The following is a 56,414-nucleotide window of genomic DNA, read 5'->3' as shown; positions in this document are numbered from 1 at the left end:
AGAGGCCCGGACAGTGAAGGAAAAGGGCCGCAAGGTCATTGCGACCAATCGCAAAGCACGTCACAACTACACGATCATCGACACCTACGAGGCCGGTATCGCGCTCGTCGGGACCGAGGTCAAGAGTCTGCGCGAAGGCAAGGCGTCGCTCGTGGACGCGTTCGCCACCGTGGACAACGGCGAAGTGTGGTTGCGCTCGTTGCACATTCCCGAGTACACGCAAGGCACGTGGAACAACCATTCGCCGCGTCGTACCCGAAAGCTCCTGCTGCACAAGCGTGAGATCGAGCACCTCGTCGGCAAGACCCGCGAGGGAAACCAGACACTGGTCCCGCTGTCGATGTACTTCAACGACGGCAAGGTCAAGGTCGAACTCGCACTGGCAAAGGGTAAGCAGGACTACGACAAGCGCCAGGACATGGCCAAGCGCACCGCCGAGCGCGAGGTGACCCGCGAGCTCGGTCGTCGTATCAAGGGCATGCGCTGACCTCCATCCTGCTTGCCCTCGTGGCGGCAGTTGCCTACGGAGTCAGCGACTTCGTCGGCGGAGTTGCGTCACGACGAGTTGCCGCACTCCGTGTGGTGATCGTCTCGTATCCGCTCTCGCTCGTGATTGTTCTGATCGCAGCACCTTTCGTTTCCGGCACGCTGACGCTGAACGGTTTGATCTGGGGCGCGATCGCGGGCGTCACGAGTGGTCTGGCGGTGTGGTGGTTCTATCTCGCCTTGGCGACCGGACCTATGTCTGTGGTCTCACCGCTGACAGCTGTTCTGGTGGCGGGTATTCCGGTGCTCGTCGGATTCGCCTTCGGCGAGCGGCCGGGGCTGATCGCGTACCTGGGTATCGCCGTCGCGCTGGTCGCCGTCGTACTGGTCAGCCGCGAGTCGCCTGACGACACCGCGGGTGAGGTTGCCGGCGGAATCACTCTCCGCTTCACCAGACAGGTGGCGCTTCTGACGGTCGGAAGCGGTGGTGCATTTGCACTCTCGTTCATCGCACTTCACCAGATCGGCGAGGGCAGCGGGCTGTGGGCGTTGGCCGTGTCGCGGGGCGCCGCGACCGTCGTGGTGTGGTTGGTCGCGCTGGCGGCCGGTCACTTCGTTCTCCCACGAGGTGAGCCACTCAAGCTCGCGGTGTACGTCAGCGTCCTCGACGTCGTCGCGAACGGGACGATGATCTACGCCTTCCAAGGTGGAATGCTTTCACTGGTCAGCGTAATCGGTTCGCTGTATCCGGCTGCGACGGTTCTGCTCGCCATGGTGATGCTGGGCGAGCGGGTAAGCCGCGTGCAACAAGCGGGAATGCTGTTGGCGCTGGCGGCAGTCGGCATGATTGCCGTTGCGGGCGCCTGACTCGGTCCTGGCAGTTCAACCGCGTCTGTCGGCCGGCGCTGCGCGTAGGTGAACACGCTCGCCCTGCTTCCCGAAGAGACTGATCGCCTCGGCAGGTCGGCCGTCGGCAGCGCTGATGCGGTGCGGAATGTGGGTGTCGAACTCGGCGGCCTCGCCTGCCCCCATGATGAAATCGCGGTCGCCGAGTTGGAGTCTGATGCGCCCTGACAGAACGTAGACCCACTCGTAGCCCTCGTGGGATCCCGGCTCGCGATCGTCGTCGGTGGGGGAGATGATCATCTTGTAGGCCTGGAGGTTGCCGGGCTGACTCGTCAGCGGAATGACCGTCATGCATCCGACCGTTCGCGGTTCTTCTCGAACGCGGGGGTCTTTGATCTTGCTGTTCACCAGGTCGTCCAACGGGACGCCGTGTGCCTTGGCGATCGGCAGTAGAAGCTCCAAGTTGGCTCGGCGAGTGCCGGATTCGAGTCTCGACAGTGTGCTGACGCTGATGTCGGTGGTCTCCGACAGGTCGGCCAGGGTCATGTCGGACTGCTGGCGCAACGCACGTAGGCGAGGGCCGATGCCGGCTAGAACGGCTTCGAACGATGTTTCGGTCATGGATCTATTTTGCCAAAGTGGCAACAGTGTTTGTCAAGAACGCGATCTCTTGTCATTCTGGATTCATGACGCAGAACTCATTCGACGTAGCAGTAATCGGAGCCGGCGCGGCAGGGCTGAACGCCGCACTCATCCTTGGTCAGGCACGCAGGTCCGTGATCGTCTTCGACAACGGATCACCACGGAACGCGGCCGCCGATCACATGAACGGATTCCTCTCCCGCGACGGCATGAACCCCGCCGAATTGCTGACCATCGGCCGAGGTGAAGTCCGCAAATTCGGCGGCGAGTTCCATGACGGCACAGTCGTCTCCGTGACACGGGACAGTGAGGATCTTTCGGCCGATTTCTCCGTCGAACTCGCTGACGGCAGCAAGATTCAGGTGCGCAAAGTCCTTGTTGCCACAGGTCTGACGGACCGTCTGCCGGTCGAGCTCGAAGTCTTCGGCGAGCGTTGGGGCCGCGATGTGTTGCACTGCCCGTACTGCCACGGGTACGGCGTGCGTGATCAGCCGCTTGGCGTGATCGCCAAGAGTGCGGAATTTGCGATGCACCAGGCGCTCATGGTTCGCCAGTGGTCCGACGACGTGGTTCTCTTCCTCCATCGAATCACCGAACTGGGTTCCGAGGACCGGGAAAAGCTTGCAGCTCGCGGTATTTCGATCGTCGAGGGTGAGGTCGCCGGTCCCGTCGTCGAGGACGATCGGTTGGTGGGCGTGCGTTTGGCCGACAGCACTGTGGTCGCGCGTTCGGCGGTCTTTGTCGGTGGCGCCCTCACGATGGACCCCAACGATGCGATCTTGCGCGCATTCGGCGCATCGCGCGCCGAGACGATGATGGGCGATTTCGTGACGGTCGACATGATGGGGGCCACAAGCGTGCCCGGGGTGTTCGCCGCGGGCAACGTCGTCGACCCAGGTGCCCAGGTCATCATGGCCGCGGCCGCCGGGGCGAAGGCCGGAGCGGGCATCAACATGATGTTGGCCAACGACGACCTCGAGGTTGCACTCGCGCTTCGCAGTTGAATTCTGCGTAGCGTGGGGTGATGGACGCAGTGAGAGTGTTGATCACGGGTGCGACCGGATACATCGGCGGCCGTCTTGCCCCTCGCCTGGTCGAAGAGGGCCATCATGTGCGTGTGGTGGTGAGAAGCCCCGAGAAACTACGCGATGTGCCCTGGCATGATTCGGTGGAGATCACGCGTGGGGATCTGACCGACAGTGATTCCCTCTCAGGTGTTTTCGACGATATCGACGTGGTCTACTACCTCGTTCATGCCATGGGTGGGGGAGGCTCGTTCTCCGATATCGACAAGCAGAGCGCGCAGAACGTGGCCGCCGCTGCGCGCGATGCGGGGGTGCGCCGGATCGTCTACTTGGGCGGGCTTCATCCGTCCGATCGGGAGCTGTCGACTCACCTGCAGTCTCGGCTCGAAGTTGGTCGGATCCTGCTCGACTCCGACGTTCCGACGGTTGTGTTCCAGGCCGGCGTGGTGATCGGATCGGGATCGGCGTCGTTCGAAATGGTGCGCCACTTGACCAATCGACTTCCGGTGATGACCACACCCAAGTGGGTGCACAACAACATTCAGCCGATCGCCGTGCGTGACGTACTCCACTACTTGATCGCAGCCGCGGCGACGACGCCGGAGGTCAACCGCGCCTTCGACATCGGTGGGCCCGATGTCATGCAGTACGGCGAGATGATGAACACCTACGCCGACGTCGCAGGACTGGTACGCCGACGCATCCTCGTCCTGCCCGTCCTCACCCCGCGTCTGGCCGGTCACTGGGTGGGATTGGTCACGCCGATCCCGCGGGGTCTGGCGATGCCGCTGATCGAATCACTGCAGAACGACGCGGTGATGCACGATCACGACATCGACGACTTCATCCCGCCTCCGGCCGGTGGCCTCACGCCGTACCGGGAAGCAGTGCGTTTGGCGCTTCGCAAGATCGAGACCGGTGAGGTGGAGACGGCGTGGTCCGGTGCAACGATCGCGGGCGCTCCATCCGACCCTCTTCCATCCGACCCGGATTGGGCCGGCGAAGCCGTCTACGTCGATCATCGCGAACGTGACTGCTCGGCGGATCCGAAAACCCTGTGGTCGGTGGTCGAGTCGATCGGCGGCGAGAATGGTTGGTATTCATTCCCTTTGGCGTGGGCCATCCGGGGGTGGATGGACCGGGCGGTCGGCGGGGTCGGACTTCGCCGGGGTAGACGGGATCCACGTCGGCTCAACACCGGTGAAGCCCTGGACTTCTGGCGGGTCGAAGAAATCGATCGAGGTAAGTTGCTCCGACTGCGCGCCGAGATGAAGGTCCCGGGCGGAGCATGGTTGGAGTTGCGAGTGTCGGAAGGTCCGGCGGGTGCGGATGGACGGCCGGTGGGTTCGCATCTCGATCAGCGTGCGGTCTTCTTCCCTCGCGGGCTGGCCGGCCGGGCGTACTGGTACTCGATCCTGCCTTTCCACGGAGTCGTCTTCCAGGGGATGATCACCAACATCACCGGTGCTGCTGAGCATGAGATGGCTGCGGTGCAGGAAACGGCTGCAGTTCAGGAAACGGCTGGGGTGCAGGACACGGCTGGGGTCCAGGACACGGAAAGTGCCGCCGATTAATTGGTATGACTTCCGAACTTCGGCGCGTTATAGTGAATAGCCCCACGAAAGACGCGGGGCACACACGGGGCTGAACGGTTTCGACTGCGTGTGTTGAGTTAGGGGAAGCGTGTCGGTGCAGGCAAGAGACCACCGTAAGCGTCGCTGCAAACCTATAAGCGCCGATTCCAATCAGCGCGACTACGCTCTCGCTGCCTAAGTAGCGAAGCGTGTCTGTCAGCCCGGGGTTGCCCTCGACCCGGTTCCTGGCATCAGCTAGAGGGCTTTACTGTTCGGCTCGGTCACGGAGTCGGATGGGACATCAAACAGTGACTGGGATCGTCATCCTGGCTTGTTCGCGAGACTGGGAGATCCAAGTAGAGACTTAGCGAACTGCACACGGAGAAGCCCTAGCGATTCAACGTAGGACCCGGGTTCAATTCCCGGCAGCTCCACAAAGAGGCAGGTCAGACACTCGAAACAGGGTGTTGGGCCTGCCTCATTTTTTGTGTCCGAAACAGGTCACTGTCCACTTACGCTCCACTTTCGCGCCCCGGCTTCTTCCCTGAAACCGCAGCATCCAGCGCGTCCGCAGCAGCAGTATGCACCTTCCCTCGACCGAAGTACACGTCCTGCGTCATGCTGACCTGAGCGTGCCCGAGCTGGTCCGCAGCCTGCCGGGCAGTTAAGCCTTTCTCGTCGAGGATCGTCGCGACGCTCTTGCGGAAGGTGTGTGAGGTGACCCATTCCAAGTCCACGGCGGCCCGGATCTGACGCCACCGACGACCGACCGTCTCCGGATCCAGAATTGTTCCCGCCAAGGACTCGAATACGTACACCGGTTCTTGACGGCGTCCGCGAAGCATGGTTATAACGAACGCTGGCAGCGGAAGGTCTCGGTCGTCGCCGGCCTCCGACTTCGTCCGGTCCTGTCGCACCAGTCCTTCGCCGCGGATCCGGACGATCTGGCCTGTCACTGCGACTGTCTTGGTGTCGAGGTTGATGTCTTGCCAGCGGATCGCGAGTAGTTCACCGATGCGGCAGCCGGTAGCAGCGAACATTGTGATGATGTCGGCCATGTCGTTCTACGCACAAAACTTCGCAACAGTCGGGATGTCAGTGGAAGAAGTTTTCTGCCCGCGAGCGAGCTGGTACGGCGCCAAGATGACTGGGCACGGCACATCTGAGGTACGAAGGTCCCGAAGTAGCGCAGCCAACGATTCGGGGTCCAATGACCGTGCCCGCTTCTTTCGTTTCCCTGCGATCGAGGTGAGCTCGCGGATCGGGTTGACCGGGATTGCGTTGTAGCGGACAGCGATCTTGAACATGCCGAGCAGGATGGTGCGGTTCTTCCTGGTGGTCGGCACACCACGATTGACGGCCACGTCCTGAACGAACGAGTCGAGCGCTTGGGTGGTGACTTCCCGGATCTGTAAGTCGCCTAGGCGTTGAAGGATGTGCTTGGACTGTCGCCGGTAGTCCTTCAACGTGTTCTCGGCTTTGCCTTGGGTGATGAGTTGTGTTTCTAATTCGGTCCACAGGTAGTGGACTGAGCTGGTTCCGGTGATTTGGCCGGCGGCTTGGACGTGTTGGGTTTTGAGTGATTCGAGCAGGGTGCGTTCGGCGACGGCGCCGTGTTCGTCGCGGATGCCGAAGGGTGTTTGTTTGGTGGCTTGGCGGCGTTTGCCGTCTTCGTCACGTACCCAGCATGTGGCGACCCACCGCCCGTCTGGGAGTTCTCGGCGGCTGATCTTCCCGTGCTGACCCACAGATAGTCGGGGCCGAGGCATCAGTTTCCGCCAGAGACGTTTCGGTTGATGACGCTGACCATGATGCAGTCGGATACAGCAGATCCGAACTCGTCGCCTGCGCTGATGTCGAGCAGCTTTCGTCCATCAGGTAGGGCAGTACGTCTGCGTGCGTCACTCGATAGCGAGAAGAGCATGCCGTCGCTTTGCGCCCATATGTCAGCGCTCGACACTCGGGTGCCTGCGGAGTCCACGATGTTCGCGCCGATGTAGGCGACATCTTTGCGGCCGTAGACCATGAACACATTTTCAAGGTGTCTGTCGGCTTCGATAAAGGACGCATCGATCTGGTCAATTACCGATTGCGCTGGAGTCTTGCATGTGGCCGGCAGTGGCTTCGAGGTTTGCGCGGCGACGGGCAGGGTGGTCGAACTGGGTACTGCGGATGTCGTTAGCGGGGTGGCCGCAGCACCAGCGGTTGTCGTACGGGCTGTTGTGGTTGTGCGAGCTGCCTGCGTGGTCGTTGTTTCGGCTGCTGCGGTTTCAGTGTCGTCGCTGCTGAAGTCGATGCTCTTGAAGATGGCGATGCTCGCTACCGCAGCGATGATGATGCCAATGGCGACGAGCTGACGCTTTCGATCTTTCTTCTGCTCGGGCGTTTCCAGTGTCGGGGTCTGCGCGGCGGGCATGGGTTGTGTCGCGCTGGTCCATTGTTGACCGTCCCAGTAGCGGAGCTGCCTATTGTCTTCGGGGTCGGGATGCCAGCCGGCCGGGGGAGTGCTCATTGTGTGGGCCTTTCAGTTGGTGGATGCGATGCGTCGTTGGATGTATGCGTGTTCTTGCGGCGGTAGTCGTTCGATACGTGATTTGAACACAGGCAGTGTGACCCAGAAGGCTTAGGCGGCGTGATCGGTGATCCGCTGTTCATGCTCGATGAGTGCTAGCGCAGGATTGTGCCACTGGCATTAGACGCTGAGCGGTTCGGAGTCGGTGGCGCGATGGTTGCAGGCGCCGGTCGAGCTGGAGTCCGCTCCGGGGCCAGCGTTCGATGCATTCGATTCTTTTCGAGGTTCACGAACTCCGTTTTTAGGTTTGCGAGGTGGGCTCTGAGGTCCTGCCACGGAGTCAGGCGCGTCATGGTAGTGGATTGTGAGGTAAGGCATCTATAAAAACAGAATAATTGACAAATCTGAGGCGTCACCTTGAGACTCGCGGCCGGCGGCGCCGGTCCCACTCTGGCAGGCACAATCACCGTCGCTTGATCAAGCCCATCCATTCCGGGTAGTCGTTGATCGGCCCGCAAAGGACTCAATGTAAATTGGCTCGGCATGCACCGACTCGGTGAAACTACGGCGAAATGAGTTCTGAGTGTCAGACGTGAATGGCATCGTTGCAATTGTCGTGGGTGTTGTAGCTGCAGCCTCGTCGATAGTTGTGGGGTTGATTGGTGCGCGACAGAATCGGCGTGACGACCGAGACAACATTCGGCGAGATGTCGAACTGTTGGCATTGCTCCCAGAGGACCTTCCGGCGCACCTGATGATGAAGGATGAAATAGACAGAGCAGTCCGAGAGTTGGTGTCCAAACACAACTTGGCGTATCACCGATTCATGTCACTCTTCAGCCTGTCCTTGGGAGCGGGAGCGATGGCCGCCTTAGCAGTTATCAGTGTGGCCAAACAACCCGATGGCATAGAGGATGTGCTGGCTGGCGTTGCAATTGTGTGCATTTTCGTTGCTGTATTTAATATTGCAGCGCGAGGAAGGCAACTGAATAAGGAGGAACAACGGCTGGCAGCGAAGTACCCGCAGCCATCTAATTCTTCAAGTTCCTAGTGTCCGGCATTGGTGATCTCCTTTCTATTGCTATCCAGGTCTAATATTGTCGCCGATATGAAGAACCAAACCTGCCTGCACTGCGATAAGCGCGGGGGAAGTGCGCCGTGACGGATCCGAGTGGACTAATGACAGAACTCGTCCTTGGAAGTTCTTCGAGCACGAACTCGAAGACCGACGTGGGGATTCCTACATCCGGACGGGCTGCCCAGGCTCGGGATGAAAATAATTGGGTGCCACGAGAAGATTGTAATGTTGTAAACTGAGATTCCTCACTATAGAACCCCCGCCGCTTTGCAAGGGTTCTTAGTACCCGTAGAAAGGTGGGGAGATCCGAACGCCCGAACGCGCCGGAGTTGACCCGCAAACCGACCGCCGGCACAACCGCAAGTAATCGATCGATCGTGCGAGGATTGTAGTTAAGTAGTCACAGCTACTCACCACTGTAGGATCCGGGTTCAATTCCCTGCAGCTCCACAACAGGTCGGGCCGGAGAGCACACGCTCTCCGGCCCGACCTTTTTGCTGTCTTGCTGCGGCACTCTGCTGAGCGCCCGCGACTTTTTGCGATCAGGAGCCGAAGAATCCCAGGTCGGCCGAGCCGACGAAGCCGGGAGCTTCCTTGGCCAGCGGCTTACCGTCCAGATCGGCAGGCAATGCAACGCCCAGGCTTTGGAGGATGGTCGGTGTGATGTCGGCGATCGTGTACGCGTCGGTGGCCTTGCCGGCCGCGTATCCCGCACCGCGTGCAATGACGAATGTCGTTGCTTCCGCCGGCGTCTGGCCACCGTGCCCTCCGGCAGGCTTGTGGCCGTGATCCGCAGTGACCAGAACCGTCCACTTCTCACCGGTCTTCGCGGCGCGTTGATCAACAGCATCGATGATCTTGCCCACCTGAGCGTCGACCGAGGCAATGGACTCTTCGTACGCAGCGCCGTTGGTGCCGCCGCTGTGCCCCGCGCCGTCCACCTGATCGAGTTGGGTGAAGATCAGGTCAGGTCCCTTGTCGGTGATGTCGCGGGCGACGGCGTCAGCGGTCGCAGCATCGGTGGCCGCTCCGGACCCTGCATCGGCAGTGGTGACGACAACGTCGGCTTTCGGCGTGCCGCTGGAGGCGATGTTGTCGATGCCATCCCAGGTGGAGATCGACTCGGTGAGCAGAGATGGCTGTGCTGTTTCCAACCGTGTGAACACGCTCGGATAGAGGTCGAAGCGGGCACCCGCGTACGTGTTGTCCTTGACACCGTGCTTGGTGTCCCAGACTCCGGTCAGGATGGTCGACCACGACGGTCCGGAGATGGTGGTGTGGCCGAGGATGGAAGATTCTCCGCTGGTTCCTTCGGCGATCAGCTTCTGGAGACGGGGAGCATCGGCGGTCTTGATGTGGCTGAGCATAGTGCCGTCAAGGCCGATGACAACTGTCTTCTCGGCGGCCGACGGATTGATGTCAGACGATCCGGGAATTGCTGCGGCAGTTGCGGTTCCGGCAGCAACAGCGCCGGCGAGGAGGAGTGTGATAGCTGCTGAGGTGCGTGCGATTTTCTTGGTCACGCTAAAGATATTGCGATAGGACTAGACCAATTGCACTACCTGAATGCGAGGGTTGTCCGATTGTTCACGACGGATTCAGATTGGACTAGACCAATGTTTGCTCACGCGGCCCAGCCGTCGAGGATGACGCTGACCGCGTGATCGAGGTGGAGGGGCTCTCCGCCCCACGCCGGCACGATCGCGTCGTCGGGCACGTCCCCGCGCAATAGGTCATCGGCGAACCCCTCGGTTGGCGGTGCTGGGTCGATGACGCCGCCGCCGGCATAGCGAAACTCGAACTTCTGCTCGCCGAGTGCAGAGATCGTGAACAGGCCGTCGTGCAGCGCGCGGTGGCAGGTGCCGCAAAGCATGATCAAATTGTCCAAGTCCGTATTGCCGCCGCGTCCCCAGAATTTCACGTGATGTGCGTGCAGGAAGCGGGTCCGTCCGCATCCTGGTGTGCGGCAGCATCCGTCGCGGTAATTCAATGCCAACATCTGTTTGGCACTGACGACGCGGGTCCGCCGGCCCAGATTCAGAACGCATCCATCCTTTGTTGTTCCCAGGCGAAGCTTGGCAATGCAGAGCACTTCCTCGGCATCGTTTTCGGAGAGGGCGGGCCCGCTAGGAATGCGGACAGAGTCCGCTTCGTGGAAGAACACAACTTCGTTCGCGGCGGCCTTGGATGTGCGGTCTGCGGCCGCGGCGGTGGCGAGCTCAGCCATTGCGACGAGGCCCGGCCCGATGTTTCCGACGGGGTTCTTGGTGGCTGTCTCGTCGGCGGGGACGGTGGCGGTGGTTCGAGTGCGTTCACGTTCCGCCAGAGCTAACGCTGCGAGGATTCGGGCGCCGTCCTGCGCAGGCAGGCGTCCTTTGATGACGAACTCGCCCGTATCCGAGTCCCAATGCCAGCGGACTTGAAGATGTGCGGGCGCTTTGGTTTTGCCGGATTCGTTGTCGGTTGCTTTACGCAGGCCGGCAGCGAGACGATCGATCTGGGCTGCGGGCGCCTCGCAGCCGAACCGAACCATCTGCTTCTCGTTCGAAGGTGTCGTGACTCGGGTGAGTGCGCGAACCTTCGAGTACGACAGGCGGCCTTGTTCGAACGCCTTCCGCATCTCTGGCAATGATCGGAGTGCTTTGGCGACGCGAACATATTCGCGGCCGGTGTGCAGGCTCATTCCGCACTTCCATGACAGCCAGTGGGCGCAGGAGTGAAGTCCAGGGCCGGTCCAGCCGCGGTCTTCGTCGAATTTTGCGAGGAGGGTGAGGAATCGGGCGGTGGCTGCAGCGATCTGGCCGGCGAGGGCGCAGATTTCCGTGCCGAGTTGCTCAACGCCGTCTCGGGTGGAACTCCGAGTTTCTTCGTCGATCAGTGTTGCGTTCATGACTTGCCCCCCGGCCTGTCTCCGACGTCAATTCGAATGTACGTTCGATATTAGAGGTGGGTACCGACACACACTTCCGAACGGGGTCCGAAAGCGTCCCCGCGGGGACGTCTAACGGCTGCCGATCGAGTACTCGGTGTAGGTTCCGACGTCCTCGAAGCCGAGGTTTCGATAGAGCTGTGCGCCGTCGCTGGACGCCTGAAGTACGGCGGTTCGGGCACCTCGCTCGCGGGCGATGTCGAGTGCGGCAAGGGTGACCGCCGAGCCGAATCCGCGTCGGCGAGCCGTTTCGAGCGTGACGACGCCGTACAGTCCGGCGACGCCGGCCGCAAAATGGACCTCGGCTCCGGCGACGGGCTGGGAGTTCGCGTACCCCACGACGAATGAACTCCGCGAACGCTCATCGAGAGCGGCATCGGCGGTGTCTTCGAAGAAACCGATAACTGCGGCTGAGGGCGGCGACCAATTGGCGGCCATCACGGCGGCATAGTCGGCGAGCTGAGAACGGGTAGTCACCTGATGAACGGAGAGTTCTGGGACAGCCGTCGGATACGGGACGACCTCAAGTCCCGCCGTCATCGCTCGTTCTTCCTCGGAGCGCAGACAGCCGAGGGAGGACAGGCGAGCCCCGAGGTCAGAGGGATTGTCGCGGGGGCCGGTCCACCAGGAGAACGGACGTCCGGTTGCTCGAATCGAGGCGAGGATGTCGATCAGTCGCCGATCTTCGGGCCCGTCGGCAGGTACGGCGAAGCGAGCACCAGCGATGATGTTGAACGTGTCGTCGGCGAGGCCGCTGTCTGCGACGACAACATCTGTAGTGACCGTGACCGATGCAGTCGGCAAGTGTTCATGCAGGTGGCAGGCATGGGAAACCAAGTTGGCGTCCATGGCGTCGAGGACGTCACCGACGAGTGCTTCATGATTCACAAAAGAAATTCTACGAACCCCATCCAAATGGTTTTCGGCTCCGAATGCCATGCATGACGCCCAACCGACGGCAACAGCAGGACGGTGACCAGCACCTGGTGGTGCTCGTGCTGCCTGGAGGTAAGGTCTCGAGCCATCGCCCGGCCAGGGCCTGGCATCTGTCCAACCTTCGGATGCGCCCGTTCACCGCTCAGCTTCGCCGCTCCGGTGTGAAAGCGGTGCAGGCTCGCTATCGGGTTCGTGGTTGGAATGGTGCCGAGCGCAGTCCGGTCGCCGACGCTCGCGCCGCACTCGACGCGATAACGAAACGCAATTCACAAGCTCAGGTGATTTTGCTGGGGCACTCGATGGGCGGGCGGGTCGCCGCCGATCTGTGTGGCGATCCGGCGGTCGTCGGTGTGGTTGCGCTGGCGCCGTGGTGGCCCGATGGAACGTCGGTGAATCTGCGTTCGGACACACCACTGGTTGTGCTCCACGGCACGGCCGACTCATGGACCGATCCGGCAGCGTCTCGTCGGAAAGTTGACGGACTGCAGAAGTCGGGTAAGTGCGCTGAATGGATCGGCATCGACGGCGCAGGCCACTTCATGTTCCGCCGCGTGGCGACCTGGCATCGCCTCGTCGCCGAGGCAGTCGCAGAAATCAGACGCGGGGTAACCGCAACGAAGACGGGAGAACGACGATGAGTTCGGACAAGCGCAAGGTGGCCGTCGTCGGTAGTGGGGTCGCAGGTCTGACAGCGGCGTGGGTGCTGAGTAAGGACAGTGACGTCACCCTCTACGAAGCGGATTCACGGCTCGGTGGGCACGCGGACACCCATTCGGTCACCGACCCGGAAGGGCGAAGCCTCGCCATCGACACGGGGTTCATCGTTCACAACGATCGCACCTACCCGACATTGTTGCGATTGTTCGCAGAACTCGATGTGCCTACGCAGGAATCGGATATGAGTATGTCGGTCAGGTGTGGGGGTTGCGGGCTCGAGTACTCGGGAGGCCAAGGGTTGCGCGGCGTTCTGCCGACGCCGGGGCTGCTGGTGAATGGCAGTTTTCTGTCGATGTTGATGGAGGTCAAGCGCTTCCATCGCCGTGCCCGCGCCTTGCTCGACAACACGGATCCGTCGACACCCGACCAGACACTGGGAGTGTTCCTGCGCAGTGGACGGTTCTCCGACTACTTCACCGCTCACTTCATGACTCCGCTCGTGTCGGCAGTCTGGTCCTGTGATCCCGGCTCGGCGCTGAAATATCCCGCGCGATACCTGTTCTCGTTCCTCGATCACCACGGAATGCTGAGCGTCACCGGATCGCCGACCTGGCGAACAGTCACCGGTGGATCGGGCGAATACGTTCGCCTGGTTGCCAAGAGCATCGGCGATATCCGTCTGAACACGCCGGTTCGCGCCATCCACCGATTCGACGATCGCGTCGACATCCGCGACGGCGACGACCAGATCCAGACCTTCGACGCAGTTGTCGTCGCAACGCATCCGCAGCAAGCGCTGAAGATCTTGGCGGATCCGACGCCTGCCGAATCCCAGGTCCTCGGCGCAATGCCGTACTCCGTCAACCACACCCAACTTCACACCGACGAAAATGTGCTGCCCGGCAACACCAATGCGCGCGCGTCGTGGAACTACTACATCCCTGAATGCAACGCGAAGCCGGATCACGTTCTGGTCAGCTATGACATGACGAGGTTGCAGCGACTGCCGGAGACCGGTCGGCGCTACCTAGTGACCTTGGGGGGAGACGAAATGGTGTCTCCGGACTCGGTGATCGATCAGATGACCTACGAGCATCCGCAGTACACACCCACCTCCGTCGCCGCTCAAGCGCGGCTTCCCGAGTTGGACTCGGACGTGCTCGCGTTTGCCGGTGCGTACCACGGATGGGGCTTCCACGAGGACGGTGCACTGTCCGGCCTGCGCGCCGCCGAACGCGTCGGAGGTCGGTGGCCGTGACCACACCCATCACGCCGTCCATCGTTCATACGAGCATCCGTCACGTACGAACGGAGCCGTTGCACAACGAGTTCGAGTACCGAAGCTACAGCTGGCTCGTCGACGTCGACGATTTGCCCGAGCTCCCGAAGGCTCTGCGACCCTTGGCGACATTCGACGCCGGGGATCACCTCGGCGACCCCACTCGATCGATTCGTGCCAACGTCGAGACGTTTCTGGCAGCCAACGGGGTGGAGTTCGCAGGCGGCCGCATCCTCATGCTTGCGAACGCACGTGTTCTCGGCCATGTGTTCAACCCGCTGAGTGTGTTCTGGTGTCTGAACGACGACGGCAGTCAGCGGTGCGTCGTTGCAGAGGTTCACAACACCTACGGCGAGCGACACTGCTACCTGCTCGAAACCGACGAACGTGGCGGGGCTCGCACGTCCAAAGAGTTCTACGTCTCTCCGTTCAACGATCTGGACGGCGAGTACCGGATGCGACTTCCGCTACCCGACACCGCGCTCGCGCTCTCGATAGTTCTGGCCCGTGACGGCAAGGCTCCATTCGTGGCCACGGTGTCCGGTCGTTGTGTGCCGGCGACGACGCGCGAGATCGTCCGCAGTGCGCTCGCCATCCCGCTGGCTCCGCTCCGAGTCGCCGCGCAGATCAGATTTCAAGGAATCCGCCTGTGGGCCAGGCGCTTACCCATCGTTCCCCGACCGCAACATCACCCGCAGGAGGCAGTGCAATGACCACAACCACTCTCGGCACCGAACCTTCCGCTCACACGATCGAAACCGAGCGGTGGCCGGGCGTCGCCACAGTGCCGAGCGGGCTCAAAGTGCGGGTTGCATCACCGGTTGCCCGCGCCCTGTTCCACAAGGCGGTAGCGCGTTTGCCACTGCGCGTCCAGATGCCCAACGGTGAGTTCTCCGGTGGCGGTAGCCCCGATTCGCCGTTGATGGTCATTCACCGCCCGGACGACTTCGCTGCTCGCGTGGGTGACAGTGGTTTGATCGGATTCGGCGAGTCGTACATGGCGGGCGATTGGGAAGCCTCCGACCTCACCGCGGTCCTGGAAGTCTTCGCCTCCCGTGTGGCGACGCTGATTCCTGACTTCCTGCAGCGGCTACGAGGCCTCTACATTCCGAAGCAGCCTCGCAGTGAGCGGAATTCGACGCAGAACACGCGCTCGAACATCTCCAGGCACTACGACCTCTCGAACGAGATGTTCGAGCTGTTCCTCGACGACACCATGACGTATTCCAGTGCTCTCTTCGAGGATCTGTCGGTAGGAGCTACCCCGTCGTGGGACGTGTTCGCAGCGGCCCAGCATCGGAAGATCGATCGCCTGCTGGACGGCGCGGGTGTCGGTCCAGGTTCGCGAGTGCTCGAAATCGGCACAGGCTGGGGAGAATTGGCGATACGAGCAGCCCAGCGCGGAGCAACGGTGCGCTCGGTGACATTGTCGGTCGAACAGCAGGAATTGGCAGCGAAACGAATAAGCGCTGCGGGACTGGCAGATCGCGTTCAGGTCGATCTTCTCGACTATCGGCAAGTACAGGGGGAGTACGACGCCGTCGTATCGGTCGAGATGATCGAGGCTGTCGGCCACCAGTACTGGGGAAGCTACTTCCAGTCGATCGACGCCCTGCTGGCGCCGGGTGGACGCGCAGCGATCCAAGCGATCACCATGCCGCACGATCGAATGCTCGCGACCCGCAACACCTACACCTGGGTGCACAAGTACATCTTCCCCGGCGGATTTCTCCCGTCGGTGCGGGCGATCGAGGATGTGACAGAACGCATGACAACCCTCCGGGTGCGTGAGCGGATGTCGATGGGCGATCACTACGCGCAGACGTTGCGACTGTGGGACGAGCGTTTCAGTGCTCGCACCGACGAGGCGTCCGCGCTCGGATTCGATGCGGTGTTCGCGCGCATGTGGCATTTCTACCTCTGCTATTCCGAGGCGGGTTTTCGCTCGGGTTATCTCGACGTCCAGCAAATTGTTCTCGATCGGAGGAACCAGCGATGACTGCCACGATGGATCGAACGACGCACGGTACCGGCGTTGCAGGTCGTCTCTCGGACATCCTCAGTCCACTTGTCGGCGGCGAGCTTCCGGTGCGGTTGACGGCATGGGACGGCAGCACAGCAGGCCCGGACGATGCTCCGAAAGTGACGCTCTACAGCCCGAACGTGTTGCGACGCTTGCTCTGGAATCCCGGCGAGTTGGGGGCAGCGCAGGCATATGTGCTCGGTGAACTCGACGTCGAAGGCGATCTCGGCGATGCGCTGACGCATGTGTGGAAGGTGGCTGCCGAGCGGGGACTCGGGTCGATCACCCCCACACCGTCGCTCGTCCTGGGTGCAGTCAAGGCTGCGCGATCCTTCGGTGCTTTCGGGAGACCTCTGGCTCCACCGGCGTCGCAGGCTCAGGTGAAGGGTCGCTTGCACAGTCTCGCGCGCGACCGCGCGGCAATTGGGCACCACTACGATTTGTCGAACGATTTCTACCAACTGATCCTCGATGACAACATGGCCTACTCCTCGGGCTATTGGACTTCCGATGCACCGGACTACACACTCGAAGATTCACAGACGGACAAGCTGGACCTGGTGTGCCGCAAGGTCGGTCTCGATCGAGCGCGAGGCTTGCGGTTTCTCGATGTCGGCTGTGGCTGGGGCTCGCTGAGCCTGCACGCGGCGCGGGAGTACGGCGCTCGGGTCGTCGGTATCACGATCTCGGCGGAGCAGAAGGCTTTTGTCGACGCGAAGATCCGCGCACTCGGTTTGGAAGACTGGGTCGAGATCCGCCTCCAAGATTATCGAGAGATTCCCGACGGTCCTTTCGATGCGGTCGCGTCGATCGAGATGGGTGAGCACGTCGGGGAGGACAACTATCCGACGTACGTGAAAGCGCTCCACGACAACGTGATTGCCGGTGGCCGTGTGCTGATTCAACAGATGTCACGCACCGGCGCGCATCCCGGGGGAGGCCCGTTCATCGAGTCGTTCATCGCGCCGGACATGTACATGAGACCGGTGGGCCGCACCGTTGCGATGATCGAGGAAGGCGGACTCGAAGTCCGTGACGTCCACGCCCTGCGTGAGCACTACGTGCGGACCGTGGACGCGTGGATCGAGACCTTCGAATCGAACTGGGATCGCGTCGTGGATCTCGTCGGCGTCGAGGTCGCTCGGGTGTGGCGCCTCTACCTCGTCGGCGGCGGAATGGCATTTCGGGACGGCCGGATGGGCGTCGATCAGATTCTGTCGGTCCGGCCGCATGGTGACGGTCGATCGGGTATGGATTCGGTTCGGCCGCAGTGGGTGTCGCGGCGATGAACGGATTCGACTGGGGCGCATTCGGAGTGGTCACGCTCACGAGTCTGCTGGCGATCGCCGTCGGAATGGCAGTGACAGCGACGATCGGTGTACGGATCGGGCGCCACAATGTCGTCGACGTGTCGTGGGGCGCCGGCTTCGTTCTGATTGCGCTCGTGTCCGCGATAGTTGGAACCGGCGACCTCTGGCGCCGGTTTCTCATGCTTGCGCTGGTGGCGATCTGGGGTCTGCGGTTGGCGACGCACATGGCGATCCGATCGCGAGGCAAGGGTGAAGATCCGCGGTACGAAGAAATGCTCGGACGAGCGACGGGTAGCCGAACGCTGTATGCGCTCCGCAAGATCTATCTCACGCAGGGGTTTTCGTTGTGGTTCGTCTCCCTGCCGATCCAGGTCGCAGCAGTATCGAACGGCAGCTTCGGACTTCTTGTCGTACTCGGTATCGCGCTGTGGATAGTCGGCGTCACGTTCGAGACGGTTGGCGACCGACAGATGGAGGAGTTCAAATCCGATCCGGGCAGCCGTGGCCACATCATGGATCAAGGTTTGTGGGCGTGGACACGGCATCCCAATTATTTCGGCGACGCGTGCGTCTGGTGGGGGATCTTCCTCGTCTCGGCTTCCGTGTGGCCGGGGGTGTTGACCGTTCTCTCTCCGATCGCCATGACGTACTTCCTGGTCTTCGCCACCGGAGCGCGGTTGCTCGAGCGACACATGGAACAGCGTCCGGGTTATCGCGAGTATCAGCAGCGGACAAGCTACTTCATTCCTCGCCCGCCGAAAGCCCGCTCCGGGACGTAGGCTCTTTCGCGTGAGGCCAGAGCATGGGTGATCTGAAACTGCCGGCTGCGGTAGGCGCGGTTGCCGTCGGTGGAGCGTTGGGTGCGCTCAGCCGCTTCGGTTTGGGGGAGCTCTTTCCTCACATCTGGACGACGCTGGTCATCAACGTCGTCGGCTCGTTCGTGCTCGGCGTTCTCGCGGCCCTCCTCGTGCACAACAAGGCTGGGTACCTCTTTCTCGGCACCGGGTTCTGCGGAGGGTTCACCACCTTCTCGTCATTTGCGGTTCACGCGGTGACGGAGAGTCCATGGCGATCGATTCTCTATGTACTCGGGACGCTTATCCCCGCGATCCTTGCCGCAGCATTGGGCAAAGGGCTCGGTGAGCGTTGGATCCGCACGCGGGACGGAGCGTCGGCATGACAGTTCTCCTGGTGGCACTCGGCGGCGGCGCGGGTGCGAGTGGCCGGTACCTGTTGGCGCGGTATGTGCCCGCGTACAAGGGATTCCCGGCTGCGACGTTCGCCGCGAACGTGATCGGCTGCTTCCTCCTCGGATTGTTCACCGGAGCAGCTCTTTCCACCGAGATGGCCGCTCTCCTGGCGACAGGCTTCTGTGGTGGCCTGTCCACCTACTCGACCTTCGCGACGGAGAACGTGGGCATGGTCGAGCGGCGCCAGACGACGCTTTCGCTGATCTACATCGTCGTCAGTCTGATCGTCGGCTTGTCCGCTGCGTGGGTGGGGATCCAGATCACGGATTGACCGATCCGGCGCCGAGCGTGCACGCCACGCAGCCAGGGTAGACAATTGTCCACAGTCGCGTCGACACAGTGGTCGACCACCGGGCCGAGGGGGATTCGTGGCGCACGAACGAGCAGGACAAGTGGCTCTGCCGGAGGATCTGATCGACGTTCCTCATCTGGTTTCCGCGTATTACACGCGCACCCCGGATCCCGAGAACCCGATGCAGCAGGTACTTTTCGGCACCTCCGGACATCGCGGTTCCAGCCTCGATTCCGCCTTCAACGAAGCCCACATCCTGGCCACGACCCAGGCGATCGTCGAGTACCGCGCTTCGCAAGGTATCGACGGGCCGCTGTTCATCGGCCGAGATACACATGCTCTGTCCGAACCCGCCTGGCTGTCCGCGTTGGAAGTCCTCGTCGCCAACGACGTCGTCGTGCTGGTCGACTCACGCGACGCCTACACGCCCACCCCCGCTGTGAGCCACGCGATCTTGCGATACAACTCGACGGGGCCGGAAGCCAAGGCCGACGGCATCGTCGTGACGCCTTCGCACAACCCGCCGCGCGACGGTGGCTTCAAATACAACCCGCCACACGGTGGGCCCGCGGACACGGATGCGACGTCGGTCATCGCCGATCGAGCGAACGAGCTACTGCGCAAGGGGCTTTCCGGGGTACGGCGTGTCACGGCGGCGCAGGCACTGGACCGCGTCGAACGCTACGACTTCCTTCGCTACTACGTCGAAGACCTTCCCTCGGTCCTCAACCTCGATGCGATCCGCGACGCCGGAATCCGGATCGGTGCAGACCCACTCGGCGGTGCAAGCGTCGACTACTGGGGCGCGATTGCCGAAACTCATCGACTCGATCTCGAAGTGGTGAATCCTCTCGTCGATCCGACCTGGCGGTTCATGACGCTCGACACCGACGGCAAGATCCGCATGGATTGCTCGTCGCCCGACGCGATGGCCTCGCTTATCGGGATTCGGGATCGCTACGACATCGCGACCGGAAACGACGCAGACTCCGACCGCCACGGCATCGTCACGCCCGACGGCGGTTTGATGAACCCGAATCACTATCTCGCGGTTGCCATCGAGTATCTGTTCGCGAACCGACCAGGGTGGGGTGCAGACACCAAGGTGGGCAAGACACTCGTGAGTTCCTCGATGATCGATCGCGTGGTCCGCAGTTTGGGCCGCGAATTGCTCGAGGTTCCAGTCGGTTTCAAGTGGTTCGTTCCCGGTCTGCTCGACGGGTCTGTGGGATTCGGCGGCGAGGAAAGCGCCGGAGCGTCCTTCCTCCGCCATGACGGTTCCGTCTGGACGACGGACAAGGACGGCATCATCCTTGCGTTGCTCGCGTCGGAAATTACCGCGGTGACAGGAAAGTCTCCGTCGGCGCACTACGACGCGTTGGCCGAGAAGTTCGGGAGCCCGGCCTACGCACGGATCGATGCGCCGGCAACACGCGCACAGAAGGCAGTCTTGGCAAAACTGTCTCCCGATCAGGTGAGTGCGACCGAACTGGCGGGTGAACCGATCACTGCGACACTGACCGCGGCGCCTGGAAACGGCGCGGCGATCGGTGGTCTCAAGGTGACGACGGAGAGTGCATGGTTTGCAGCGAGGCCGTCCGGCACGGAGGACGTGTACAAGATCTATGCCGAGTCGATGAAGGGTGCCGATCATCTGGCGCAGGTTCAGGCAGCGGCCAAGGACTTGGTGTCCGGCGTCTTGAAGGCGAACTAGCTCGCGGAGCGTTCGTGTCGCCCGGCTAGAATCCCGGGCGACATGAAAACTCGTGCAGCCAAGCTGCCACAGGAAATTTGGGTACTGGTCGCCGCCAGCTTCGTCATCGCCCTCGGATTCGGATTGGTCGCTCCGGCGCTACCGCAGTTCGCGCGCAGCTTTGACGTATCGGTCACCGCCGCCACGATCGTGATCTCGTCTTTCGCATTCATGCGACTGGTGTTCGCGCCGATGAGCGGCACTTTGGTACAAAAGCTCGGTGAACGGCCGGTCTACATCGTCGGCCTTCTGATCGTCGCGGTGTCGACCGGTGCGTGCGCCTTCGCGGGGGAGTACTGGCAACTTCTGCTGTTCCGGTCTTTGGGCGGCATCGGGTCGACCATGTTCACCGTGTCGGCCCTCGGGTTGATCATTCGCATGTCACCGCCGGACAGCCGTGGACGCGTGTCCGGCCTGTACGCGACAAGCTTTCTCATGGGTTCGATCGGCGGCCCGCTGGTCGGTGGTGCGCTGTTGCAGTTCGGTCTGCGGATGCCGTTCATCATCTACGCGATTGCGCTGGTGATCGCCGCGCTCGTCGTCTTCGTGAGCCTGCGCGGGTCGCACCTGGCGTCACCGGACAAGGCCGTCGATGTGAAGTCGATGACTCTCACCGAAGGCCTCCAGTCGCCGGTGTACCGGGCCGCCCTCGGATCGAATCTCGCTTTCGGCGGTGTGATCTTCGGAGTTCGCGTTGCCATGGTTCCCCTGTTCGTCGTCGAGTTCCTCGACCGGGACCCGTCGATTGCCGCCTACGCTCTCACGATCTTTGCCGTCGGAAATGCGTTGGTGTTGATCGTTTCCGGACGACTCTCGGACCGCTTCGGGCGTAAGCCCTTCGTCGTGAGCGGTCTGCTCATTTGTGGTCTGGGAACCATCGCAATGGGATTCACGGACAACCTCGTGCTGTTCTTTGCCATCGCTGCTGTGACGGGCGTCGGCTCCGGGCTCATGAGTCCGGCTCAGCAGGCAGCGGTTGCCGATGTCGTCGGGTCGACTGCCCGCGGCGGACCCGTTCTGGCGGTATTCCAGATGATGTCGGACATCGGCGGCGTAGTGGCACCGATTTGTGCCGGTCTGATTGCTCAGCATGTGTCGTACTCGGCAGCATTCGCCGTGATGGGGGCCGTAGTCGTCGTGTCGGCGACGGGCTGGTTGTTCGTCCCGTCGCGAACGAAGCCTGTCGAGTCCGTCGTCGAAGATCTGACCGATGTGACGGCGCTGACGGATACTCCTGCGCGGACAAACCTGGACTGACCGGGCATTCTGTACTCTCGATCGGGTGGCAATTCGTATCGTGAGTCTTGTAGCCCGATTGGGTTTGGCGGCCGTCTGGCTGATTTCCGGGGGGCTCAAATTCCTTGATCCCGTGCAGACGAAGATCGCGGTGCGTGCTTATCAACTCTTGCCCGAGTCACTGGTCGGTCCGGTGGCAACGGCGCTTCCCCTCGTCGAAATAGTCCTTGGTCTGCTCATTCTCGTCGGGCTGGCGGTGCGAGTATCCGCCGCAGTCTCGGTGGTGATTTTGACGGTTCTCATTGCGGTGATCATTTCGGTGTGGGCCAGAGGATTGTCCATCGACTGTGGATGTTTCGGCGGCGGAGGCGCAGCCGACGTAGGCGCTTGGGACTATTTGAAGGAGATTCTCCGGGACCTGGGCTTCTTGGCACTTGCCGTCTGGCTGCTCGTGTTCCCGCGTTCGCCGCTCGCATTGGGGCCGGGATCACGTGCGCCGTTCTCAGTGGATACTCAGTCTTCAGTGGCAAGGTAAGCAATCGGTAAATCGTTTCGACGCACGAAGGACTGCATCAGCGTGAGCACCAAGAGCAGCAAGAACAAATATTCGCCGGAACCGGTCTCGAGCCGCTCCACCTACATCATCGGTGGCCTCGCGGTGCTCGTGATCGCGGCCCTCGTCATCGGCGGTGTCTTGTGGACGAACAGCAAGAACAAGCCCCAGAACGACGGCTACGGCTCCGTGCAGAATTCCGAAGTTGCCGTCACGGTGCAGGACAACGGCGTGGTGCTGCTCGGCAAGCCCTCCGCCGCGACGACCATCGATCTCTTCGAGGATCCGCTGTGCCCGGCCTGCGCTGCGCTCGAGCACCTCAGTGGCCAGGCTCTCGCGGCCGCCGTCGACAACGGTGACGTCGCTGTTCGTTACCACATGCTGAACTTCCTCAACCGGGCGTCGGGCAGCGGTGACTACTCCACCCGGGCCGGCGCGGCGCTGCTGTGCGTCGCTCAGAGTGGCGACGCAATCGCGTACTCCGCATTCCACACAAAGCTTTTCGCTACCGACACGCAGCCTGCCGAAGGTGGCAGCAGCGACCACACCAACGACGAGCTCGCCCAGATTGCTCGTGATGCGGGCGCATCCGACGACGTGGCAACCTGCATCTCTTCCGGTACCAACGTCGAAGCCGCCGCGGCCAACGCCGCAGCCGCCAGCCAGGCGCTCAAGGATGTCGGGTCCAACGGCACCCCCACGGTCGTGGCGAACGGCAAGATCGTTGACACGGGCAGCAGCGACTGGGTTTCCAAGCTCTCCTCCTGAGCTGAAGCGGCCGCTCCGACGAGGAGCGGCCGCCTCGCTCTGACCAGGCGATTTGTTGCCCAGGAGTCAAGTGGTGTAACTTTCTTCCAGCAAGCGGAAAGCAGTAAAGCCGCTGCGAGTTCGACTGTTAGAGTGAATTGAATACGGGGCTATGGCGCAGCTGGTAGCGCACCACACTGGCAGTGTGGGGGTCAGGGGTTCGAGTCCCCTTAGCTCCACCAAAAAAGACCAGGACTGAGGATTTTACTCGGGCCTGGTCTTTTTGTATTCGGGAATGTTGTCCTCACTCTGTCTTACGGCATCAGAAAGTGCGGCCGAAGCGGCAACTAACCGATCGTCCGACACGCGCCCGTAGACCGCCTGCGTCATGCGTTCCGAATTTTCTGCGCTCATTCGCTGAAATCAGCAACCGTCACCGACAAGAATCTGGCAACAACCTGAAGTCCTCCGTCAAACCGAGAAGCGGCTCGCCGTATCCTTGCCCACCGAGTGAGAGTTTCATCGAGCCAGCGTCACTGACTACGACGGCCGAGCATCATGCCCGGTCGTCGTCAGCTCGTCGGCGTTCCTATCGGATAGCCGTCGGCGTATGAGAGAACGCGAGGGGACAACCGCCGCATTGGTGGAATCCGCAGTCGTGGGGTGAAACCCGGTCCAAGTTGCAAGGCATAGGTGCCGCGACGTCCCTGAAACCGGCCGATTAGTTCGCGTACCGTTGCTGCGTCGCCAGCCAGATCAGGAAAGAGCACCTTATCGATCTGTTCTTGGATTGTGGTCAGGGCGGGCAAAGCCTGATCGATCATCGTCACAACGCTCGGATCAGAGGTCATTGCCAGCAGTTCCGTGCGTTTGTACGCCTTGTCCATGACACCGCTCGATTCCTTCATCCACCCTCGGTCCATCGTCACGGCGACTGTAGGATCTTGATCCACTTCGACAGCAACCCGGAGGCTCGCTGCCTCCATGCTGATGTGCAGCATGGTGTGGCGTAGTTCAAGTAGCCAGCGGTATCCGTGGCACCCCGAATACAGACCATGAAACAGCTCGGTGAGCTTGGCGTATTCAGTAGACGGTTTCCCGAATGAGTCCTGTGCCGCCCAGTACGTCTGCATCTGATGGATATGAAACGCATTCGAGGCAGTGAGTGTCGCGGACCGAATTCGGTGCGCGAACTCGTCGGACAGGTCCGGGTTGTGCATAGGAAAACTTCCATCAGCTAAGGCGACAAGAGCCTGCTGACGATCTTCTCTAAATACCCCCACGGAGTCCTGGACGTACCGCAGCAAATCCCGATTGAGCTTCTTGGTAAGACGCTGATACGCCGTGGAATATCGCTCGTGCTCCTCCGACGAGAACTCGCATACCTGCGTGTAGATCACTTTCGCGTCAACTGTCGGATCTGAATATCCCAAAACTGCGCCATGCTTCGAGGCAGCGTCGTCCTCGGCGTGGCGTGCTGCCACCGTCGACTCGAGCTCCTCTTTGGACTCCTCCATGCCGGTCGTGGCGGAGTCGAACCGCCGTGCGATCTCGGCGTCATTCGGGAGGCTGCTCGCGATCCAGCCTTCAATTTCGCCGATCGCTCTGTCGATAGTGGCAGTGATTGCCAGCCGAGCATCGCTCGCGGACAGGTCTTCTTCGATCCCTGACCGAGCGCAGAAACCCACTGACACGTTCATGACATCCATCACCAAGATGTTCGCCGCAGTACCCCTGAGCGGCGGGGACAGCTTCACTTGCTCCTTCAGCTGAGCGAGCGCCAATTCGCAGAAATCGATCGCTGTCGTCGCTTCGATTTCACCGAGTGCATCACGAAGCGCACTTAATCTGAGACCCCAGTCTCGAACCTGTTCTTTCGGATCAATCGATTTCGTTGCCTCGGATGCAGTCTCCATGCGGTTCACGATAGGCCGCACTTCTGACGAACGTCAGACTTCTCGCGGACCTAACTCTGGTCGCATGACCGCTTCCAGCTCAATTGGGTGAGAAACCGTCCCAGATTGGGAATTGTTCAGGCCGTGTGTCGTCCGTGCTCTCAGGTGTTCCGCAACAAAGCCACGAGCGCCACGAGTAGCGCCAGAACTGCGACCAGGATTGTCAACATCTCAGTTCGCCATCGATCCGCCTTGGAGGCACTCAGCCGCGTAGTCCATAGACCCGTCGCTGTAAATGCCGGTTCCTGGCTGGTAAAGCGAAGTGTCAGCGCACCCGACGAGTTCGCTTCCGCCAGTTCCTGTGGCTCTGCCTTCGGAATCAATCGAATTGGGGTACGGGTTCGGCAGCTTATCGACTGGATTCGTCGTCGGTACGGATTGCGGAGCTTCTGTCGTGGGCTTCGGTGCCGGGGCGGTGCTCTCAGCTGTGGCGGTGACAAGCATTCCCTCCGGCACTCGCCACTCGATCCGAACATCTTGCCCGCTGAGGTTGGACTGGTAGCCGATGAACCGCGCCGTGTGCGGAATATCAAGTGTCACTGCACCGTCGGCGGAAGAATTGGCGGGGAGGTCGATGAACTTGCTACTCCCCGGACTCGAACAGGGATTCGCGTCAGACAATGCGATGTTCTTGACGACTTTGCCGCCCGCGTCGACGTAGTAGAAGTCGGAAGGCCACAGCCATTCAGTGCTTGGCGCAGCTCCGATCTCAATGGATGCGGAGAATCGATTCTTGCTGACGAGTCCAGGATGCTCACTGTTGAGCGGACAGCCCTCGATTGAAAGAGCTGTGTCGGACACGGCGAGCAAGAGCGCGCCGGCTTCATCCTTGACCTCTGCTCGCTGGCCGAGGTCGACCTCGACAGCCCCGCGCTTGTTGGTTGGATCTGCTGATGCCGCGACGGACTGCGATGAGGCTTCGGGGCGCGCCGCGTCGTCATCGGTCGATGAACAAGATGTGGCGAGGACGCTCGCCGCGATGGCACTCAATAAGAGTGTCGTTACACGAGGATTCATGCCCAGATCAAACCAGACCAACTGGACGTATTTTGTCCAGAGGTGTGATCGAGGTCGGCAGTCAGGACCATCGAGGCGTGGCCGTCATCGCCTGAGAGTGCCCTAATGCTGTCCTACGACAACAGATACCAGGTTGACAGGCTTCGGACACATGAGACGGAAAAGACTTTGAGCGTGGACGTTTCGGACGCACTGAACACAGACGCACAGCTCTATTCAAACTGGCAGTTTGGGGGTTGGGGTTCGAGTCTCGTTAGCTCCACCCGCACAAATGCTCTAAACCAATCGGTGCAGAGCATTTATTGTTGGCACCTTTGTTGTATGAAGCACAGTTCTGCATCGATGTGTCGACCGCCATAACGCCAGGGCGTCAATGTTCAATAACGTCCGCGATGAGGCTTGATCATCCCGTGCATTCTCGGCATGGGGACCGTCGGCGGAACGGAGAACCATGAGTGCACACGTGGTGATAATCGGGGCAGGATATGCGGGCGTCATGGCAGCGAAGCGACTGCTGCGAACTCGGTCGGACATCACGGTGAGCGTCGTGAATCCGCGCCCACACTTCGTGCAAAGAATCAGACTCCATCAGATGATCGCAACTGGCTACGACGCGACGGTCTCGTTCGACAGCGCATTACCGCGTACGGCACACCGAGTATTCGGAACGGTGACGGACATCGACGCCACGGTCAGCAGGCTTACGCTCGACAACGGCATCGTGCTCGACTACGACTACTTGGTCTACGCAGTCGGAAGTAGGCAGTCGCCCAGCACGATCGTCGGGGCGGCAGAGCATGGGTACAGCGTCGCCGAATTCGAGGACGCGACCCGACTCGAATCCAGGCTGTCGACCCTCGACGAGAAGGCTGCCATCTGCGTTGTCGGCGGCGGTCTCACCGGAATCGAGACAGCCGCAGAATTGGCTGAGCAGCGAAGCAACCGAATCACTTTGGTGACGGGTGGGATCGTGGCCCCGGACCTGTCCGAGCGTGCGCGATCGGCAATTCTCAGAACGTTGACCGATCTCGGGGTCGATATTGTCAGCGAATCGCGGGTGACGCGGATCGACGGTTCGTCGTGCGAGCTCGCGGGAGGCGTGCGGGTGAAGGCCGAGTGCACGATTCTCGCAACAGAATTCGGTGTCCCGGAGCTGGCCCGTCGAAGTGGCCTCCCCGTCGACGATCTCGGTCGCCTGAAACTGAACGACCGACTCGAATGCCCGTCCCACCCCAACATCGTCGGTGCGGGTGATGCGGTCACAGTCGGTGAGAACTCACTGAGAATGAGTTGTCAGGCCGCGATCCCCTTGGGAGTTCATGCGGCAGAAACAATCCTGCATCGACTCGACGGTTCCGCGCCGCACCCGGTGACTCCGAAGTTCGCAGGCAAGTGCATCAGTCTTGGTAGGCGGTACGGGGTGTTCCAGCGGACGACTCGCGTCGACGAAGCAACGAGGATGTTCATTGCAGGCAGGGCAGGTGCATTCGTCAAGGAAAGAGTCTGTTCTTCGACGACCGACTGGGCTGTCACCCCGCGCCGCTCTCTCTTCTACAGCTGGACATGAGCAGCGCTGGTCACGCTCGATCACAGACCCGATCGATGATCGCTGCAGTCTTGCGGACGTACGGTTGACGGACGACGTCTTCGTGACACGCGTCGACATCGTCGAAATCGAGTGAGCCCGTGGCGATGAGTGACCAGATCTCGCGTCCACGGTTGTTGGTGGCTCCACGGATCACCGTGACCGGCGCGGCGCATGCTCGTATCCGATGCTTCCGGAGCGCCTGGCCTCCGATGTAGAGGAACACAGTCCACTGGGTGGCCGGCGGGTACTGCAGAATGCCGGCGAAGAGTGTGCGGATCCACATAGCGGCGACGGTGCGTCTGGCCGGCTTCCATCGGGTATTGGTGGATGGCTGTGGGGCAAGGTCGACGATCGACGGATCCAAACTGATTCCGGCTCGGGTGGCCAGTCGGGTGGCAGTTTCGGTGGAGATTCTGGTGTCGAGAACGGTGACGTGCTCGACGGTGTCACCTGATTCGGACAGCTGTGTTGCCATTTCCAGCGCCACGTAGCCGCCGTACGAGTATCCGGCCAGGAGGTATGGCCCGGCGGGCTGAATCTTCTTGATTTCGAATATGAAACGGCGTGCGCTTGCTCTCACCGACCGATCGGGCAGTCCGCGAGATTCGAAGCCGTGTGGCTGAAGTGCGTAGACCGGGCGATCGGTGTGGAGCGCTTTCGACAGGGTGGACAGGGTCGTCGAGGGGCACCCCGCTCCGTTCATGATGAACAGCGGTCGCCCAGTCCCTTCGAGCTTCAGCGGAACCATCGTGTTGTGACAGACGCGATCATCGGGATCGATTCTGCACCGATCTACCAGCGCCGCAAGTTCTTTGACGGTGCTCGCGGCCGCGAACTCCGCCGTCGTGATCCGGATCCGGAACATGTCGTGAATCTTTGCCACCACTTCGGTGGAAGCGAGCGAATCTCCGCCGAGTTCGAAGAAGTCGTCCTCACGGTCGACGGAATCGATGCCGAGAATCGACTCCCAGATCGATGACAGCCACAACTCGGCGGGCCCGGCGAGAGTCGGTGGAGTGGAACGCACCTCGACGGACGGCAGCGTCGTTCGATCGACCTTTCCCCTCTCGTTGCGGGGCAACGCTGCCATCGGAACAAAATGTCGGGGAAGCATCCAGGCCGGCAGATTTCTCGCCAATTCGCGCCGCATCTCGGCGCCCGAGCGTGCCATCACGGCTTTGTTCTGGACTACGTAGGCAACGATCTCCGGTCGATCGTTCTCGAGAACTGCACCCACGAAAACATCGGCGATGCCGGGGATTCGACGAATGTGCGACTCGACCTCCGTCGGCTCTACCAGGTATCCCCGAATCTTGACGGCGTCGTCGACGCGTCCTCGGAGTTGTAGTTCGCCGCGTTCGTCGATACGGCCTCGGTCACCGGTCCGGTAGATACCGACTCCGTCGCCGAGACGAGTGAATCGTGTTGCAGTGCGCTCGGGGTCGTTGTGGTAACCGTCGGCAAGATCGGTCGAGACAACCTGTATCTCGCCGATCTCTCCGTCGGGGAGAGGCACGCCGTTCACATCGACGATCTGGACGTCCTTGCCGTCGCGGGCCCGTCCGGCCGGAACCACTCCGGCGGGTAGTTGGGAGTATGGCGGGAACTCGTTGTATGCGATGACACCTGTCTCGGTGGTGGCCAGCCAGTTGACGTACGTGACGCGAGCGAAGCCGTGACTGCGATGGCGCGCATAGTCCTCGCCGTGGACTGCTTCTCCGTACGTCACGACGACGCGGAGGGAACCGATCGAATCATCTTTTGCTTCCTCGCCTTCGAGATCCGACCACACCCGAAGAAAGGATGGTGCACAGTGCGCAGTCGTGATCGAATTCTCGATCAGCCAGTCGTCGATGCCCGAGACGCCGTCGATACGTGGATCCCAGCAGAAGACCGTGACTCCGTTCATCAGCCCCATGATCAGTGCCGTGATTCCGGCGCCGAAACTGACGGGCAGCAGGTTCCCGATGTGATCGTCGGGTCGCAGGTCGATTGCCGCGGCAAGTTCGTCGGCCTTGTTCAGGCACATGGAGTGGCTCAGGACGACTCCCTTGGGCGTCCCACTGGTGCCTGACGTGAACGCGATCATGGCAGGGTCGGAACTGGACGGTTCGAGCGCGTTGTCGAAACGGAATCCGGTCGCCGCTGATTCGTCGAGGATCGATTGCAGCGCGACGGCCCCTGAGGTGCTCATGATGTGTGCGCGCCTGGCGTCGGGGAGTTGTGGGTCGATCATCACCAACGGTCGGCCGGAAATCAGAGTAGCGAGGATGGCGGGCACCGATTCGGCGGTTGGTTCGAGATCGACTGCAACCGGGCAGGCCCCCTGTGACCCGCGCAACCGAAGTTCGCGGACCAAAGCGTCGGTTCGAAGTTCGAGTTCGGCGAAAGTGATTCGGTCGCGCGGAGTCACGACGGCAACGGCGTCGTGCTGCATCGACGTGACTCTGCGCCACCTCGACTCGATCGTCTCGTCGATGACTGCATAGCGAGTGCGTTCTAGACCTAAGTCGACAACCTTCATCACAGTAGCTCCGTCCGACTTTCAGCTATCTTTTAGCAAAGACTACATAAGGTTTGTGAAAGAGGTCCATAACAAACCGAAAGTAGTTTTCCATACGTCCCCATCCTTCAGGCCGACTGCTCCGAATACTTTGAGGAACCAATGCCGATCGAGCGTTGCGCAGACGAGGAGCAGTGACATGAAGTGGTCGGGGCGAAGTGCGATTGCGATTGCGGGAGTGTGTGCCGCAGTATCGATGTTTTCGGGAACCGCGCAGGCGGACCCACTCTGGGAGCCCCTGCAGCCGGTGCCGAATCTGGACGCCGCGCGCTACGTAGGGGAGTGGAACCAGGTGGCGGCGATTCCTCAGCCGTTCAACCTCGCGTGCGCGAAGGACACCCGGGCGAGTTACGGGCTGGTCGATTCCTCGAACGTGAGCGTGAAGAACACGTGTACGACGTGGACCGGTGAAGCCAACGAGATCGTCGGGAATGCCCGAGTTACCGATCCAGCAACGGGTGCTCAGTTGCATGTGAGCTTCCCGGGGGTGCCCACTCAGGAAAGCTTGGACGGTCCGCCGAACTACATCGTCACGTACATCGCCGACGACTATTCGTGGGCACTGGTGGGTGATCCACTCCGGCTTTCCGGATTCGTGCTCTCACGGTCCCCGATTGTCGACGCGGCAGGCTGGAGCGAGATCCGCCGGGTCGCCGAATCCCGTGGTTACAACGCGTGCACGATCTTGACGTCACCGACCACCGAGGGTACGTCGGACATCCGTCCGCTCTGCACGGTGTGAGCCTGCCGTCAGCGTGAGCCTTCCGAAGCCACACTCCACTACGATCACTGATCGGTAGGTGTGGTTTCGGAAGGTTGTGTGGTGGCGAAGAAGCAGATTCCCGTAATTGTCGTCGCAGGCTTTCTCGGTTCGGGCAAGACGACGCTGCTCAACCATCTTCTGCGCAACAACGACGGCGTACGCATCGGCGTGATCGTCAACGACTTCGGCTCCGTCAACATCGATTCGATGATGGTCGCCGGTCAAGTCGATTCGATGGTCTCCCTCAGCAACGGCTGTCTGTGCTGCGCTGTCGACGTCTCCGACATGGACGAGATGCTGAACAAGCTGGCGCACCGGCAATCCGGGATCGACGTGATTGTCATCGAGGCCAGCGGGTTGGCCGAGCCGCGGAACATGATTCGACTCGTCCTCGGAAGTGAGAACCCGTCCGTCGTCTACGGCGGCCTGGTGGTGGTGGTCGACGGAGCCAATTTTTCCACCGTTCGCAGCGAGCATCCCGAACTCGATCAACATGTCCGTCTGGCAGACCTGGTGGTAGTCAACAAGATCGACAGCGTTCCGGTCTCCGAGCGCGAGCGATTCACGGTCGGAATCCGTGAGTTGAACCCGCGAGCGCCGATTGTGGAAACATCACATTCGCGGATAGACCCTGCTCTGCTGTTCGATACCGGAGAGGTGACCCCTCCGGCTCCGGGCGACCAATTGAGCCTGGATGAACTCCTGCGTGACGAGCACGGGCACGAAGACGGCTCGTGTCATCACGATCACCTGCACCACCGTTACGAGTCGGTTGATTTCACATCGGAGGCGGCTCTCGACGCCAGGGCTCTGACGCATTTCCTCGAGAATCAACCGCCGGGCGTGTACCGCATCAAGGGATTCGTGAACTTCGAGATTCCTGGTTACACAGGGAAATTCGAGATCCAATCGGTAGGTGATCATGTTCGGATCACGCCGCTGCGGTGGAAGTCCGGCGAGCCTCGAACCACGCAACTGGTTGTGATCGGCACCGGGATGGACTCGGGAGCGGTCGGCAGCGCGCTCCGCAACTGCGTGCGCGAAGAAACGGTCGAACCGCACCCCGACGCCATGCTGGGATTGCACCGCTATACCGTCGGGGCGTGAGTGAATCAGCTGTATCCGTGTACGAAGCGATTCGGCGACGCCGAGACGTTCGCGCCGAGTTCTCGGGAGAGATCGTCCCCGACGAAACTCTGATGCGCATTCTCGACGCCGCTCATCGCGCGCCGAGCGTGGGAAACACGCAGCCGTGGGATTTTGTCGTCGTTCGGAATCCGGAGACGCTCGACACCTTCGCGGCACACGTCGCCGAAGCCCGGCTGCATTTCGCGCAGTCATTGCCCGAGGATCGCCGCTCGACGTTCGATCCCATCAAGATCGAGGGAATCGCCGAGAGCGGTACCGGCATCGTCGTCACTTACGACCCTTCACGCGGTGGCCCCAACATCCTCGGCCGCCACACCGTCGACGACACCGGACTGTTCTCGGCGGTACTCGCAATTCAGAATTTGTGGCTCGCTGCGGTAGCCGAGGAGATCGGGATCGGCTGGGTCTCGTTCTACGACGAGAAGTACCTCACCGAACTCATGCGCATTCCGTCACCCGTTCGCCCCATTGCGTGGCTGTGCGTCGGGAAGGTGACTGAGTTTCAACAGGTTCCGGATCTCGAGCGTTTCGGATGGCGACAGCGCCGGCCATTGGCCGACGCTGTCCATTACGAAACCTATTGAGTTGTGTGGGGCGGCCTAGCGAGCGGGGCGGCCACCGGTGGAGCCTGCGGTGCGAGCGCCGCCGCCCGTGCGGGGACGGCGAGCGCCGCCGCCTGCATGTTCCTGACGGGCAGCTCCGCCGGTGCGAGCGCCGCGTGACTGACCGCCCTGTCCGGAGCGAGCCTGACCCGACCGTGCTGCGCCGCCGCGTCCACCCTGGCCGGCGGGACGCTGTCCGCGTCCACCGTTCGGCTGGGCCGGAGCCTTCGGAGCCGGTGTGACGTGCGGAGCGATGTCGCCGACCAACTTGACGACGTGCTCGGAGTTGGCAGTCGAACGAACCGGGGTCACCTTGATGGCTGCCTTCCGCATGAGGATCGCGAGATCCTTACGCTGCTCGGGCAGAACCACGGTGACCACGTCGCCGGCGCTGCCTGCGCGAGCGGTGCGACCACTGCGGTGCAGGTACGCCTTGTGCTCGGCCGGCGGATCGACATGGACGACCAGTTCGACGTCGTCGACGTGGACGCCGCGCGCTGCGACGTCGGTGGCGACGAGGACGCGCGCTTCACCGGCGGAGAATGCCGCCAGGTTACGGTCGCGAGCGGCCTGAGAGAGGTTGCCGTGCAGGTCCACTGACGGGATGCCCGACTCGGTGAGCTGGCGAGCCAACTTGCGTGCCTGGTGCTTGGTGCGCATGAACAGGATGCGACGACCGGTACCGGAAGCGAGCTTCTCGACCAGAGCCTTCTTGGCTTCGACGCCGTCGACGTCGAACACGTGGTGCGTCATTGCGGCGACGGGGGAGTTGGCCTCGTCGACCGAATGCATGACCTCGTTCTTGAGGAAACGCTTGACGAGCTTGTCGACGCCGTTGTCCAGCGTTGCCGAGAACAGAAGGCGCTGCCCGTCCTGCGGGGTGGACGAGAGGATGCGGGTGACGACGGGCAGGAAGCCGAGGTCGGCCATGTGGTCGGCCTCGTCGAGCACGGTGATCTCGACGGCGTCGAGGCTGACGAACTTCTGCTTCATGAGGTCTTCGAGGCGACCGGGGCAGGCGACGACGATGTCGACTCCGGCCTTGAGAGCCTGAACCTGGCGGTGCTGCGAGACGCCACCGAAGATGGTGGTCACGCGCAAGTCGTATGCGGCGGCCAACGGTTCGAGGGTTGCGGTGATCTGGGTGGCGAGCTCACGCGTCGGTGCGAGCACCAGGCCGAGCGGTCGACCCGGACGACGCTTGCCTCCGGACAGTTCGCCGGCGAGGCGGGAGACCATGGGGATGGAGAACGCGAGGGTCTTGCCGCTTCCGGTCTTTCCGCGGCCCAGTACGTCGCGCCCCGAAAGAGTGTCGGGGAGGGTGTCGATCTGGATCGGGAACGGAGAAGTGATTCCGCCGTCTTCGAGAGCTTTCACCAGCGGTGCGCGCACACCGAGGGCTGCGAAGGTGGTAGCGGGCGTAGAGATGTCAGACAAGTGTGTTCAGAGCCTTTCGGGCACGTGTTCGTGCCCGGATGCCGACACGGGAATTAACCGGTCGAACAATCAAGCACAGTGGTGGCGGCGCTGCCGGTCGGCAGGCTTCTTCGCCGTAAGAAGAGCGGGTGCATTGAGCACTCAGCAAGAAAATTTGCGTTCTACGACGCTGGATGCCCGATTTCAGGCACCTAGTGATCGTAACTCTACCTTCTCGGAGCGTTCGACCTACAACCCGACCCATTCGGAGACGCCGTTCGCGAAGTGTTGCCGCTTCCAGATCGGTACCTCGTGCTTGATGCGCTCCACCAGTTCGGCGCACGCGGCGAACGCCTCCGCTCGATGCGGGGCGGCGACGGCGGCGACCAGTGCGAGGTCACCGATCTCGAGGTGACCGACGCGATGGATCGCAGCAACCGGCAGGCCGGTCGAGGCTGCAACCTCTTGGCAGCACGTCTGGAGGAAGCGTTCGGCATCCGGATGCGCTTGGTACTCCAACGCTGAAACTGCTTGACCTCCATCGTGATTGCGCACCGTTCCCGTGAACACCACAACAGCGCCGTTCTTCGGACCGGCAACGGCGGCGTCGACGGTGTCTGCGTGAATCGGTTGCTCGGAGATCCGAGCCAGTAGCTCACTCATCGTGTGCTCCTCCGCCTGCGACCTGCGCGAGCAGGTGATCGATGATGGGTTCGAGGACGGCGAGACCGTCCTTCACTCCACCGGGAGAACCCGGAAGATTGACGATGACCGTCGTACCTGTGAGACCTGCCACACCACGGCTCAGTGACGCGTGCGGGGTCTTCTCGAGGCCCTTGGTTCGGATCGCTTCTGCGACCCCGGGCAACTCACGGGTCAAGACTGCCCGGGTAGCTTCCGGGGTTGCGTCCGTGGGGGAAGCGCCGGTGCCGCCGGTGCTGATGACAAGCGACGGGGAGCCCTCCTTGGCGTCAGCGATGCCCGCCGCGATGTCTGCGTCGGCGTACACGAGCGGTCCACGCACCTCGAAGTCCCGCTCGCGTAGCCAGGCTGCGATCGTCGGTCCGGTGGTGTCGGGTCTGGTTCCGTTGGCACCGCCGGTGGAAGCGACGAGGACGGTTGCGGACCGTGGCGAGGCGAAGGCGTGCGCCGGAGATGTCTGTGAGTTCTGAGTGTCGCGGGTCCAATGTCCGTGTTTACCACCGTCTTTGGTGAGCAGGCGAACACCGTTCATAGTGGCTCCGGGATCGACCGCTTTGACCATGTCGTGCAAGGTCAGGCCGGCTACCGCGACGGCGGTGAGTGCTTCCATCTCGACGCCGGTCTGTCCGCGAGTCTTTGCCGTCGCTTCGACGGTGATCGAGGTTTCGGTGAACCCGAATTCCACCTTGACTGACGAAAGCGCGAGCTGATGACACAACGGGATCAGCTCGGACGTCTTTTTTGCACCGGCGATTCCGGCAATGCGCGCGGTGGTGAGGACATCGGCCTTGGGCATGCCGTCGGCGCGGACGAGGCGAACTACCTCGGCGGTCGTGACGAGTTCACCGGCAGCGACGGCGATGCGCGTCGTCTCGGCCTTGGCGCTGACGTCGACCATGCGCGCTCGGCCTTCGCCGTCGACGTGTGTCAATTCGGTCATGAGTGTCCTTTGAATCAGATCGAGTGAATCAAATCGAGGAAGTCGAGAGCGGGACGACGTCGACGAGATCGCCCGCGCCGAGTTCGGTCACGGCAGCGGGGACGTCGATCAGGACGTCGGCCCACGCCATTGCTGCAACGAGGTGCGAGCCGGGTCCGGCCACGAGTTCGATACCGTCCGCAGTTCTGCGCGCGCGCAGGAACTGGCGCTTGCCATCAATCGAGTGCAGCGGTGCAGTCAGTGGCAGCCGTTCGCGCGGGATCTCGGGCAGACCCGCGGCCCGGCGCAGTTCGCCGCGGGCGAAGATCTCGAACGAGACCATCGTGCTGACCGGATTGCCCGGGAAACTCAGTACCGGCACTTCGTTCACGACTGCAGTGCCTTGCGGGCCACCAGGTTGCATTGCGACGTGGCCGAAGTGTGCACCCAGAGGGGTGAGAGTTTCCTTCACCACCTCGAAGTCGCCCATGGACACCCCACCGGAGGTGAAAACCAGATCGGCGACCGAGGTTGCGTACGAGAGTAATTCGCGGAACTCGGCGGGGTCGTCGCTGCTTCGGGCGACGGAGACGACATCGGCACCGTTGGCTTCGGCCAATGTTGCCAAAGCTGGGCCGTTGGAATCGTAGATCTCGCCGGGTTCGAGAGTTGTTCCGGCACTTTTCAGTTCGGCGCCCGTCGTAATTATCGCGACCCGTGGCTTCGTGTACGTGTCGAGCGAGGCCAGGCCCACAGCGCTCAGCGCGGCGATATGGCGAGGTTCCAAGTGTGTTCCGGCCGTGACCAGTAGCATTCCGGTAGTGATGTCGCTGCCACGTTCGCGAACGAATTCGCCTACAGACCTGCCCCGTTCGATGGTGACCACGTGTTCGGTGACGCCCGTCGTGTCCTCGACGGGAACGACGGCGTCGGCACCCTCGGGGAGCGGCGCACCGGTCATGATGCGAAATGCCGATCCTGGAAGGTGTTTCGGTGGTTTTCCGCTTCCAGCGGCGATCACGCCTCGAACCGTCAGTGTGGTCGGAACCGAGGCCACAGAAGCAGCATCGACCGCATATCCGTCCATCTGTGAGTTGCGGAAGAGGGGCAGGTCCACCGGCGATGCGATATCCGAGCAAGTTATGCGCCCCAACGCTTCTGCCGTCGGAACCGCCGACGGAGAGAGGGTGTGCAGGCCCGTGAGCAATCCGGAGATGTGCGACGCGTGTTCCTCGACCGAACGCGCGCTCATGACAGTAACCTCGACAACCTCGACATGTTTTGATCCTAGGCGGTGTGGTCCGTCCGACACACGGAGTACGGCTTTCGGTCATACTGGAGCAATACGGAAGTTGGTGAAGTGATGACAGTGGTCTCGATGGGAATTCCCACCGTGCGGTTTGACGCTGCCTCCCTCGCCGGTCGTCCCGAGACGGATCTCCTGGTCGACAGGTTCGGGCGTGTTGCCCGAGATCTGCGAGTCTCGATCACCGAGAAGTGTTCACTTCGTTGCACCTATTGCATGCCGGAGGAAGGCTTGCCGGCCATCGCTGCGGAAGACCTTCTGAGTGCCGACGAGATCGTTCGAGTAGTCGGAATCGGTGTCGAACGAGTCGGTATTCGCGAGGTGAGGTTCACCGGCGGCGAACCGCTGATGCGTAGTGACCTCGAAAAGATCATCGCTGGGTGCGCCGCGCGCGTGCCAGGAATTCCACTTGCCATGACCACCAACGCCGTTGGGCTCGAACATCGTGCCGCAAAGCTGGCTGCAGCTGGTTTGACCCGCGTCAATGTTTCCCTGGATTCGGTTGATCGCGCCCACTTCGCGGAATTGACGCGTCGAGACAGGTTGCCTTCGGTTCTCGCGGGAATCCGAGCGGCCGCGGTGGCTGGCCTGGCGCCGCTCAAGGTAAATGCCGTTCTCATGCGCGAAACGCTCCACGGCGCGGCGGACCTTTTACAGTGGTGCCTCGACGCCGGAGTCGAATTGCGGTTCATCGAACAAATGCCTCTCGATGCAGACCATGCTTGGGCGCGCGAGAACATGGTGACTGCGGCTGAATTGCTGTCGGTATTGAGTGACCGTTTCGAATTGGACGCAATCGGTCGCGAAGACCCGTCGGCTCCTGCTGAAGAATGGCGTGTCAACGGGACTGAAATGACGGTGGGGATCATCGCTTCGGTGACGCGCTCGTTCTGCAGTGATTGCGATCGGACGCGAATGACTGCAGAGGGGACAATTCGGTCATGTTTGTTCAGTGACCGTGAAGTTGATCTGCGTGCCGCGCTCAGGGCCGGAGCAAGTGATGACGAACTTGCGGATTTGTGGCGCGGTGCGATGTGGAACAAGTGGGCAGGGCACGGCATCGACGCCGCGGACTTCGTTCCGCCGGAAAGAAGTATGGGAGCGATCGGTGGCTGATCCGCATTCGATCTCGGTTCGTTACTTTGCTGCTGCAGCGGATGTATCCGGTTGCCGTAGCGAGGCAGTCGCCATTTCGCCCGACAACACACTTGCCGAGTTGGTGGCGGTCTTGGTCGGGCGATACGGACCGGAGATGGAGCGAGTGCTGTCGGTCTCGGCTTTCCTCGTCGGTGACGAGTTGACCCGCGACGTCTCTCGAGCCTCCGGTAGCGCTGTCGATATTCTTCCGCCTTTCGCTGGAGGCTAGTCCGAGAATTGCCGGCGTAGCTATTTGTGGGCTGCCGACGTATTGTCCTTTTTCGGTTTTCCGGTCCAAATATTTATATCTTGATCACTCCAGCTCGAGTGGCATCTATCTCCGTTTTCTCCATTGTTGGTCAATTGTCCAGCATTGGTCGTTTTGTTTGGTTTCTCCTACTTTTGGGGGAGCGAATGCACTTCTAATTGCCAAGGTGAATTGTCATCTGTTTGGATGACAAAAGAAATACCTTCGCTGTTGGTAATTGTCGACATGTGTTAATTTTGGCGCAATTCCACTCGAGATATGTGAAAGGTATTTCAATGTCGATTAATTCCACGCGCCGTGTCGGAGTCGTCGTAGCGCTCCTCGGGGCAGCTGCACTCACCGCTCCGGCAATTGCTACTGCGCTTCCGTCCACCGGTTCTCTCGGCTCTTCTGCGCCGGAAGCCTCGTGCTCGACCCTGTCCACCGAAGCGACGCCGAACGGGTGGGGCATCCCGTTCACCGACGAGAAGGATCAGACCGCGTCGTACTCGGCCGACAACGTTCTCGACAAGGACGGTTCACTGAAGCTGGCCGTCGACGGTACCGGCGATCGTTCGGTTTCCTACCATTCGGCCGGCGGTATCAAGCTGTCCGACGCAGTCAGCAAGGCGATCGGTTTCGCCGAGCGCGCCGCCACGCCGACTGCGGCGTTCCAGCTTCGCCTCACCGGAACCACCGGCGGAAAGTTCGAGAACGGATTCACCACCCTGGTGTGGGTCCCGGGACCGGACGCGACGCCGACGGCTGACGGCGGCGTTCACGCGGATCTCCAGAAGGGCGTGTGGTGGAGCACTCAGAACATCGACGGCGCCAAGGACCGGGTGTCAGTGCCTTTGGCTGACATCGTCGCCGCGAACCCGAAAGCGGTAGTCGACCACTACGGCGTCAGTGTCGGGACCGGCTCCGCTGCCACCTCGACGCTGGTCGATGCGGTGCAGTTCAACGGATGCACCACCAACTTCGCGAAGAAGGATCCGGCTTCGGGAACGGGTTCGCTGGGCGACGTCTTCGGCAGCCTGTTCGGTAGCTAGTCGCTGGTAAGAGTTACTTCCACCAGTCATCCAGGGGTGTGACCGGCACCGTGCGCTTGTGACGAGTGTTGGCGAACATCTTCTCGAGCTTTTCGGCTACCTCGGAGGAAACGTCCTTTCCTTCGAGGTAGTCGTCTATCTGTGAGTACGTGACGCCGAGGGCAACTTCGTCGGGCAGCGCGGGTCGGTCGTCCTCGAGGTCGGCGGTCGGCACCTTGCGCCACGTGCTCTCGGGTGCGCCCAATTCCTGCAGTAGCGCAGCGCCCTGACGTTTGCTCAGGCCGGTGAGCGGCGTGATGTCGACGCCGCCGTCACCGAATTTCGTGAAGAAGCCGGTAATCGCTTCTGCGGCGTGGTCGGTACCGATTACCAGGTAGCCGAGCTGACCGGCAATCGCATACTGAATGACCATTCGTTCGCGCGCCTTGATGTTGCCGCGGACGAAGTCGCGCAGTTCACCGTTCCCCAACGCCTCGGAGGCCTCACGGGCTGTGGCGTCGGCACCTGGCTTGACGTTGACCGTGAGTGAGCGGTCCGGCTTGATGAATCCGAGTGCGATCTGAGCATCGGACTCGTCGGCCTGAGCACCGTAGGGGAGTCGAACGGCGACGAACTCGGCCTCGTGGCCTTCTTCACGAAGTTCCGTGACCGCACGTTGGGCGAGGGCGCCGGCGAGCGTGCTGTCCTGACCGCCGCTGATTCCCAGAACGAATCCTTTGGCGGGGGTCGAGCGCACGTAGTCCTTCAGGAACTGGACTCGCGCGCGAACCTCCGCTGCGGCGTCGATTGTCGGCTTTGCGCCGAGTTCTTCGATGATGCTTTCACGCAGTGTGGCCATGAATGGACTCTAGCGATGTGAGCAGGCGCGCGCAGTGCCACCACAACGTGGGCGGTACGGTCGCGCACATGAGTGCGAACAACGTTCTGGTGGTCAGTGCGACGAAGTCGGAAGCGGCCTATGTGCCGCAAGGATACGAACTGCTGATCACAGGTATTGGAAAGGTCAGTGCTGCAACAGCAGTCGCCTCTGCTCTGGCGCGGTACGAGCGGGAAGATCTGCCGCTGGTCGTCAACATCGGGACCGCCGGTGCGCTGCACGCGCACCACGGCGGCCTCTATGTTCCCGGCGTCGTCATCAATCACGACATCAGCAGCACCGCGATCCGAGCGCTGGGGCACGACGTCGCGGACCGTTTGGTGCTCGCCGACGGAGACGACTCCGTGCTGGCGACCGGCGACGCATTCATTGCCGACGCTGCGACCCGGGACGCCCTCGCTCAGCGAGCCGATCTGGTCGACATGGAGGGTTTTGCCATCGCCTTCGCCGCGCAGGCCGCGGGTGCCACCTGCCGGCTCGTCAAACACGTCAGCGACCATGCGGACGACTCGGCCCTGGATTGGCCCGCGATGATCGATGCCAGCGCCCGCGAATTGGGACGCTGGCTGGTGAACAACGTCTGATCAACCTGCAGCGTCCGATCAAGCCTGCGCAGTCAGTATCAAGCCGGTGTTGTCGGGCTTGCGCAGGGTCAGCGTGTCGGCGTCGACGGTGTAGCTCACTTCACCGTCGAGTACTGCCAGGATCTGGCGCTCGATGTCCATGTTCTCCTCGGGGCAAGCCATACGCGTGGTTGCCATCGGCGTGAACGTGACTGTGGTGTCGGATACCTGGGCGCTTCCGGTCATGCGATTGCATCCGGTGGTCCCGCTGACCGAACCGTCTGCGGCAATCGTGAGTTCAGGAGCTGACGTCTCCAGAGCCAGGCTCGTACTGATCGCGTCGGGGCTGATGAGTGACGTAACGGTCCACGTCGTGCCCTGGAGCGGTCGATCCGGCGTGACGATCTTCTTGTCCTGCAGGGTCACTGTGGCGTCGTCCGACGTCAGGGTGAGGGTGTCGCCGTCGAGGCTCCACGTCGGCGCGGAGGTCAGCAATGTTGTTGTCCAGGCGTCGGATTCGGCGATGCCGGGAGGACAGCCCATCATCGTCGACGCCATGGTGCCGGTGGTCAGTGTGCCGTCGGTGAACTCGACCGAGCCGTTTGCCGTGTTGCATCCGGCGCTCGCGGACACTCGACCGGCTTGGCTGAAGTCGAGAGTCAGGGGGCCGCCGCCGGGAATTTGGGTTCCGTCGACGGCCGTCGAGATGAACACACGACCGGAGGGGTCCGTCTTGTCCTCGGGGGAGTCGGACGAAGCGGAGCAACCGCTTACCGCGGCGATGGTCAGGAGGCCGATGACGGCAGCAGCGATGCGCATGGGCTCACATTAAGTGGTGGGACGGATCTGGGGAGTCAACATCGAGTAACGCGTCGGGCAAGGTCTTCCCAGCCGGCGGCAAGGCGCTCGGTGGTCATCCCGAGATCGCGGACCTGATGAAGGACGAGAGATGCTTCGAGCGGCGCCAACAGTGCTGACGCGAGCAGATCGAGGTCGCCCTCGACGCCGGCTCCTCGAAGAAGTCCGATGACGTGAGCGATGCCGAGCGCCCGGGCCGGACCGCCGAAACGGTATTCGGGAGCGTTCTCCGCAGCACGGAGGACTTCGCCTTGTACTTCCACCATGGCGATGCGGGCTCGTCCGAACGCGATGAGGCGCTCGATCGGCGGTGCGCCTGGGCCCAGTGGTGGGGGACCGAACATGAATGCCTGCTGCAGTTCTCGCTCGGTGTGATCGAGCAGTGCCTGCATCAGTCCCGATCGATTGCCGAAGCGTCGAAAAACTGTGCCCTTGCCCACACCGGCTCGGCAAGCGACGGCATCCATGGTGACCGCGTCGACACCTCGTTCGGCGACGAGGAGTGCTGCTGCGTCGAGCAAAAGTACGCGGTTACGTGCTGCGTCGCCGCGCTCGACCGGCGCGGCGCCGATCTGGGGGAGGGGGATTGCGCTCACGGGATCAGGTTACAGGGCCGGGGAATGTAAGTGGACCGCGGTCCGTTTAGTTGATATAACTTTCAACCGGAGCCACCAACCGCACCACTCTCGAAGGAATCTCGTTATGTCACAGACCAATGTTCTCGTTCTCGTCGGCAGCTTGCGCGCCGGATCCGTCAATCGCCAGCTTGCCGAGACGGCTGTGTCCGCCGCACCCGAGGGTGCCACGCTGACGGTCTTCGAAGGCCTCGCCGACGTCCCCTTCTACAACGAAGACATCGACGTCGAGGGTGCTTCCATTCCCGCTGTCGACGCACTGCGCGCCGCTGCGAGCGACGCTGACGCGTTCCTGCTCGTCACCCCCGAGTACAACGGCACCATCCCCGCAGTTCTGAAGAACGCCATCGACTGGATCTCGCGTCCGTACGGTATCGGTGCAGTCAAGGACAAGGCTGTCGCAGTCATCAGCGCTTCGCCCAGCGGCAACGGCGCCAAGTGGGCTCACGAAGACACCACCAAGGCAGTCCGCATCGCCGGCGGCAAGGTCGTCGAGGACACCGCACTGAGCATCGGTGGAACCGGCGCACTGTTCGGTGAGCTGCACCCGCGTGAGAACGCAGAGGTGCTCGCTCAGGTCTCCAAGGTCGTCTCCGACCTCGTCGACGCCAGCAAGCAGCTCGTCAACGCGTAAACCGTTTCTCGAGTGAGGGCCATGCCGGAAGGTATGGCCCTCACTCGTATGCGAGCGAGGGCCATACGTCCGCTAGAGCCCTTCGCGTTCCATCGCGTCGTCGACGGCGTCGCGAACCGACTCGAAATCCTTGCCGGCCAACATCGCTTCGCCCATCGCGGCATCGATACGGTCGGCGACGACTGCATACCGACGCTCCCAGTTCTCCTTGTCCTCCCGCCAGTAACCCATCACGTGCATGTGGGTTGCCGGGATTTCCCATGTTCGACGCAGATGGGCGCGGATGCGTCTGGCGGTCGCGGCCTCGACTGCGCACCAGATGTAGCCCTCGCCGGGAGGCGTGCGAACGCCGGCCAATTCGGCGAGCAGTGAGTCTGCTTCGTCGATCCATCGGTAGTGAGCGTCTGCGCGCGTCGTGAACGTCTGCTGTTCGCTCGGCGCGGGCACTTGTGCAATGACGTGGATCGGTAGATCGTCGGGTGCTTCTTCCAAGATCCGCCCGATCGCGGGCAGGGCGGCGTGATCGGCGACGAGTAGCAGCCAGTCGCACTCTGCCGGCGGCGTGAACCACCCGCTCGCAGTCGAGAGATGGACGGTCTCGCCCGGTTGCGCATTCTCGGCCCAGAGTGCCGCTCCGCCGTGGCCGTGGAGAACGAAGTCGATCTCCAGTTCGTTCTTCGACGGCTGCCAGCGTCGGACCGTGTAACTACGGGCGTGAGGGGGATCGAGGGGGAATCTGACGAGCACCCGTTCGTCGGGGCTCCCGCTCGTCTCGAAGTCGCTCAGGCCCGCGCCGCCGAAGGTGATTCTGCGCATCTTAGGTGTCACCTGCTGCGTTCTCGTCACGGTTGCCTGGTGGCGCGGAGCTTCGTCCTTCGGAGGTGTTTCCACGACGCTCATGGTAGGTCCGAGAAGTGGTTTTCAGATGCTGTCGAGCCCGCGACCGAAATGTGACGCGCGACACGCCGACGCGCCGGAAGTTGTGTGCGCTGAACTGGGGCGACCTGGGAATTTCAACGATGTGACTCACAACATCTCGCGTTATGTGTTTCTGTCGGCCACTAGGTGTAGTGTCTTGAGCACTGAGAGACCACAACGCGGAACGCCTCGAGCGAGACTCCGGCAATCGGTCGAATCGGTGCTGAACATCACTACATCGGCCTTTGTTGGCTAAGCGAAAGAGGGACTCTCATGAGCATCACCGTCTACACCAAGCCCGCTTGCGTTCAGTGCAATGCCACCTACCGCGCCCTCGACAAGGCCGGTCTCGAATACAACGTCATCGACATCACCGAGGATGCCGAAGCCCGCGACTACGTCATGGCTCTCGGGTACCTCCAGGCACCCATCGTGGTTGCCGGTGAAGATCACTGGTCGGGCTTCCGTCCCGATCGCATCAAGACCCTGACCGTCGCTGCTTGAAGCGCCGCAGTGTCGGCGGTGGAGACCTCCGCCGACACATCTGAGTAGTTCCGGGCACCGTACAAGAAAATGGTGACAACCGATGACTTCGCTGGTCTATTTTTCCAGCGTGTCGGAGAACACCCACCGATTCGTTCAACGTCTCGGCCTGCCTGCGACACGTATACCCATCCATGACCGTGACGGCTCATTTCGCGTAGACGAGCCCTATGTGCTGATTCTGCCCACCTATGGTGGCGGGGTCACCGTGACAGGGCGCGACACCAGTTATGTGCCGAAGCCGGTCATTCGTTTTTTGAACAATCCACACAACAGGTCGTTGATCAGAGCAGTGATCGCGGCGGGAAACACCAATTTCGGTGAGTCCTTTTGCTATGCAGGAAACATCATTTCCCAGAAATGCCACGTTCCTTTTCTGTACCGGTTCGAACTCATGGGCACTGCCGAAGATGTCGACCGAGTACGAGAAGGCTTGGGGGAGTTCTGGAATCATCTCGAAACAGAGAAGGAGCACGGGCAGTGGCGCCAACCATCACTGACACGATCGCGGCAGGAAGCGTAGAGCGTGATGCACGCGGTGGCGATTCCACCAACGGTCTCGACTACCACGCACTCAATGCCATGCTCAACCTGTACGGCGCCAACGGCGAGATCCAGTTCGAGATGGATGTCGCTGCAGCCCGTCAGTACTTCTTGCAGCACGTCAACCAGAACACCGTGTTCTTCCACAATCTGGACGAGAAGCTGGACTACCTCGTCGAGGAAAACTACTACGAGCCAGAGGTTCTCGATCAGTACTCACGTACTTTCGTGAAGTTCCTGATCGATCACGCGTACGCCAAGAAGTTCCGCTTCCCGACGTTCCTGGGTGCGTTCAAGTACTACACCTCCTACACGCTCAAGACCTTCGACGGTAAGCGCTACCTCGAGCGTTTCGAAGATCGCGTGTGCATGGTTGCGCTCACCCTCGCTGCAGGCAACGAAGACCTGGCCGTCGAACTCGTCGACGAGATCATCGCCGGACGCTTCCAGCCCGCCACCCCGACGTTCCTGAACTCGGGCAAGAAGCAGCGCGGCGAGCCCGTGTCCTGCTTCCTGCTTCGTATCGAAGACAACATGGAGTCCATCGGTCGCTCCATCAACTCGGCACTGCAGCTGTCGAAGCGCGGTGGCGGTGTTGCCTTGTTGCTCACCAACGTTCGTGAGCACGGCGCACCGATCAAGAAGATCGAGAACCAGAGCTCGGGTGTCATCCCGATCATGAAGCTTCTCGAGGACTCGTTCTCCTACGCCAACCAATTGGGTGCGCGTCAGGGCGCCGGTGCTGTGTACCTGCATGCGCACCACCCCGACATCTACCGATTCCTCGACACCAAGCGTGAGAACGCCGACGAGAAGATCCGCATCAAGACGCTCTCACTCGGCGTCGTGATCCCGGACATCACTTTCGAACTGGCGAAGAAGAACGAGGACATGTACCTGTTCTCGCCGTACGACGTCGAGCGCATCTACGGAGTTCCGTTCTCCGACATCAACGTCTCCGAGAAGTACTACGAGATGGTCGACGACAAGCGAATTCGCAAGTCCAAGATCAAGGCTCGCGAGTTCTTCCAGACCGTCGCCGAATTGCAGTTCGAATCGGGCTACCCCTACATCATGTTCGAGGACACGGTGAACCGGGCCAACCCGATCGAAGGCAAGATCACGCACTCGAACCTGTGCTCGGAGATCCTGCAGGTTTCGACGCCTTCACTGTTCAACGACGACCTGTCCTACTCGAAGGTCGGCAAGGACATCTCCTGCAACCTGGGTTCGCTGAATATCGCGAAGACCATGGACTCACCCGACTTCGCCAAGACCATCGAAGTGTCGATCCGCGGATTGACAGCGGTGTCCGACCAGACGCACATCTACTCGGTGCCGTCGATCGAGCAGGGCAACAACGACTCCCACGCCATCGGCCTCGGTCAGATGAACCTGCACGGATACCTCGCTCGTGAGCGGATCTTCTACGGCAGTGAAGAAGGCATCGACTTCACGAACATCTACTTCTACACCGTGCTGTTCCACGCACTGCGTGCGTCGAACAAGATCGCCATCGAGCGCGGCTCGTACTTCAAGGGTTTCCCGGAGTCGAAGTACGCCTCGGGCGAATTCTTCGACAAGTACACCGACCAGGCCTGGGAGCCGGCAACCGACAAGGTTCGCGGACTCTTCGCCGATGCGAAGCTGCACATCCCCACCCAGGACGACTGGCGTGAGCTGAAGGCTTCGGTTCAGAAGCACGGTATCTACAACCAGAACCTTCAGGCCGTCCCGCCGACCGGCTCGATCTCGTACATCAACTACTCCACCAGCTCCATCCACCCGGTGGCGTCGAAGATCGAGATCCGCAAGGAAGGCAAGATCGGTCGCGTCTACTACCCGGCGCCCTACCTGACCAACGACAACCTGGAGTACTACCAGGATGCCTACGAAATCGGGTACGAGAAGATCGTCGACACCTATGCTGCCGCAACGCAACACGTCGACCAGGGCCTGTCGCTGACACTGTTCTTCAAGGACACCGCCACCACGCGCGACATCAACAAGGCGCAGATCTATGCGTGGCGTAAGGGCATCAAGACGCTGTACTACATCCGTCTGCGTCAGATGGCACTCGAAGGCACCGAGGTCGAGGGCTGCGTTTCCTGCATGCTGTAAAGGGCTCCCCCCGTGGACCTTTTCGGTAGTGACTGCTACCGAAAGGCTCACGGGGGCAGCTTGCTTTTCAGGCCTGCTCGTCAAGCCGGCGGGCGGCCTGGACCGTGCATCTTGCCGGCGTTCTTCGGCATTCGACCGTGCTCGGTGAGTGCGCGCCGAAGGAGAAACTCGATCTGGGCGTTGGTACTTCGGAGATCGTCGGCGGCCCAGCGGGCAAGCGCGTCGTGCACCGCTGGGTCCAACCGAAGCAGGATCTTCTTACGCTCGGATCGCGGAGCTGGATCCGTGGCCATGTGGCCTTTCCTTTACTGGTAGAGCGAACCGGTGTTCAGCACCGGTTGTGCGTCGCGGTCGCCGCACAGCACGACCAGAAGGTTACTGATCATCGTCGCCTTGCGTTCCTCGTCTAGTTCGACGACGTGCTTTTCCTCGAGCTGCTTGAGTGCCATGTCGACCATGGACACCGCACCTTCGACGATTTGCTTGCGGGCGGCGATCACTGCACCCGCTTGCTGGCGCCGAAGCATTGCGCTGGCGATCTCGGGTGCATACGAGAGCCTGTTGATGCGTGTCTCGATCACTTCGACACCCGCCGCACGCACGCGGGCGTGAACCTCCTCCGACAAGGTGGTGGTGATGATATCGGCGTTCTCGCGCAACGAGACTCGGCCTTCGGCGTCGTACGGATAGCTGCCGGCGATATGGCGGACGGCCGCCTCGGTCTGTACGGAGACGAACTCCTCGTAGTCGTCCACCTGGAACGAGGCGAGCGCTGTGTCGGCCACCTGCCAGACGACCACCGCCGAGATCTCGATGGGATTGCCGTCGGCGTCGTTCACCTTCGCCTGACCGGTCTCGTGGTTTCGGATACGCGTCGAGATCGATCGACGGACAGTCAGCGGATTTGTCCACCGCAGTCCCGGCGTGCGCAGGGTGCCGCTGTACGAGCTTCCCAGGAGTTGTAGAACTCGGGCTTGATTCGGTTGCACCAAGGTCAGACCCATCAGTAGCGGGAGTGACGCGATGAACAGCACCACTCCGACCGGAATCAGGGCGAAGAGTCCCAGAACTCCGCCAACGACGGACAGTGCGATTCCGGCCAGGAAGAGAAGTACGCCGCCGAGGAGCATCCAGCTCCCGGACAGGTCCCAGCCTGGGCGTTCGGCGATCGTTGTGGTGGCGACACCGGTCGGTTTCTCGGCCACGGTGGGTGTGCTGGTCATGCGAGACTCGCTTTCCATCGGTAAGTGATAGTTAATTGATATCACATTTCTTGAACTCGTGGAGGGGCGCGTGCGACACATGTTGTTGTGTTGGCATCGCGGACCCGACACAACGGGTAGTGTTCAGGCAAGCCAACATTCGGCAGTATCTCTCTCGCTAGGTAGGAATTATGGTCAAGCTGGTCAGTCGCGTTTCCGCCATCAACTGGAATCGCGTCCAGGACGAGAAGGATGCCGAGGTGTGGGATCGCCTCGTCAGCAACTTCTGGCTGCCCGAAAAGGTGCCGGTCTCCAACGACATCCCGTCCTGGGGAACGCTGACCGCGCAGGAGCAGCAGCTCACCATGCGCGTCTTCACGGGCCTGACGTTGCTCGACACCATTCAGGGAACCGTCGGCGCCGTCAGCCTCATCCCGGACGCGATCACCCCCCACGAAGAAGCGGTCTACACCAACATCGCCTTCATGGAATCGGTGCACGCCAAGAGCTACAGCTCGATCTTCTCGACGCTGTGCTCCACCCCCGACATCGACGACGCGTTCCGCTGGTCGGAGGAGAACCCGAACCTGCAGCGCAAGGCGCAGATCGTTCTCGACTACTACAACGGCGAGTCGCCGCTCAAGCGCAAGGTCGCCTCGACGCTCCTCGAGAGCTTCCTCTTCTACTCCGGCTTCTACCTGCCGATGTACTGGTCCTCACGCGCCAAGCTCACCAACACCGCAGACCTCATCCGCCTGATCATCCGCGACGAGGCCGTGCACGGGTACTACATCGGCTACAAGTACCAGAAGGGCCTCGAACAGCTCACCGAGGCCGAGCGTGAAGAGCTCAAGAACTACACGTTCGAGCTGCTCTTCGAGCTCTACGAGAACGAGGTCGACTACACCCAGGACCTCTACGACGGCGTCGGCCTGACCGAGGATGTCAAGAAGTTCCTGCGCTACAACGCCAACAAGGCGCTCAACAACCTCGGTTACGAAGGCCTCTTCCCGAAGGACGAGACGGACGTCAATCCGGCTATCCTGTCGGCACTTTCGCCGAATGCGGACGAGAATCACGACTTCTTCTCCGGCTCGGGTAGCTCCTACGTCATCGGCAAGGCCGTCAACACCGAAGACGACGACTGGGATTTCTAGAGCGACCCGCTCAGGATTTCTAGAGCGACCCGCTCGGGATTTCCAGAGCGACCCGCCTTACATGCCGAAGCCCGACTCCTGCACACGCAGGAATCGGGCTTCGGCCATGTGTGGGGGAGTGGACTAGCGCTGAAACCACGCTTCCGGCTTGTCCAGCAACGCTTTTGCGAGGCGCAGACGCGAGGTTTCCGTCATGTCCGACGGCAGTTCGCTCGGCGCGAACCACGCGACCTCGAGGTTTTCGTCGTCCGCCACGTGTGCATCTCCGCCGGTCCACCTGGCCAGGAAGCACACGTCGAGGTACTGAGTCACATCACCGTTGGGGTACGTAATGGGTTCTGTGACATCGACACTCGTGATCCGAATCAATTCGGCGTCGACGCCGGTTTCTTCCTTCGCCTCCCGCACCGCCGCCGCCGACGGTTCCTCTCCGGGCTCGAGAACGCCGGACACGACGGCCCACTGACCGTTGTCGGCGCGGCGGGTGAGCAGGACCCGGCCGTCGTCGTCGCGGATCACGACGCTCACGCCGGACAGCCAGAGCGGCGCATGACCGACCTTCTCGCGCAGTGCGACAATGAATTCGGGGATCGGCATGATCAGAACCCGAACATCACAGTTGTGGCGAGCCGCCTCGAAGGTGGGAGTAGTCGTTCGTTCCGGTCAGCTCGCATATCCGTTCAAGGTTCCCTTCAAGTCCGCCAGTACGGCCCGGGCGGCAGTCATCCCGTTTCCGTTCCAGATGTCGTCTTCAGCGACGAACACACGCCGGTCGGTGGCAGCGGCGAGGTCCTGCCACTGGTCGCTCTTCATGATCTCGGTGCCGTAGGTCCGACCGTTCGGCTCGTCGAAGAGTACGTAGATCAAGTCACCTTCGGCGGCGCTGAGATCGTCGGCCGGAATCGGTGCTGTGGTCGCATCTGTCAATCGCTGCGCCGGTGGGCGCCGGACGCCGACGTCGCTGAGGATCTGTCCGGCGAAGGATGCGGGTCCCTCGATCTGCAGGTCCTTCGAACCGAACCGAACCACTGATGCCTGCGTCTGCGATGCATTCAATGCGTCGCCGAGCTGCACGACGTCCTGCTGGTAGCGGTCGAGCTCCGTCGCAGCTGCGGACGAACGGCCCAGCGCCTGGCCGGCGAGCGCGAACTGCGCTTTCCAGAACACGGGATCGGAACCGGCGAACACGGTAGGGGCGATGGCGTCGAGTTGCCCGTACAAACCGTCGGACGCCGGACTGGACCCGAGGATCAAGTCCGGCGCGGCGGCCTTCACGGCGTTGACGTCGGGTGCGCTCACGGGGCCGACGCTCGGAATCTCCGATATACCGAAACCGAGGTACGACGGCTGGGGCGAGTCGACGCCGGTTGCGGCGCCGACTACCCGCTCCCACAGACCGAGGGCGCACACGGCGTCCATCGAGACGCTGTCGAGGACCACGATCCGTTGGGGGTCGGAAGGAACCTCGGTTTCGCCCGCAGTGTGTACGACTCGACGCTTCACCTCAGGGCCGGCACCCGGGTCGGCCTGCGTCGGCGTCGGGCACGCGGTGGCGGTGTCGCGTTCGATGCCCATCACGCCGGCACCGGCGATCGACGTAGTGGTCCGGACGATGGTGCTCGCGGGATCGTCCGACGAGTCGGACGAGCAACCGCCGAGGACGAGCATCGTGGCGGCGATCCCCAGGATCGAGACACGACGAACGGACGTGCGGGCGATCGTGCGTGAGAGAACAGACGTGCGCGAGAGAACGGACGTGCGTGAGAGAACAGACAAGTCGACGGCTTCCTGTGTGAGCGGGCGCCGTTCAGGTTAGCCGTTCGACTCAGCTGTTCTGCTTGTCCACCTCGAACGTGTCCGAGAGGTCGTCGAGGATCATGTGGGCGCCCTGGATGCTGACCGGCGACATCCACCGTGAATCGTCCACGTCGACCTTGCGTCCTCGAAGGGTCTGCCACAGCGGGCTCTCGAGGAACGGCTTCGCAGCTTCGGCGCTCTTGCCCTCGGCGTCCTGCCAGGTGCTGATGAAGATGACGTCCGCGTCGGCTTCGTTGATCAGCTCGGGGCTGATCTTCATCATGATGTTGCCGGCATCGGCGGGGTCGGGCCCCTGGTTGTCCGGGCGCTTCAATCCGGCGTCCTGAAGGACGATGCCGCTGAAGGAAGTGGTGCGGTAGAGGCGAGCCGTCGGTTCACCGGCGAATCGGACCACCGAGATGACCGGGTTGTTCGCCTTCTCGTTGATTTCCTTGCCGACTGCAGTCGCTCGAGTTTCGTATTCGGTGATTTTCGCCTCGGCCAGCGATTCCTTGCCCAACGCTTCACCGACCAGGCGGATGTTGTCCTTCCACGTCGGACCGGTCGTCTGGGTGAAGACAGTGGGCGCGATCGCGGACAGTTGGTCGTAGTTCTTCCCGTCACGGACCTCGGCGGAGATGATGAGGTCCGGCTGCAGTGCGGCGATCTTCTCGAGGCTCGCGCTGCTGACAGTGCCGACCGAAACGGCGTCCGCGGCGAATTCGTCCCTGGAGGATCCGAGGTAGTCGGGCAGACCGGGCTCGCGGTAGTCGACGTAGCCGACGAGCGGGGATTCGAGGAGGAGGACGGCGTCGGTGAAGCTGTTGTCGAGCGCGACGATCCGCTGGGGTGCGGCCGGGATTTCGGTACTTCCACGGAAGTGCTCGACAGTGCGGGGGAATGCGCCCGACTCGGTCGAGGTGGTGGCTGCAGCGGGCTCGTCGTTACTCGAGCAGGCTGGAACGACCAAGGCGATCGAGGCTGCGACCGCTACCATCGCGGCCCGGCGGGGAAAGAATTTCACTGATTGACTCCTGAGATGAGTTAGGCGAGGGTGACCTTATCAGTGGAGGAGTTGGCCGAAAACGGACACCGGCCGAATTCTTCGACGGGCACGACACGCCGATTCGGAAGTGGGTTCGGACTCCCGAGGGAACATAAACCGCAGGTCGTTCGTTCGGTGCCGTGAAAAACGGATGCTCGAGTACGACGCAGAGTAGGACCGGGTCGCGGTGCCTCGGAGTCACGGTCTACGATTCGATGAGCGCAAGCCAGAAGCCGTTGTCCGCAGCCCGGGCGACGGACCCTGCGGGCGCAACCAAGGGCTCTTTGACGGAGTCTGCGGAGCGACCAAAGGCACATTCAGGAGGATCAGTGACTGCCGTAGCGCCCCAGCCAGTCCCCACGATAGCGCCGGCCAGGCCTTACCCGCCGCGGCAGGGACCCAAGGGCTCATTCATTTTCAAGATGATCACGACCACCGATCCCAAGGTGCTCGGAATCATGTACTTGGCGACTTCCATCGCCTTCTTCCTCATCGGTGGCCTCATGGCACTGATGATGCGTGCCGAACTTGCTGTACCCGGTATGCAGTTCCTTTCCAACGAACAGTTCAACCAGCTGTTCACCATGCACGGCACGATCATGCTGCTGCTGTACGCGACCCCGATCGTCTTCGGTTTCGCGAACTACATTCTTCCGCTCCAGATCGGTGCACCCGACGTCGCGTTCCCGCGTCTGAACGCGTTCAGCTACTGGCTGTACCTGTTCGGCGCGATCATCACGACGGCCGGATTCGTCACGCCCGGTGGCGCAGCAGACTTCGGTTGGACGGCATACACGCCGCTGACCAGCGCGCTGCACAGCCCCGGCGTCGGCGCCGACCTGTGGGTCTTGGGTCTGGCTGTCGCCGGCCTCGGCACCATCCTCGGTGGCGTCAACATGGTCACCACCGTGATCTGCCTGCGCGCACCCGGTATGACCATGTTCCGCATGCCGATCTTCACCTGGAACATCTTCATCACCAGCATCCTGATCCTGCTGGCGTTCCCGCTGCTGACCGCTGCATTCATGGGCCTGTTCGTCGACCGCCATCTCGGTGGACACATCTTCGACCCGGCAACGGGCGGTGTGCTCCTGTGGCAGCACCTGTTCTGGTTCTTCGGTCACCCCGAGGTGTACATCATCGCGCTGCCGTTCTTCGGCATCGTCTCGGAGATCTTCCCGGTCTTCAGCCGTAAGCCGATCTTCGGCTACAGCGGTCTGGTGTACGCAACGTTGGCCATTGCCGCTCTCTCGATCGCTGTGTGGGCTCACCACATGTACGCAACCGGCGCTGTCCTCCTGCCGTACTTCTCGTTCATGACGTTCCTGATCGCCGTGCCGACAGGCGTGAAGATCTTCAACTGGATCGGAACGATGTGGAAGGGGCAATTGACCTTCGAATCGCCGATGCTGTTCTCGATCGGCTTCCTGATCACCTTCCTCTTCGGTGGTCTGTCGGGTGTCATCCTCGCGAGCCCGCCGCTCGACTTCCACGTCACCGACAGCTACTTCGTCGTCGCCCACTTCCACTACGTGGTCTTCGGTACGGTCGTGTTCGCCACCTACGCCGGTATCTACTTCTGGTTCCCGAAGATGACCGGTCGCATGATGGACGAGCGCCTCGGCAAGTGGCACTTCTGGACCACGTTCGTCGGTTTCCACGGCACGTTCCTCGTTCAGCACTGGCTCGGTGCCGAAGGTATGCCGCGTCGGTACGCCGACTACCTGCCCTCGGACGGATTCACGGTTCTGAACTCGGTGTCCACGATCTTCGCCTTCGTACTCGGTGCCTCGACGCTGCCGTTCATCTGGAACGTCTTCAAGAGTTACCGCTACGGCGAAGTGGTCACCGTCGACGATCCGTGGGGCTACGGAAACTCGCTCGAGTGGGCGACAACCTGCCCGCCGCCGCGTCACAACTTCACCGAGTTGCCGCGCATCCGTAGCGAGCGTCCGGCGTTCGAGCTCCACTACCCGCACATGGTGGAGCGGATGCGCGCAGAAGCGCACGTCGGCCCCGGTCACGGCGGGAAGAACGCCAGCACCGTGCTCGAAGATGCTCGTCACGAGCCGCTGACAGTCGGGGACGAAGGCGACCCCGGCACCGACAGCCGCTCCTGAGCGAAGTAACACACTGAAGTAATCAGCGAAGGCCCCGCCCGAGTAACGGGTGGGGCCTTTCGCTTGGCACAATAGTGACGATCAAGACGCGAACGAAGAAACGATCGGAGTTTTCGGTGGGTGCCTCTGACACCACTGTTCTGGTGACTGTGACCGGGCCGGACCGCCCTGGCGTCACCTCGGTACTGTTCGCGGCGCTGTCGCGGCACGATGTGCGTCTGCTCGACGTGGAGCAGGTGGTGATTCGAGGTCGACTGACACTCGGGGTCATGGTGGCCTGCCCGAACGATCCCGAAGCTCTTCAGGAAGAGCTCGAACAGGCGATGGCGACGGTCGGAATGAACGTCGACATCGAAATCGGTGCCGATCCCGGGCGACCTGCAGTGTCCACTCACGCCGTCGTTGTTCTCGGCAGCCCGGTCAATGCTCGCGCCATGCGCTCGGTAGCACGCGAACTCGCGAAGCAGGGCGCCAACATCGACTCCATCCGTGGTGTCGCCGATTATCCGGTTACCGGCCTCGAACTCAGCGTCAGCGCAGCCGATACTGTCGACGGCGACGCGAAACTGCGTACCGGACTCGCCGAGGTCGCCGCTCTCGAAAACGTCGACATCGCAGTCGAGCGCGCAGGTCTCGCTCGCCGAGCCAAGCGTCTGATCGTGTTCGACGTGGACTCGACGCTCGTTCAGGGCGAGGTCATCGAGATGCTCGCCGCCAAGGCCGGAGTCGAGGACGAGGTCCGCGCCGTCACCGAAGCTGCGATGCGCGGCGAGATCGACTTCACCGAATCACTGCACCAGCGTGTGGCGACACTCGCCGGACTCGACGCCTCCGTCATCGACGAGGTGGCAGAGAGCATCGAACTGACGCCGGGAGCGCGCACCACGATTCGCACCCTGCGCCGCCTCGGATTCCACTGTGGCGTGGTGTCCGGCGGTTTCCGCCAGGTCATCGAAGGCCTCGCACACGAACTCGAACTGGACTTCGTGCACGCCAACACCCTCGAGATCGTCGACGGCAAGCTGACCGGACGTGTGATCGGTGAAATCGTCGACCGCGCTGCGAAGGCCGTCGCGCTGCGCAAGTTCGCCGATCAGGTCGGTGTTCCGATGGAACAGACCGTCGCTGTCGGTGACGGTGCCAACGACATCGACATGCTCAACGCCGCAGGCCTGGGTGTGGCGTTCAACGCCAAGCCTGCGTTGCGGGAGGTCGCGGACGCGGCTTTGTCGCATCCCTTCCTCGATGCCGTGCTGTTCATTCTCGGTGTGACCCGCGACGAGGTCGAGGCTGCGGACGCCGTCGACGGTGGCGTACGACGCGTACCGATTCCATGAGTTCCGATCCAGCAGTCAGTTCCGATCCAGCAGTCAGTTCCGATCCAGCTGTGATGTCCGGCCCCGATTCTCGCTGGCGCGAGCGCCACGCGGTGTTGGCTGCCGGCTACGGAGGGCGAGACGACCCCGCGGATCCGGCGCTGGTGCTGGCCATGCCGATCGTTCTCCACATTCCGAAGGCAGATCGGCCCAAGCGCACCGCACTGCTCGAGGCTGCCGCAACGGCGGCAGTGGCGCTGTGTCTGGACGAACGCGTCGGGTTCACCGAAGACGGGGAGCCCGGCCCGTGGCACGAGGACTATTCGGCGTGGGTGGGTGCCCGGATCCGGAAAGTGTCTCGCCGAGCGCGTGGAGCCCAGTGGCTCGCCGCGCAAGAGGTACCGGGAATCACCGTCGACGTGGATGGTGCCCAGGCGCGGGCTCTGGTTCCCGGGCCGGTCGGAGAACTGGACCCGCGAATCAAGAAGTTGCAGATCGGTGGCACCGACCTCGAGCACGACGAGCCTGGCGAGCCCGAGCC

The 56,414-nt window shown here is 61.8% G+C and carries 56 protein-coding genes, 1 tRNA gene and 1 other RNA gene (1 of these 58 running past the window's edge); 35 read left to right on the top strand and 23 right to left on the bottom strand.

Features of this window, described 5'->3' with window-relative positions; genetic code table 11:
* Positions 1–13 precede the first annotated feature (13 nt).
* The gene (smpB, locus tag DBV08_RS02045) at positions 14–487 is read left to right on the top strand and encodes an SsrA-binding protein SmpB (RefSeq protein ID WP_003942330.1); all 474 of its coding nucleotides are present in this window, start codon (positions 14–16) and stop codon (positions 485–487) included.
* Between the two features lie 8 nt (positions 488–495).
* Positions 496–1,353 carry a DMT family transporter gene (locus DBV08_RS02040; RefSeq protein WP_075832889.1) on the top strand — a complete coding sequence of 286 codons (858 nt, stop codon included), beginning with the start codon at positions 496–498 and terminating at the stop codon, positions 1,351–1,353.
* Between the two features lie 15 nt (positions 1,354–1,368).
* Here DBV08_RS02040 and DBV08_RS02035 read toward each other — a convergent pair whose 3' ends face one another.
* Positions 1,369–1,953 carry a helix-turn-helix domain-containing protein gene (locus DBV08_RS02035; protein ID WP_007731290.1) on the bottom strand — a complete coding sequence of 195 codons (585 nt, stop codon included), beginning with the start codon at positions 1,951–1,953 and terminating at the stop codon, positions 1,369–1,371.
* Positions 1,954–2,018: 65 nt separating this feature from the next.
* Between DBV08_RS02035 and DBV08_RS02030 the strand changes: the two genes are divergently transcribed.
* The 3 genes from DBV08_RS02030 (at position 2,019) to ssrA (ending at position 5,010) form a co-directional block, all read left to right on the top strand.
* Positions 2,019–2,978: an NAD(P)/FAD-dependent oxidoreductase gene (locus tag DBV08_RS02030; RefSeq protein ID WP_124566370.1), complete on the top strand. Its 960-nt coding sequence runs from the start codon at positions 2,019–2,021 to the stop codon at positions 2,976–2,978.
* Between the two features lie 20 nt (positions 2,979–2,998).
* The gene (locus DBV08_RS02025; protein WP_124566369.1) at positions 2,999–4,573 is read left to right on the top strand and encodes an SDR family oxidoreductase; all 1,575 of its coding nucleotides are present in this window, start codon (positions 2,999–3,001) and stop codon (positions 4,571–4,573) included.
* Between the two features lie 66 nt (positions 4,574–4,639).
* Positions 4,640–5,010, top strand: a transfer-messenger RNA (tmRNA) gene (gene ssrA / locus DBV08_RS02020).
* Between the two features lie 75 nt (positions 5,011–5,085).
* Here the strand turns inward: ssrA and DBV08_RS32710 are convergent.
* Genes DBV08_RS32710 through DBV08_RS02010 form a run of 3 tightly spaced genes read right to left on the bottom strand, consistent with a single transcriptional unit; the run spans position 5,086 to position 7,085 of the window.
* Entirely contained in the window at positions 5,086–5,631 is a 546-nt protein-coding gene (locus tag DBV08_RS32710; RefSeq protein ID WP_260395252.1) for a site-specific integrase, read from the bottom strand.
* Between the two features lie 6 nt (positions 5,632–5,637).
* On the bottom strand, positions 5,638–6,342 hold the full coding sequence (locus DBV08_RS32705; protein WP_260395251.1) for a hypothetical protein: 705 nt from the start codon (positions 6,340–6,342) through the stop codon (positions 5,638–5,640).
* The gene (locus DBV08_RS02010) at positions 6,342–7,085 is read right to left on the bottom strand and encodes a DUF2510 domain-containing protein (RefSeq protein WP_124566368.1); all 744 of its coding nucleotides are present in this window, start codon (positions 7,083–7,085) and stop codon (positions 6,342–6,344) included. Before DBV08_RS02010 ends, DBV08_RS32705 begins: the two co-directional genes overlap by 1 nt.
* A 583-nt stretch (positions 7,086–7,668) precedes the next feature.
* On the opposite strand from DBV08_RS02010, the gene DBV08_RS02005 reads away from it, so the two are divergent.
* Positions 7,669–8,136 carry a hypothetical protein gene (locus tag DBV08_RS02005; protein WP_124566367.1) on the top strand — a complete coding sequence of 156 codons (468 nt, stop codon included), beginning with the start codon at positions 7,669–7,671 and terminating at the stop codon, positions 8,134–8,136.
* 569 nt (positions 8,137–8,705) lie between these two features.
* Here DBV08_RS02005 and DBV08_RS02000 read toward each other — a convergent pair.
* From DBV08_RS02000 to DBV08_RS01990, 3 genes are all read right to left on the bottom strand, one after another.
* Positions 8,706–9,686, bottom strand: a complete 981-nt coding sequence (locus DBV08_RS02000) for an alkaline phosphatase family protein (protein ID WP_124566366.1) — start codon at positions 9,684–9,686, stop codon at positions 8,706–8,708.
* Between the two features lie 101 nt (positions 9,687–9,787).
* On the bottom strand, positions 9,788–11,053 hold the full coding sequence (locus DBV08_RS01995) for an HNH endonuclease signature motif containing protein (RefSeq protein ID WP_124566365.1): 1,266 nt from the start codon (positions 11,051–11,053) through the stop codon (positions 9,788–9,790).
* 111 nt (positions 11,054–11,164) lie between these two features.
* A complete protein-coding gene (locus tag DBV08_RS01990) occupies positions 11,165–11,980 on the bottom strand; it encodes a GNAT family N-acetyltransferase (RefSeq protein ID WP_221621584.1) in 816 nt (271 codons plus the stop codon).
* Positions 11,981–12,033: 53 nt separating this feature from the next.
* On the opposite strand from DBV08_RS01990, the gene DBV08_RS01985 reads away from it, so the two are divergent.
* From DBV08_RS01985 to DBV08_RS01925, 13 genes are all read left to right on the top strand, one after another.
* Entirely contained in the window at positions 12,034–12,666 is a 633-nt protein-coding gene (locus DBV08_RS01985) for an alpha/beta hydrolase (protein WP_124566364.1), read from the top strand.
* Positions 12,663–13,943, top strand: coding sequence for an NAD(P)/FAD-dependent oxidoreductase (locus tag DBV08_RS01980; RefSeq protein WP_095969156.1), 1,281 nt, complete (start codon positions 12,663–12,665; stop codon positions 13,941–13,943). The genes DBV08_RS01985 and DBV08_RS01980 overlap by 4 nt, the downstream gene beginning before the upstream one ends.
* Positions 13,934–14,677, top strand: a complete 744-nt coding sequence (locus tag DBV08_RS01975; protein ID WP_124566363.1) for a DUF1365 domain-containing protein — start codon at positions 13,934–13,936, stop codon at positions 14,675–14,677. Before DBV08_RS01980 ends, DBV08_RS01975 begins: the two co-directional genes overlap by 10 nt.
* On the top strand, positions 14,674–15,963 hold the full coding sequence (locus DBV08_RS01970; protein WP_124566362.1) for a cyclopropane-fatty-acyl-phospholipid synthase family protein: 1,290 nt from the start codon (positions 14,674–14,676) through the stop codon (positions 15,961–15,963). The genes DBV08_RS01975 and DBV08_RS01970 overlap by 4 nt, the downstream gene beginning before the upstream one ends.
* A complete protein-coding gene (locus DBV08_RS01965; RefSeq protein WP_124566361.1) occupies positions 15,960–17,276 on the top strand; it encodes a cyclopropane-fatty-acyl-phospholipid synthase family protein in 1,317 nt (438 codons plus the stop codon). Before DBV08_RS01970 ends, DBV08_RS01965 begins: the two co-directional genes overlap by 4 nt.
* Positions 17,273–18,076 (top strand): DUF1295 domain-containing protein, encoded by an 804-nt coding sequence (locus DBV08_RS01960; RefSeq protein WP_124566360.1) that lies wholly within the window; start codon positions 17,273–17,275, stop codon positions 18,074–18,076. Before DBV08_RS01965 ends, DBV08_RS01960 begins: the two co-directional genes overlap by 4 nt.
* Positions 18,077–18,099: 23 nt before the next feature.
* Positions 18,100–18,477 (top strand): CrcB family protein, encoded by a 378-nt coding sequence (locus DBV08_RS01955; protein WP_095969158.1) that lies wholly within the window; start codon positions 18,100–18,102, stop codon positions 18,475–18,477.
* Positions 18,474–18,818 carry a fluoride efflux transporter CrcB gene (gene crcB / locus DBV08_RS01950; RefSeq protein WP_095969159.1) on the top strand — a complete coding sequence of 115 codons (345 nt, stop codon included), beginning with the start codon at positions 18,474–18,476 and terminating at the stop codon, positions 18,816–18,818. Before DBV08_RS01955 ends, crcB begins: the two co-directional genes overlap by 4 nt.
* Positions 18,819–18,915: 97 nt before the next feature.
* Positions 18,916–20,553 (top strand): phosphoglucomutase (alpha-D-glucose-1,6-bisphosphate-dependent), encoded by a 1,638-nt coding sequence (gene pgm / locus DBV08_RS01945; RefSeq protein ID WP_124566359.1) that lies wholly within the window; start codon positions 18,916–18,918, stop codon positions 20,551–20,553.
* Between the two features lie 42 nt (positions 20,554–20,595).
* Positions 20,596–21,849 (top strand): MFS transporter, encoded by a 1,254-nt coding sequence (locus DBV08_RS01940; RefSeq protein ID WP_124566358.1) that lies wholly within the window; start codon positions 20,596–20,598, stop codon positions 21,847–21,849.
* 25 nt (positions 21,850–21,874) lie between these two features.
* Positions 21,875–22,363 carry a MauE/DoxX family redox-associated membrane protein gene (locus DBV08_RS01935; protein ID WP_095969162.1) on the top strand — a complete coding sequence of 163 codons (489 nt, stop codon included), beginning with the start codon at positions 21,875–21,877 and terminating at the stop codon, positions 22,361–22,363.
* A 42-nt stretch (positions 22,364–22,405) separates the two neighbouring features.
* A complete protein-coding gene (locus DBV08_RS01930; RefSeq protein WP_095969163.1) occupies positions 22,406–23,149 on the top strand; it encodes a DsbA family protein in 744 nt (247 codons plus the stop codon).
* 145 nt (positions 23,150–23,294) lie between these two features.
* A tRNA-Ala gene (locus tag DBV08_RS01925) sits at positions 23,295–23,370 on the top strand.
* Positions 23,371–23,700: 330 nt separating this feature from the next.
* On the opposite strand, the gene DBV08_RS01920 is transcribed toward DBV08_RS01925, so the two are convergent.
* Entirely contained in the window at positions 23,701–25,044 is a 1,344-nt protein-coding gene (locus tag DBV08_RS01920) for a hypothetical protein (RefSeq protein WP_124566357.1), read from the bottom strand.
* A 210-nt stretch (positions 25,045–25,254) separates the two neighbouring features.
* Positions 25,255–26,100, bottom strand: a complete 846-nt coding sequence (locus DBV08_RS01915; RefSeq protein WP_124566356.1) for an acyltransferase — start codon at positions 26,098–26,100, stop codon at positions 25,255–25,257.
* Positions 26,101–26,551: 451 nt separating this feature from the next.
* On the opposite strand from DBV08_RS01915, the gene DBV08_RS01910 reads away from it, so the two are divergent.
* Positions 26,552–27,667: an NAD(P)/FAD-dependent oxidoreductase gene (locus tag DBV08_RS01910; protein WP_124566355.1), complete on the top strand. Its 1,116-nt coding sequence runs from the start codon at positions 26,552–26,554 to the stop codon at positions 27,665–27,667.
* 10 nt (positions 27,668–27,677) lie between these two features.
* On the opposite strand, the gene DBV08_RS01905 is transcribed toward DBV08_RS01910, so the two are convergent.
* Entirely contained in the window at positions 27,678–30,212 is a 2,535-nt protein-coding gene (locus tag DBV08_RS01905) for an alpha/beta fold hydrolase (protein ID WP_124566354.1), read from the bottom strand.
* A gap of 178 nt (positions 30,213–30,390) precedes the next feature.
* Between DBV08_RS01905 and DBV08_RS01900 the strand changes: the two genes are divergently transcribed.
* The 3 genes from DBV08_RS01900 to bluB all read left to right on the top strand — a co-directional run bounded on the left by DBV08_RS01900 (position 30,391) and on the right by bluB (position 32,747).
* Entirely contained in the window at positions 30,391–30,993 is a 603-nt protein-coding gene (locus tag DBV08_RS01900; protein ID WP_124566353.1) for a lipocalin family protein, read from the top strand.
* An 81-nt stretch (positions 30,994–31,074) separates the two neighbouring features.
* Positions 31,075–32,121 (top strand): GTP-binding protein, encoded by a 1,047-nt coding sequence (locus tag DBV08_RS01895; protein ID WP_124566352.1) that lies wholly within the window; start codon positions 31,075–31,077, stop codon positions 32,119–32,121.
* Positions 32,118–32,747 carry a 5,6-dimethylbenzimidazole synthase gene (gene bluB / locus DBV08_RS01890; RefSeq protein WP_124566351.1) on the top strand — a complete coding sequence of 210 codons (630 nt, stop codon included), beginning with the start codon at positions 32,118–32,120 and terminating at the stop codon, positions 32,745–32,747. The genes DBV08_RS01895 and bluB overlap by 4 nt, the downstream gene beginning before the upstream one ends.
* Positions 32,748–32,762: 15 nt before the next feature.
* On the opposite strand, the gene DBV08_RS01885 is transcribed toward bluB, so the two are convergent.
* The 4 genes from DBV08_RS01885 to glp all read right to left on the bottom strand — a co-directional run bounded on the left by DBV08_RS01885 (position 32,763) and on the right by glp (position 37,054).
* Positions 32,763–34,202 (bottom strand): DEAD/DEAH box helicase, encoded by a 1,440-nt coding sequence (locus DBV08_RS01885; RefSeq protein ID WP_042450056.1) that lies wholly within the window; start codon positions 34,200–34,202, stop codon positions 32,763–32,765.
* A gap of 228 nt (positions 34,203–34,430) precedes the next feature.
* Positions 34,431–34,844: a molybdenum cofactor biosynthesis protein MoaE gene (locus DBV08_RS01880; protein ID WP_007731311.1), complete on the bottom strand. Its 414-nt coding sequence runs from the start codon at positions 34,842–34,844 to the stop codon at positions 34,431–34,433.
* Positions 34,837–35,823 carry a bifunctional molybdenum cofactor biosynthesis protein MoaC/MoaB gene (gene moaCB, locus DBV08_RS01875; protein ID WP_124566350.1) on the bottom strand — a complete coding sequence of 329 codons (987 nt, stop codon included), beginning with the start codon at positions 35,821–35,823 and terminating at the stop codon, positions 34,837–34,839. Before moaCB ends, DBV08_RS01880 begins: the two co-directional genes overlap by 8 nt.
* Before the next feature lie 28 nt (positions 35,824–35,851).
* Entirely contained in the window at positions 35,852–37,054 is a 1,203-nt protein-coding gene (glp, locus tag DBV08_RS01870) for a gephyrin-like molybdotransferase Glp (RefSeq protein WP_124566349.1), read from the bottom strand.
* Between the two features lie 111 nt (positions 37,055–37,165).
* Between glp and moaA the strand changes: the two genes are divergently transcribed.
* The 3 genes from moaA to DBV08_RS01855 all read left to right on the top strand — a co-directional run bounded on the left by moaA (position 37,166) and on the right by DBV08_RS01855 (position 39,544).
* Positions 37,166–38,224, top strand: a complete 1,059-nt coding sequence (gene moaA, locus DBV08_RS01865) for a GTP 3',8-cyclase MoaA (RefSeq protein WP_124566348.1) — start codon at positions 37,166–37,168, stop codon at positions 38,222–38,224.
* Positions 38,217–38,474: a MoaD/ThiS family protein gene (locus tag DBV08_RS01860; RefSeq protein ID WP_124566347.1), complete on the top strand. Its 258-nt coding sequence runs from the start codon at positions 38,217–38,219 to the stop codon at positions 38,472–38,474. The genes moaA and DBV08_RS01860 overlap by 8 nt, the downstream gene beginning before the upstream one ends.
* 314 nt (positions 38,475–38,788) lie before the next feature.
* On the top strand, positions 38,789–39,544 hold the full coding sequence (locus DBV08_RS01855) for a hypothetical protein (protein WP_020969281.1): 756 nt from the start codon (positions 38,789–38,791) through the stop codon (positions 39,542–39,544).
* Between the two features lie 13 nt (positions 39,545–39,557).
* Here DBV08_RS01855 and nadE read toward each other — a convergent pair whose 3' ends face one another.
* Positions 39,558–40,382 (bottom strand): ammonia-dependent NAD(+) synthetase, encoded by an 825-nt coding sequence (gene nadE / locus DBV08_RS01850; RefSeq protein WP_124566346.1) that lies wholly within the window; start codon positions 40,380–40,382, stop codon positions 39,558–39,560.
* Positions 40,383–40,450: 68 nt separating this feature from the next.
* On the opposite strand from nadE, the gene DBV08_RS01845 reads away from it, so the two are divergent.
* Positions 40,451–41,005 (top strand): nucleosidase, encoded by a 555-nt coding sequence (locus tag DBV08_RS01845; protein WP_095969294.1) that lies wholly within the window; start codon positions 40,451–40,453, stop codon positions 41,003–41,005.
* Between the two features lie 18 nt (positions 41,006–41,023).
* Here the strand turns inward: DBV08_RS01845 and DBV08_RS01840 are convergent, their stop codons facing one another.
* Together DBV08_RS01840 and DBV08_RS01835 are read right to left on the bottom strand one after the other, a co-directional pair.
* Positions 41,024–41,803, bottom strand: coding sequence for an META domain-containing protein (locus tag DBV08_RS01840; protein WP_124566345.1), 780 nt, complete (start codon positions 41,801–41,803; stop codon positions 41,024–41,026).
* A 35-nt stretch (positions 41,804–41,838) separates the two neighbouring features.
* Positions 41,839–42,438, bottom strand: coding sequence for a TetR/AcrR family transcriptional regulator (locus DBV08_RS01835; protein ID WP_003944690.1), 600 nt, complete (start codon positions 42,436–42,438; stop codon positions 41,839–41,841).
* A gap of 106 nt (positions 42,439–42,544) precedes the next feature.
* Here DBV08_RS01835 and DBV08_RS01830 point away from each other — a divergent pair, with 106 nt between their 5' ends.
* Positions 42,545–43,111 carry an NAD(P)H-dependent oxidoreductase gene (locus DBV08_RS01830; protein ID WP_124566344.1) on the top strand — a complete coding sequence of 189 codons (567 nt, stop codon included), beginning with the start codon at positions 42,545–42,547 and terminating at the stop codon, positions 43,109–43,111.
* 72 nt (positions 43,112–43,183) lie between these two features.
* Here DBV08_RS01830 and DBV08_RS01825 read toward each other — a convergent pair whose 3' ends face one another.
* Positions 43,184–44,011: a siderophore-interacting protein gene (locus DBV08_RS01825; RefSeq protein WP_124566343.1), complete on the bottom strand. Its 828-nt coding sequence runs from the start codon at positions 44,009–44,011 to the stop codon at positions 43,184–43,186.
* 291 nt (positions 44,012–44,302) lie between these two features.
* Between DBV08_RS01825 and nrdH the strand changes: the two genes are divergently transcribed.
* From nrdH to nrdE, 3 genes are all read left to right on the top strand, one after another.
* Positions 44,303–44,533, top strand: coding sequence for a glutaredoxin-like protein NrdH (nrdH, locus tag DBV08_RS01820; RefSeq protein ID WP_003944717.1), 231 nt, complete (start codon positions 44,303–44,305; stop codon positions 44,531–44,533).
* An 82-nt stretch (positions 44,534–44,615) separates the two neighbouring features.
* Entirely contained in the window at positions 44,616–45,095 is a 480-nt protein-coding gene (gene nrdI, locus DBV08_RS01815; protein WP_003944767.1) for a class Ib ribonucleoside-diphosphate reductase assembly flavoprotein NrdI, read from the top strand.
* Positions 45,053–47,236 (top strand): class 1b ribonucleoside-diphosphate reductase subunit alpha, encoded by a 2,184-nt coding sequence (gene nrdE / locus DBV08_RS01810; RefSeq protein ID WP_003944756.1) that lies wholly within the window; start codon positions 45,053–45,055, stop codon positions 47,234–47,236. Before nrdI ends, nrdE begins: the two co-directional genes overlap by 43 nt.
* A gap of 80 nt (positions 47,237–47,316) precedes the next feature.
* On the opposite strand, the gene DBV08_RS01805 is transcribed toward nrdE, so the two are convergent.
* Together DBV08_RS01805 and DBV08_RS01800 are read right to left on the bottom strand one after the other, a co-directional pair.
* Complete coding sequence (locus tag DBV08_RS01805; protein ID WP_003944723.1) at positions 47,317–47,529, bottom strand: hypothetical protein; 213 nt, start codon at positions 47,527–47,529, stop codon at positions 47,317–47,319.
* A gap of 12 nt (positions 47,530–47,541) precedes the next feature.
* Positions 47,542–48,459 (bottom strand): SPFH domain-containing protein, encoded by a 918-nt coding sequence (locus DBV08_RS01800; protein WP_003944699.1) that lies wholly within the window; start codon positions 48,457–48,459, stop codon positions 47,542–47,544.
* A gap of 170 nt (positions 48,460–48,629) precedes the next feature.
* Here DBV08_RS01800 and nrdF point away from each other — a divergent pair, with 170 nt between their 5' ends.
* Entirely contained in the window at positions 48,630–49,595 is a 966-nt protein-coding gene (nrdF, locus tag DBV08_RS01795) for a class 1b ribonucleoside-diphosphate reductase subunit beta (RefSeq protein ID WP_003944744.1), read from the top strand.
* 123 nt (positions 49,596–49,718) lie between these two features.
* Here nrdF and DBV08_RS01790 read toward each other — a convergent pair whose 3' ends face one another.
* From DBV08_RS01790 to DBV08_RS01780, 3 genes are all read right to left on the bottom strand, one after another.
* Positions 49,719–50,192 (bottom strand): NUDIX domain-containing protein, encoded by a 474-nt coding sequence (locus DBV08_RS01790; RefSeq protein WP_124566342.1) that lies wholly within the window; start codon positions 50,190–50,192, stop codon positions 49,719–49,721.
* A gap of 66 nt (positions 50,193–50,258) precedes the next feature.
* Positions 50,259–51,263 carry an iron-siderophore ABC transporter substrate-binding protein gene (locus DBV08_RS01785; protein ID WP_260395279.1) on the bottom strand — a complete coding sequence of 335 codons (1,005 nt, stop codon included), beginning with the start codon at positions 51,261–51,263 and terminating at the stop codon, positions 50,259–50,261.
* Positions 51,264–51,420: 157 nt separating this feature from the next.
* Complete coding sequence (locus tag DBV08_RS01780; RefSeq protein WP_185564420.1) at positions 51,421–52,389, bottom strand: ABC transporter substrate-binding protein; 969 nt, start codon at positions 52,387–52,389, stop codon at positions 51,421–51,423.
* A 377-nt stretch (positions 52,390–52,766) separates the two neighbouring features.
* Between DBV08_RS01780 and ctaD the strand changes: the two genes are divergently transcribed.
* The 3 genes from ctaD to DBV08_RS01765 all read left to right on the top strand — a co-directional run.
* Positions 52,767–54,557 (top strand): cytochrome c oxidase subunit I, encoded by a 1,791-nt coding sequence (gene ctaD / locus DBV08_RS01775; protein WP_020907234.1) that lies wholly within the window; start codon positions 52,767–52,769, stop codon positions 54,555–54,557.
* Between the two features lie 116 nt (positions 54,558–54,673).
* Complete coding sequence (gene serB / locus DBV08_RS01770; protein ID WP_020969288.1) at positions 54,674–55,894, top strand: phosphoserine phosphatase SerB; 1,221 nt, start codon at positions 54,674–54,676, stop codon at positions 55,892–55,894.
* 53 nt (positions 55,895–55,947) lie between these two features.
* On the top strand, positions 55,948–56,414 hold the 5' portion of the coding sequence (locus tag DBV08_RS01765; RefSeq protein WP_124566571.1) for a peptidyl-tRNA hydrolase. Its footprint extends 280 nt past the window's final position; only the first 467 of its 747 coding nucleotides appear in the window; its start codon is at positions 55,948–55,950; the stop codon falls past the right edge of the window.

The sequence above is a fragment of the Rhodococcus sp. KBW08 genome, from assembly GCF_003852455.1.
GTDB classification, from domain to species: Bacteria; Actinomycetota; Actinomycetes; order Mycobacteriales; family Mycobacteriaceae; genus Rhodococcus_F; species Rhodococcus_F baikonurensis.
This window is presented reverse-complemented; position numbering and strand designations above follow the sequence as displayed.

Coding starts and splice junctions, on each gene's coding strand:
- DBV08_RS01995 (WP_124566365.1), bottom strand. CDS start 11,053: ATGAACGCAACACTGATCGACGAAGAAACTCGGAGTTCCACCCGAGAC.
- DBV08_RS01940 (WP_124566358.1), top strand. CDS start 20,596: ATGAAAACTCGTGCAGCCAAGCTGCCACAGGAAATTTGGGTACTGGTC.
- DBV08_RS01960 (WP_124566360.1), top strand. CDS start 17,273: ATGAACGGATTCGACTGGGGCGCATTCGGAGTGGTCACGCTCACGAGT.
- DBV08_RS02025 (WP_124566369.1), top strand. CDS start 2,999: ATGGACGCAGTGAGAGTGTTGATCACGGGTGCGACCGGATACATCGGC.
- DBV08_RS01790 (WP_124566342.1), bottom strand. CDS start 50,192: ATGCCGATCCCCGAATTCATTGTCGCACTGCGCGAGAAGGTCGGTCAT.
- DBV08_RS01780 (WP_185564420.1), bottom strand. CDS start 52,389: ATGGTAGCGGTCGCAGCCTCGATCGCCTTGGTCGTTCCAGCCTGCTCG.
- moaA (WP_124566348.1), top strand. CDS start 37,166: ATGACAGTGGTCTCGATGGGAATTCCCACCGTGCGGTTTGACGCTGCC.
- DBV08_RS01855 (WP_020969281.1), top strand. CDS start 38,789: ATGTCGATTAATTCCACGCGCCGTGTCGGAGTCGTCGTAGCGCTCCTC.
- DBV08_RS02030 (WP_124566370.1), top strand. CDS start 2,019: ATGACGCAGAACTCATTCGACGTAGCAGTAATCGGAGCCGGCGCGGCA.
- crcB (WP_095969159.1), top strand. CDS start 18,474: ATGACAGTTCTCCTGGTGGCACTCGGCGGCGGCGCGGGTGCGAGTGGC.
- DBV08_RS02010 (WP_124566368.1), bottom strand. CDS start 7,085: ATGAGCACTCCCCCGGCCGGCTGGCATCCCGACCCCGAAGACAATAGG.
- DBV08_RS01840 (WP_124566345.1), bottom strand. CDS start 41,803: ATGCGCATCGCTGCTGCCGTCATCGGCCTCCTGACCATCGCCGCGGTA.
- DBV08_RS01910 (WP_124566355.1), top strand. CDS start 26,552: ATGAGTGCACACGTGGTGATAATCGGGGCAGGATATGCGGGCGTCATG.
- DBV08_RS01980 (WP_095969156.1), top strand. CDS start 12,663: ATGAGTTCGGACAAGCGCAAGGTGGCCGTCGTCGGTAGTGGGGTCGCA.
- glp (WP_124566349.1), bottom strand. CDS start 37,054: ATGAGCGCGCGTTCGGTCGAGGAACACGCGTCGCACATCTCCGGATTG.
- DBV08_RS01915 (WP_124566356.1), bottom strand. CDS start 26,100: ATGAATCCTCGTGTAACGACACTCTTATTGAGTGCCATCGCGGCGAGC.
- moaCB (WP_124566350.1), bottom strand. CDS start 35,823: ATGACCGAATTGACACACGTCGACGGCGAAGGCCGAGCGCGCATGGTC.
- DBV08_RS01785 (WP_260395279.1), bottom strand. CDS start 51,263: ATGCTCGTCCTCGGCGGTTGCTCGTCCGACTCGTCGGACGATCCCGCG.
- nrdF (WP_003944744.1), top strand. CDS start 48,630: ATGGTCAAGCTGGTCAGTCGCGTTTCCGCCATCAACTGGAATCGCGTC.
- nadE (WP_124566346.1), bottom strand. CDS start 40,382: ATGGCCACACTGCGTGAAAGCATCATCGAAGAACTCGGCGCAAAGCCG.
- DBV08_RS01955 (WP_095969158.1), top strand. CDS start 18,100: ATGGGTGATCTGAAACTGCCGGCTGCGGTAGGCGCGGTTGCCGTCGGT.
- nrdI (WP_003944767.1), top strand. CDS start 44,616: ATGACTTCGCTGGTCTATTTTTCCAGCGTGTCGGAGAACACCCACCGA.
- DBV08_RS02035 (WP_007731290.1), bottom strand. CDS start 1,953: ATGACCGAAACATCGTTCGAAGCCGTTCTAGCCGGCATCGGCCCTCGC.
- DBV08_RS01825 (WP_124566343.1), bottom strand. CDS start 44,011: ATGAGCGTCGTGGAAACACCTCCGAAGGACGAAGCTCCGCGCCACCAG.
- DBV08_RS01830 (WP_124566344.1), top strand. CDS start 42,545: ATGTCACAGACCAATGTTCTCGTTCTCGTCGGCAGCTTGCGCGCCGGA.
- DBV08_RS01845 (WP_095969294.1), top strand. CDS start 40,451: ATGAGTGCGAACAACGTTCTGGTGGTCAGTGCGACGAAGTCGGAAGCG.
- nrdH (WP_003944717.1), top strand. CDS start 44,303: ATGAGCATCACCGTCTACACCAAGCCCGCTTGCGTTCAGTGCAATGCC.
- DBV08_RS01905 (WP_124566354.1), bottom strand. CDS start 30,212: ATGAAGGTTGTCGACTTAGGTCTAGAACGCACTCGCTATGCAGTCATC.
- DBV08_RS32710 (WP_260395252.1), bottom strand. CDS start 5,631: ATGGCCGACATCATCACAATGTTCGCTGCTACCGGCTGCCGCATCGGT.
- DBV08_RS01880 (WP_007731311.1), bottom strand. CDS start 34,844: ATGAGTGAGCTACTGGCTCGGATCTCCGAGCAACCGATTCACGCAGAC.
- DBV08_RS32705 (WP_260395251.1), bottom strand. CDS start 6,342: ATGCCTCGGCCCCGACTATCTGTGGGTCAGCACGGGAAGATCAGCCGC.
- DBV08_RS01800 (WP_003944699.1), bottom strand. CDS start 48,459: ATGACCAGCACACCCACCGTGGCCGAGAAACCGACCGGTGTCGCCACC.
- DBV08_RS01970 (WP_124566362.1), top strand. CDS start 14,674: ATGACCACAACCACTCTCGGCACCGAACCTTCCGCTCACACGATCGAA.
- DBV08_RS01965 (WP_124566361.1), top strand. CDS start 15,960: ATGACTGCCACGATGGATCGAACGACGCACGGTACCGGCGTTGCAGGT.
- DBV08_RS01900 (WP_124566353.1), top strand. CDS start 30,391: ATGAAGTGGTCGGGGCGAAGTGCGATTGCGATTGCGGGAGTGTGTGCC.
- DBV08_RS01805 (WP_003944723.1), bottom strand. CDS start 47,529: ATGGCCACGGATCCAGCTCCGCGATCCGAGCGTAAGAAGATCCTGCTT.
- DBV08_RS01920 (WP_124566357.1), bottom strand. CDS start 25,044: ATGGAGACTGCATCCGAGGCAACGAAATCGATTGATCCGAAAGAACAG.
- DBV08_RS01985 (WP_124566364.1), top strand. CDS start 12,034: ATGACGCCCAACCGACGGCAACAGCAGGACGGTGACCAGCACCTGGTG.